We start from the raw sequence: 57,671 nt of genomic DNA, 5'->3' as shown, positions 1-57,671 counted from the left end.
TTGCGAGTCAAAGAGGAAGCAGGAAAAGATACCTCGGTAACTGAATTGAAATAGCGGATGAAGGAAGGAAATCAAAATATAGATAAGAATCTGAATAGCGGGCCAATAGCTTATATGGCTAAAAATCCGATAATCGCTAATCTAATCATGTTTATCTTATTGGGTGGTGGTATCTATACTATGTACACTATTCAAAAAGAAGTTTATCCTCAATTTCAATTGGATATAGTGAATGTCAGTGTAGTATATCCCGGTGCCGCACCCACAGAAGTAGAACAGGGAATTCTTTTACCAGTCGAAGAAACGATAAAGGGTGTTCAGGGAATAAAAGAAATCACCTCTACTGCTTATGAAGGTTCAGGAACCGTTTCAGTTGAATTGGTTATCGGCACTGACAGGATGAAAGCATTTCAGGATATTGATCAGGCGGTGAGCAGAATTCAAACCTTTCCGGATGATATCGAACAACCACAGGTAAGTCTGGAATCCCAGCAAAGAGATGTTTTAGAGATTGGATTGTTTGGTGAGGTAGATGTCTGGACACTAAGGCAAATTGCAGAAAGACTTCGAAATAGATTGTTAAGTAACGATGAAATAACCCAGGTTGAGATTGGAAATGTACCTGAATTTGTAACTCATATTGAAATTCCCCGGAATATTTTGCGGGAATATAACCTTACTTTAGGACAGGTTGCCAATATCATCAGGGCATCGAGTTCTGATGTTCCTGCCGGGGCACTTGAAACCCAATCCGGAGAAATTTTATTGAGACTGGAAGAAAGAAAACTCTGGGCCGAGGAGTTTGGGAATGTTGATGTTATCGCATCTGAGTCCGGAGCAACAATTAAATTGAGAGATATAGCCAAAATTGAAGATGGTTTTGAAGAAACAGGCTTTCATGGTCAGTTTAATAGGCAAAACACGGTAGATCTTCAGGTTTTTCGAATAGGAGATCAGTCACCTCTTGAAATAGAAGATATTGTTAAAAATATTCTGGCTGATTTTGAAAATACCTTGCCGGAGGGAGTCAATGTCAGGATTGATAGTAACCGGGCCCAGGATTATCGCCAAAGGCTTTCATTGCTAACAGAAAATGGTCTTTATGCAATTGTCATTGTTCTGGTCATTTTAGGTTTGTTTCTTGAATATCGCCTGGCTTTCTGGGTAATGATGGGAATGGCAATTTCATTTATCGGGGGAATGATCTTTTTGCCATCACTGGATATTAGTGTCAATATGATATCCATGTTTGGATTTTTGATTGTATTGGGAATTGTTGTTGATGATGCGGTTGTAGTAGGGGAAAATATCTATGAATACAGGCAGAAAGGTTATAATTTTCTGGATGCGGCTATCGCTGGTGCCAAAGATGTGTCACGGCCAGTGATATTCAGTATAATCACTACGATAGTAGCTTTTATTCCTCTTTTATTCATTCCGGGAAGAACGGGTAAATACTGGTGGCCTTTGCCTGTGGTGGTGATTGTCGTATTGATTGTATCTTTATTTGAGGCTTTATTTATCTTACCTTCTCACGTTTCACATAAGCCAAAAGACAAAAAGCCTGCTTTAGTTAAAAAATTAGAAGGATGGCAACAAAAGATAGCTGATTCATTTACCTATTTTGTTGAAAACCGTTACAGGCCATTTCTCGACAGTAGCCTTAAAAACAGATATATCACCCTGAGCATCGCTTTAGCATTACTAGTAGTTATTGGAGGTTTCGGATATAGTGATCATATGGGGATGGTAATGATGCCTGAGGACGCTGCTAATGAAATAGAGGCTGGAGTGAGGCTTCCGGTTGGAACAACTTCATTCCAGGCTGCTGAAACTGCACTTGAGATCACCGACAATACATTTAAGATGTTTGAAAAACACAATCTGTATGAAGTGGCTGATGGAGTAAAGACAAATGTCAGAGGGAGTAATTTTATCGACGTAGAGATCGTAATGAAGCCACCTGATGAAAGAGATATGTCGGCTAAGGAAGTTATTGAATTGTGGCGGGATAACATTGGTGATATTGAAGGTGTTGATCAGATCACTTTCGAAGCTGAACGAGGGCCGGGAGGATGGAGACAGGACATTAGCGTTGACCTGAGCCATACTGATGTGGCAGTTCTGGAAAAAGCCAGCCAGGCTTTTGTAGAGCGGATGGAAGAATTTAAAGAAACCCGTGATATCAGTGATAATTACAATAAGGGAAAGGTGCAGCTTGGTTTTGAATTGCTACCTGAAGGAAGAAGTCTCGGATTGACACCAGCAATAGTGGGGCAACAAGTACGAGATGCATTTTTCGGAGCATTAGCCATCAGACAGTTGAGAGGAATTAACGAAACTGAAGTGCGTGTCAAGCTGCCTAGACAAGAGCGAATGGATATGAATAATCTTGAAGATTTTATTATCCGTACTCAGGATGGAACGGAAGTACCCTTACTAAATGTAGTTAAGGTAAATAGGGGTGAGACCTTTACCAACATTAATCGCAGAGATGGGAAACGGATTATTTCTGTCGGAATGGATATTGAACCAGCCAGCGCTCAAACTCGTGTACTGGAATCGATCAATACTGAGGTATTGCCACAGCTCAGAGCAGATTTTCCGGGAATAACCTGGAGTTTTGAAGGTAGTCAGGCAGATATGAGGGAATCTACTGAAGCTTTATGGTCAGGATTTTTAATCGCGATGATGGTGATCTATTGTCTACTGGCAGTAGCATTGAATAGTTATTCGCAACCTTTGATTGTTATGCTGGCAATCCCCTTTGGAATAGTAGGAGCAGTTATCGGACACATATTACTGGGTTATAATTTATCCCTGGTAAGTTTGATGGGTGTTATAGCCTTGTCAGGTGTGGTGGTGAATGATTCATTGATTATGATCGACCATGCAAATAAAAACAGGGGAGACCTGCATGTTTATGAAGCGATCCGTGATGCCGGGGTAAGGAGATTTAGACCAATTATTCTTACTACCTTAACTACTTTTGGGGGACTGACACCCATAATTCTGGAAACTTCCCGACAGGCATATCAATTAATTCCAATGGCTATTTCTTTAGGATTTGGAATTATTTTCGCCACTTCGATTATTCTGGTAATTGTACCATGTCTGTATATGGTGTTGCATGATTTAAAAAGGAAAGTGAAGACGTCATGAGTATTTCTTCAGCCCATTAATATTTCAATAACTCGTCTGTTTCTGTTTGAAAAAGATTTGCTATGCTTTTTTATTAAATAGGGTTTATAAATATGAATTCCTCCTGCATTTACCTCAATTTGACTTGGGAGGCTATTTTTTGTAATTAAATCAATCTTTTCTTTTGTCAATTTTTCTCTGTGAGAACCATGAAAAACCATCATACAACCGTTGTCAAGGGTGATGTCATCAAGATGAATTCGAATAATTAAACACTTATTAACATAGTCTTCTGATAAATTATATCGTTCAAGGTCATCATCCTGATGCCAATCCAGTTTTGAACTTTCATCATTTGGCTTTAATGTGAGTTTTGCATACAGGGGAGATAATTCTGAATTGATTGAATTTAAAATCTTATTAAAATTAAAGTTAATGACAATCTTTTTTATGTCCGGGATCTTTTCAAAGAGATCATCAATTTTATTATCGGAGTTATTAGAAAGATTTTGGAGAAGCCTTCCCATTCGACCAATTTCCTTCCGGGTATAAACAAAATTTGTAATTAACGTGCCTTTTTGCGCAAGCTTCTTATCATAATATTTAATCTTATTTTCATTTAGTTCAGTGTTGTAAAGATCTATTGAATGATTTAATCGTTGTTTAATTATTGATCTCAACCTTGGGGGAGAAAGTACTTTAATACGATCGCCAAAACCTAGAATTTCTCGTTCCAACTCAAAATTTAATTGTAAATGAAGCTTAATAGTGACTCCTTCATCAGATTTGCTGATTATCTCCTGACTGTGATGGATTGGTTTTGTTAGAACATAAGGAGCATTGCTATGATCAATCAATAGTATTACTTCATGTAATGGTCCGCCGGTACTTACACCAATAACATGTTTAAAAAAATCAGTAATTTCAGATTGATCGAACTGGATGATTTTATTGTTAGTAATTTTCAAATCGTTAATTCTGTCTAGTGCTAATAGAACATAACCAGATCTTTCATTTTTTTTACCTAAAACGAACCAACGGTTTCTGAATTCTTTCAATAATGCGGGGTGAAAGAAAAATGTATTTGATTTTCTGGCCTTAAATGATTGATACTCTAATTCCAGCACCTTCTTGTTTAATATAGAATGATAAATTGGATCAATATATTCCAGCCCTTTTAAATTTTCGTTTTTTTCCAGATCAATGATAGGATGTTCATTAGTTTTGGATACATGAATTTTGTCTTCCAGTTTTTGGACCATTCCTGATAACTCTTTGAAATGCGAGAATCCTTTGAATTGTCTGAGGATGTTTGTGACTTCTGTGAGTTTATTTAAATCTTTATCAGTTAGCGGGATATTTGTAATTGAATAATCTGGATCATCATATGTATAATACTTTCTGTCTACTACGATTATTGGTGCATTATAACCTAGCTTCTCACTTCGCATCATTTGAATGTCCATTTGCACAGTTCGGCGGCTTACACCCTTATCAATTCCTTCAAATTCATAAAGTGCCTCTGAGCAGGTATCAATAAGGTCATCTAAGGTCCATCTTCTTTGTCTGTTTCTTAGGCAGTTATCTATTGTTTTGTATCTGATCAGGGCATTTCTAGTGACTGGCATAAAAAATTTTTTCTATAAAAAAATGAAAAAAAAAATTATTACGCAAAAACATTGCGCAGTAAGTGTCGACTTTTGAATTATCAAACGGGATAAAAACATTCCGGGATCAGGAAGCCCCTTCCGTAAATGGCGGAGGGGTTATAATAAAAGGGGAAACGCCAAAGTTGGAGAGTTGGGCCGGACTGTAAATCCGGTGCTTTATGGCTGAGCAGGTTCGAATCCTGTTTTCCCCACAAGATAGTTCTTTGATAATATTAATGTGCTTTCAGCACAAAAGATCTTTTCACAGTGTGAAAAGCGCGGGGAATGTTTAACCGGAATAACCTGATGAGAGTCTCTGTATGGCTCCATAGTTTCCGTAAGGATATGCTGTGTTCTGGTGATAATGATTCCCACCATGTTTGTGGAACGAGGGTTCGAATCCCTCCATTGCGTAAATCGTAATGTAGTCGAGCGGTTTAGACAACAAACTCTTTTGAATTGTGGGTTCGAGTCCCACCCCTAATTTTCACTTAGGTGTAGTGTAATTGGTTAACACTCCGGAATTTAGGTTCCGATCTTAATTACAATTTGCTGAAAGAACCTGTGATCGCACCTGTCAGAGTATGTCTTCGGAATGAAATGACAATCCGGGAGGTGTCCTGAATTTAAAATCTCTGTGAATTTAAATGGAATCTGCTTTTATTAAGACAGTCAAAGCTCATTGATGTTTTGATCCTCTCAATAAAACCAGTTTACTTTTAATCATAGACTTTTTAATTCCACATTGACCGGTGGGTGTGATCAAGGTACTTTCATTTATTAGAATTTTTTATTTTAAAATTATACAATCATGAAAAGGATTAGAATTAATGCCGGAAGAATTGGTTTAGTATTTAGAAAAGGCGATTTCCAACGTGTTATCAGCCGGGGTACTCATTGGCTGAGTTTTGGGGAGTCAGTTGAGCAATACGACCTGACCAGGCGATTTTATCCTATTGATCCGCTGGAATTATATTTAAATGAGCCTGAGATAAAAAAACGCCTAAATATTGTAGATGTAGGTGATAATCAGATAGTCTTGAAATATGAAAATGGAAACTTCAATGAAGTTTTGCAACCGGGCAGATATGCTTATTGGAATGAAATTGTAAATTATGAATTCAAGGTAATTGACCTTAGCAAGGTTGAAATAGATAAAGAACTTGATGTTCTGGCTTTAAAACGTTCGGAACTAGTACCTTACATTAGAGTGAGTAAAGTCAGTTCTTATGAAAATGGAATATTATTCATTAATGGTGAGGCGAAGAAAATTCTACCACCTGGTGAATATTATTTCTGGAAGAATTCCATTGATGTGATGGTTTCAAAAGTAGATTTGAGACAACAGCAAATGGAAGTTTCAGGACAAGAAATACTGACAAAAGATAAAGCCTCTTTAAGAGTGAGCTTTTACGTTCAGTATAAGGTGTCTGATATCAATAAAGCACTTGTTGATAACAAGGACTTTGAAAAGCAATTTTACGTCCTTATCCAGTTTGCCTTGAGGGAGTATATTGGTTCAATGACTTTAGATCAATTGTTGGAAGATAGAGATAATATCACTGAATATGTTATTAATTTTCTAAATGGCAAAGTAGGAGATCTTGGTATAGAAGTAAAAGGAGGAGGGTTAAGAGATGTGATTTTACCCGGTGAAATGAGGACTATTATGAACCAGGTACTTATTGCACAGAAACAGGCTCAAGCCAATGTTATTTCCAGAAGAGAAGAAACAGCTTCAACCAGGAGTTTGTTAAATACGGCAAAACTTATGGATGAAAATGAAATGCTCTTTAAATTAAAAGAGATGGAATATGTTGAAAAGATAGCTGAAAAGGTTGGTCAGATCACCTTGAATGGTAATGGTCAGGTGATAGATCAGTTGAAAGAAATCTTTTCAGGAGTTAGATGATTATAAGTGCCCGCTTTACGGGTACTTTAATAAATAAAGAAAAATGAAGAATAATAAATATACAGGAGAATACATTAAAAATCAGGGCTTTTCAGAAGGGAAGATTATTGGCGAATTATTAGATGCCCTCGATTCGCTGAAAGATGAAATGTCTGAGAGTGAGGTAGATTATATACTCACTGATCTAAAAAATGATCCGGTGAAATATTTATCAGATAATCGGTTCAAGAGTTCTGCTGAAGAATTATTAAAACCGGTTGACCTGGTTTTACAATTGAAGGATACTCCAGACCCTTATAAAGTTTACGGTGCTGATGGAATTGAAGAAGGTGCCTTAAAACAAATGGAGATTGCTATGCGACTCCCAATAGCCAGAACAGGAGCTTTAATGGCGGATGCTCATCAAGGCTATGGTTTGCCAATTGGTGGTGTTTTAGCTACTGAAAATTCCATTATTCCTTATGGCGTTGGTGTTGATATTGGTTGTAGAATGTGCATGTCAATTTATGAGATTTCAGATACTGTTATTGAAGAAAGAAAAAATGATCTCAAAAAGATGTTGATCGATAATGCACGTTTTGGTAGAGAGACTTTTAAAAAGCCGAAAGATCATCAAATTTTGGATAGCAATCTTTTCAAAGAGATAGATGTAATTCGAAAGCTTAAGGATAAGGCAGCATCTCAGATTGGGTCATCAGGAGGAGGAAACCATTTTGTTGAATTTGGGGTGACGACGATTAATTCACCAGATAATGAACTAAATCTGGCAGAAGGGAGATATTTAGCAGTATTGTCTCATTCAGGTTCCCGTGGGATGGGAGCTGCCATTGCAAATCATTATACTAAGCTGGCTATGTCAAAATGTGATTTGCCAAAAGAGGCAAAACATCTTGCCTGGTTAGATCTTGATACAGAGGAGGGGCAGGAGTATTGGCTGGCAATGAATTTAGCAGGTGATTATGCCTCAGCATGTCATCATCAGATTCATGAACGAATGGCTGTAGGACTTCGAGCAAATCCGATTGCTATGATTGAAAACCATCATAATTTTGCCTGGAAAGAGCAAGATGATTTTGGTAATGAGATCATTGTTCATCGAAAAGGTGCTACTCCTGCAGGTAAAGGAGTCTTGGGAATTATTCCTGGTACCATGACTGAGCCTGGGTTCATCGTTCGCGGAAAGGGAAACAGCACGTCTGTAAATTCTGCTTCTCATGGTGCAGGTAGAGTCATGTCACGTACCAGAGCGAAAAATACACTTGATGCAAAAAGTGTGAGCAATTACATTACCAATGCAGGTGTAGAAGTAATCGGCTCCGGGCTTGATGAAGCTCCAATGGCTTATAAAAATATACATGATGTTATGGATGCTCAAAAGGACCTTGTAGATATTATTGGTACATTTCAACCCAGAATTGTTAGAATGTGCGGTGATAAAAAATTCAAGGAAGTAGATTAATTATCAGGCCTTTATTGGCCTGATAATATTTTTAAATTCATTCTTTTTATTTTCAGAAATTCTGAGATCAATTACTATCCAACCGGTTTCTCATTTCTCTAAAAGATGCTGCGAGTTCATTTTTTTGAGCGTCAGTTAATACTTTGCCTGCCATTTGAAAAACTTCGTGCTCTTCTTCATCCAGATGGTGTATAACCTGATGTTTAAGTTTTTTTGCCGTAGCTAACCACCCCGGGGAACTAAAATCAGTTTCTCTCAGTTCTTCAACAAGCTCTTCAATGTCATGATGTTCAGCAATGCTGTGACGAGATTTATCCCTGGTCATGTCTGCTTGCATCAACGGGACATAAAAGTACTTTTCTTCAGCTTCCGCGTGATTGATTAATTCTTTATCTATCTTTTCAAAGATCTCCCGCCTTCCTTCACTATCACCTTCCGTTTTCACTAAAATATCAAGAAGCGTTCGCTGTTTTTCATGATCTTCTCTTATTGTTTCGAAAATATTCATGGTATTATTTTTAGTTGATGATTTATATTAAATATAGCAAATTTTAAAGCTGTAGAGTGGTTTTTTGCCTATAATCTGAAGTGTTGAAAAATCTGTTATATTGTGAAAGAACAGGTAGCAAGGCAGATCAATCTTTCATATTTATGAAAATGAAATAAAGATTTTATTTAGTCGTTCGATACATTTGAATATATTTAAGTAGAACAGCATCAAACCATGAATAAATCCTTTAGTTTACTCCTGATTCTAATATTTTTCTTTTTATCGTGTAAGGAGGAAGAAAAGATACTGAGGACTATTTCAGTTGAGGTAAATTCCCCTGATGATATAATAGAACCGAAAGATTCAATAGTCGATCCGATATTGTACAAAAATATTGAGTTGCTTACTGAACTATCAGTTGAGCAATCAAAAGAGAAGTTTATCCAGGTAGTGCTTCCTGCTATTTTGATTTCTAAATATTTTATTGAAAGAGATCGAAATTTAATAGAAGAACTTAAAGAAAAAGATGAATGGAGTCAGTCAGATTCATCTTTTTACGAGGTTCAAATGGAGAAATTTGATGCTGATAATATGAATGATCTTATAAGTCGAATGAATGTCCATCCGACGAGTATCGTTATTGCCCAGGCGGCAGTGGAAAGTGGGTGGGGAAGTTCTCGATTTTTTACTGAGGCAAACAATCTATTTGGTATCTGGTCATTCGATCCTGAAGAACCACGGATAGCTGCTGCAGGATCTAATGCTTATTTGAGAAAATATAATAATATTTCTCAGTCCATTAATGATTATTTTGTCACTATTGGAAGATCATTTGCATACAAAAAATTTAGGGAGAAGAGAAAAAATACCGATAATATTCAGGAGTTGTTACCCCATTTAAACCGATATTCAGAAAGAGGTATGGCTTATGTTAATCAGCTCAATTTGATCATTGAGCAAAATAACCTGACAAAATATGATAACTACAGAATAAATGAAGAATATATTATCACACGTTAACTCAGGGTTTATTGTCTGTTTGTGCTTTTTAATAGTTTTTTCATGTAGTAGCGGAAATACTAAAAATGAAACTAAGTCAACCGGTATGGGCCAAAAAAAAGATGGTAAGCATATTGTTTGCTTTGTATACCATAGATTTGGCGATAGCAGGTTTCCTTCTACTAATATATCATTATCTGATTTTGAAGCCCACCTTAAGTATCTGAAAGAAAATGATTACCAGGTTCTAAATTTTTCTGATGCGATAGATTATTTAAAGTCAGAAGAATCGAATAAGAAAACAGCTGTTCTGACTATTGATGATGGATATGAAAGTTTTTATAATAATGGGTTGCCACTATTAAAGAAATATGGATTTTCTGCCACTTTGTATGTGAATACTGAAAGCATTGGTGGATCTGATTATATGTCATGGGATCAGATTCGTAAGGCTCATAAGTCTGGAATAGAAATAGGTAATCATACACATAGTCACCAGTATTTTCTTAACCTTGATACAGAAGAAAGATATGTTCAATTTGAGGAGGAAATAGTCAACTCTCAAAAGTTATTTAAAAGCAATCTTGGTATTGAACCAGTAACATTTGCGTATCCCTTTGGAGAGTATGATGGTAAAATGAAAGAAATTGTCAGGGCATCCGGTTTCAAAAGTGCGGCTGCTCAAAATTCAGGTGTAATTTATTCGGGAACAGACTTGATGGCCTGCCCGAGATTCCCCATGTCAGAATCCTATTCAGATATTAACAGTTTCTCCTCCAAGGCAAAGATGAAACCCATGATTGTAATTAATGAAGAACCTTCCAGTCTGGTAATTACCCGTAATCGTTCAAAACCTTTGCTAAATCTTGAAATTCAAGCTGATTCACTGGATACGGGCAGTTTTCAATGTTTTATTCAGGGTAGTGAATGTAATTTGGATATACGGGAAGATTCATCCGGTAGCCAAGTTAATGTAACACTTCAGTCAAAATCCTCCATACTCGACAGGCGTAGAACACTTTATACTATTACAGGAAAGGATACAGAAGGTAATTGGCATTGGTATAGCCATTTATGGGTAAATCCTGAAGTAAAATAACCCTCATTCATTATTTGTCAATATAATTATTTTAATATTTAATTTAATTTTTTTATATTAATAACAACTAAATCCTATATTTTCATTTTTGGAAATATGATGGTTAAAGTAATATGTTTTACCATGTCCATTGTCAACTATGAAAACGTCATATTATTCTAATCCCATGGATCATAAAATCAGGAGGATCATCAGGCAGGAAGAATTTCGATTAAGTCACATAAAGCATTTTGAAAAACTGACACCCAGAGAAAAAGAGATCATTGAATTAGTTATTGAGGGGTACAATAACAGGGAAATCGGGGATCAACTATTCATCAGCCGTTGTACAGTCGAGCAGCATCGAAAGAATATTAACAGAAAACTCAGAATAAATAATGCCATGCAGCTTTATTCGTATGCGCTTGCTTTTGATTTGGTATGAGTTTAAGATTAAGTGATATTTTTTCTTAATATATTATCATAAATTATTAACTTATTTTAGATTTTAACGAGCCGATTAATAAGTTAAATAGAGTATTTAATGATAAAATTGAAATTTAACCCACCAATAGTGCCTAAAAGGTATTTGGATAGAGTTGAATTAGTTAATAAACTTGAGGATTCTAGAAGCCTGCCACTATTATTAGTAGTTGCCCCAACAGGATACGGAAAATCATTACTTATTTCTAATTGGATATATTCTTTAAATTTAAAATTTCTGTGGTTATCCCTGGATGATGAATTTAATAATTTACAGGTATTTTTCGAATATTTAATTACAGGTATTAAGAAGGTATTTCCCAAAGATAGTGCTCTATTATATAGGAACTTTTCTCAATCTAAATTCCCGAATTTTGAATTGATCAAAGATGAAGTTTTTAATTTTTTAAATGAAATAGATAAACCATTTAAAATCATTTTAGATGATTATTTTTTTATTAAAAACAAAGAGATTCATAATCTGATTAATGAATATTTAAAAAATCCAGTTTCTAATGTTCAACTAATAGTGATTACCAGGATTGATCCTCCAATTATTACGAATCAATTAAAGCTTTATGGAAACATGGATGAGATACGAATGAATGAATTAAAATTTAGTACAAATGAATTAAAGAAATTGGTTCAGATAAATTTTCCTGATATAAAAGAAAATGATTTAGCTTTTAAAATCTACGAAAATACAAATGGTTGGCCTTTATTGTCTCAATTTATTTTAACAAATATTCCAAAATCAAAAGTTGATAATATTGATTCATTGGATCTGGATATGCACAGATCTAATCTGGTGAATTATTTTAATGATCATATAATTGAATACTATGGTAGTAAATCTATACTGACTGGTTTTAAGGTAGCTTCAATTGTCGGTTGGTTTAGCAATGGTTTGCTAAATTATATATTTGATAATCTTTCTTTTTCTTTAGAAATATCATCTGAAAAATTAATTAAAATCAGCTTGGGTAATCATATGTTAAGCATGACAGAGAAAAAAAATATCAAATGGTATAGGGTTCATCATTATTTTCAAAGTCACTTCCTAAATAATAATGAAGAAATTGGAGAATTAAAATTAGAGGTGTATTCCATATTGAGTAAATGGCAAGAGACGCAAGGTGATTTTGTCAAAGCGATCGATCATGCACTCAATGCTAAAGAGTATGATCGTGCCGTTAATCTGATAAACCGTGTAAGAAAAAAGGAAGTTAAATCTAATTATTATTGGAAATTCCAAACCTGGAAAGATTCCTTTCCAAAGCATTATTTTGAACAAAATATTTCTTTATTGTTTGGGTATTTAAATTTTCTAAGTGAAATTTTTGATATTCAAAAAATGATAGTAATTATTCAGGACCTTGATGAATTGATAAAAAATTCAGCGGAAGATTCTGACCATGTTTATGAACTTAATATATATAAGGCATTTATTGAAATTTGGATTAATTGTAATCCGGAAAATGCTATAAAGTTATTAAATACTAAAATTGCTGATTTTGAATCTAACCAGATTTTATATTATAAACATTGCTTTTATGAATCGGTGGCTTATCAAATGTCTGGCAGGGGAGAAAAAGGCATCGAAAAGCTTAATGAACGAATAGCCCTTATCCATAATAATTGGATTCAAAGAAATCATCTGGAAGCTATCAAGATTTTCCTGCATTTATTTAAGGGCGATTTATATGAGGCTAGAAAAATAGCAGATATTTATCGATCAAATTTGATAGAACTTGATGATGATTATTCATTTTTATGGGCTAACTATCTTGCTGGTAATATTGCATTTCAGTTAGGGGAATATAGAACAGCCTTAGAATTATTCAGGCAAGTAGCATCTCAAAAATCAATTATTCAAAATAGAATAATGATTGATTCTTTTATAGCTAAAAGTATTTTGGAAAGATATTTTGGATTTTTTGATAAACAACAGGATACTCTGGACCAGTTAAAAGATCTAATTCAAAAAACCAGGAATAATCTATTTTCTGATCTTCCTGAGTCAACTGAGAATAGAAGTGAACTTTCAGAAAATAATAGTGAGAAGTTATTGAAATGGGCATATGGATATCGAAATGAACCTCATCCTTCAGAATTTCATTTTTTAATTGAAGTTCCTTTTTTAACTAAATTAAAAATACTTGTCATTAAAGGGGAAGTAGAAGAATCGAAGGCTGCCATAGATGAGTTAAATCAGATAGAATTGATTCTAAATAATTATCATAATTCATATCATCTCGTAGATATTTTAGTATTAAAAGCTATTTGTTGTGCAAAAATTGAAAATACTGAAGGATTTGTTGCCCATTTGAATAAGGCGTTAGATTTGTCAGTTAAAAATGGAATGAAAAGGCCATATATCGAGCTTGCTCAACCATTGGAACCTTATTTTTTACTATACAAGGATAATATAAGACACTCATGGTGGATTAGTAATTTATTTAGTTCTGATTCACAATCAGGATCAATTGGAACAGATAATTCAATGATTAATCAACCTGACCTCGAAAATAATTTCAGTGTTCGTGAATTAGAAATTATTCGTGCTATTCAGGATGGACTGCGAAATAAGGAAATAGCTGATAGTTTTAATATTTCTACAGAAACAGTTAAATCTCATCTGAAGAATATTTTTAAAAAATCAGGAGTTCATTCTCGTGTTGAGTTAATTAAGACCTTTTCAAAATAAAATCCCCCATTTATCCCCCGAATGGGTGATTGACTCTAAAATGTTTTATTATGAACTTGCACTATAATTAACACAAGAATTATTCGCTTAATAACATAGAACAATTGATTGTTACATTTATCAACTTAATGATGAATGGATACCAATTAATATCTGCTTCGATTTCTTAAAGTTTAAGAAAATCCTGACCGGTTAATTGATCCGGGATACTTAGAGATTGATTTAAAGGAGAATTTTACTTTATCTCACAATAACTTTCGAAAATTACTTATTGTTCTGAAACTAAATTCATTTATTCTAATCATAGGCATATACCGGAAGCCGTTAGCGTGTAATATTGCATCCTATGTCTTCTTTTGAGTCAAGATAATTTCAATATGCTTTCTTAATAAGTATTATCTGGATAACAATGAATCAAAACACTTATTTTCAATCGTTAAATAACGATTATAAAAATAATAATATGTTTTACTAAAAATAATAATATGATGGGAGAAAAGTATCAAATGCACAGATCGGCTGTCGACATGGCAAAAGCTTTCAGGCAGTTTCAAAAGGCAGATCATTCATTTACTGATCACAAAGATAAATCAGCATTGAATCATTTGAACAGTGGGCTTGATTGGTTCCAAAGGAGTTTAGATCATTTGAATCAGGCTGAAATTGATGCTGCAAATAAAATTGCAGATGAGATCAATGAAGGAAATAATGAATTGAAAAAAAGCATTGATGATTACTCAAGTGGTAAAGAAAATACTGCTGCTAATCATTATGCCAAAGCGTTGGGACATTATGATAAGGCACTGGATCTTATCAATTAAATTAAGAAGATAAATGTGCATTTTTCAAAGTATTGCAATGATATATAAATGCACATTTATTCTCCTTAATAATGTTTTATAAACTGAATTCTATCAAATAAACTATAGAGTAACAAATCATATAATAGCTATTTAACGATATTAAAATTTATAAATAAATATAAAAATGGAAACTGTAAAAACTATTAATCCATCAAAGGTAAGTGATAACGTCAAAGTCCTGATCGAAGCTAGCCCACTACGAGGTAGTAATGGAATAATTTGGGGGCCTGATAATAAGTTATATGTTGGTAGTGTCTGGCATGATGCTGCATTTATTGTTGATCCTGAAACAGGAGAAATGGAGAAGATTGAAGGATCAAGAGGTACTGATGATATGGCATTTCACCCTGATGGGCGACTGTTTTTCAATTGGATTACTACCGGGCTGGTTGGAGTGATGGATACTGATGGAAAAGTAAGTGTTGCTGAAAAGCTCAAATTAGGAAATGATGGTATTGCTATTACAAAAGATGGCAGGATCTTCATTAGTGGTCAGTTTGCAGACTCTCACCTTTATGAAATTTATCCAAATAGTAATAAAGAGCCAAGAATGATTACTGACGAAGGCATGAGAATGTCAAATGGAATGGATATCGGGCCCGATGGAAAATTGTATGGATCTTCCTGGGTAACGGGTGAAGCAATACAAATTGATATGGAAACCGGGGCAACAACTATGGTGGGAGATAAACAAGGAGCCATTTTATCTGCTGCAAAGTTTAATAGTAAGGGTGAATTGCATGTTATGGATGCTGCACTTGGTGTCATTTATAAAGTAAACAGGGAGAACCGCACTTTTGAATTAGTAGCTAAAACTCCTTATCCGGCAACTGATAACTTCTGTTTTGGACCTGATGACCGTATATTCAACACAAGTGCTGGCGATGGCTATGTTCATGAGATCACAGGTATGGACAGCCATCGAGTTATAATACCCGGGGGTCTTGGTCTTTCTGGTGGAGTTACTTTACTAGAGAAAAATGGTGAACAATCTTTGATAGTGGTCGATGCCTTTGCAATACGTGAATTTGATCCATCTACGGGAGTAGCTATCAATGCAGTCAGAGGAATTACGATGGCTACAGATGTTGGTTGGATGTTAACAGTAAGTCCATATGGTGATGATAGTAATCAGGTAGTAACCAGTAGCTGGTCTCAAAACTTTGTCAAGTTATGGGATACTAATACAAATTCTATGATTGCTAATTTTGCTAATTTTAAATTCCCTACTAATGCAATTGCTCCACGAAAAGATATGATAATATTTTGTGAAATCGGTGGTGCAGTTAAACGCTTTTCTCCTGTCGCACCAGATAAGGCAACAACTCTTGCTGAGGGTCTTAAACAACCTTTTGGCCTGGTCTATGATAATGGAGATCTTTATGTGAGTGAAGATCTGGGAGGTAGAATTGTCCAGATCCTGGATGACAATCAGGTTATTGAACCTAAGGTAATCAAAGACGGACTAAGCTCACCACAAGGATTAGCGATTGCTGATGGTAAACTATATGTGGTTGAAGCTGGTAAAGGGCAGTTATTAGCCATCGACCTATCCAGTGGTGATACAAAAACAGTAGCTACAGGAATGGAATTCTCAACAGGAAAACTGGAATTATCCAATACTAAAAACTGGGCTCGATCTTCAGTTGCGATTTCAGGAAATACCGCTTACATAGGTGGCGCTGGTGCAGGAAATGTTTATAAAGTAAGTCTTTAATATGAGGTCTTTAAATATTTTAAAATAATTCTAATATAAATAAAATATTATGCATAACGACGCTCAGAAGATTACCGTAGAAGATTGGCTGTTGAAAGCCAACGTAAAATGGATTGTTGGTACATACAATGTCGAAGATTTCCTTTTATTACCCAACACACACTGGATCATAGGTAGTGGTCTTAATGTATATGCAGCAGGATTCAAAGACCAGGTACTGACTCAGCAATACCTTCACCTGTTTGATGCTGATGCCGAAACAGGCCGAAGAATTATGCCTGAAGAGATTGCCATCAAGGCAGATCTCGATACCTATCCCGGCAGTACCCCTCCAGATTGGAGTGTGTTTGGTCCTCATGGCCTTGATCTCAGTACAAGAGAGGGAGATATAGTTAAACTCTTTGTTGTAAACCACGGTGGGCGTGATGCCGTCGAAGTTTTTGAGATTAACGTTGCCGGTGATGAGCCAAAATTAACCTGGGTTGGTAACCTGACTGTTCCTGAAGATGGCTGGCCGGATGCTGTATGCTGGCTGCCCGATACTGGCGGCGTGATAGTCACCGCCATGACGGATCCTCGGGATCCAATCGGCCAAACTAAGAAACAGTTGACCGGTAAACCAGTAGGGTGGGTAAAAGAGTGGAATCCAAAAACTAAAGAATGGACAGTTCTTCCTGGTACAGAATCTTTATCCTCGCCCAATGGCATTACGACCAATAAGGATGGTAGCAAGATCTGGATCAACGAATCAACAGGAGCATGTGTTACAAGAATTAATCGCAATAGCGACGATCCTGGTTTAATTCGTGTTTCTCTTCCCGGTTCACCGGATAACCTTCGTTGGTCAGCTGATGGTAAATTTCTGTACACTTGTGTGCATACCATAGATGGAGGCTCATTTGAATATGCTCAAATCCACAGTGCAAAATGGGGAGTTCCCATTCATACACCTTTTGCGGTCTTTAAATTAGATCCGGATAATTTGGATACCATAACCTTTATGCCTGCTGGAAACTATGGGCCATTAGGTGCTACCTGTACTGTTATAGAATATGGTAATCGAATATGGGCTGGAAGTTGTATGTCTGATCGAATGGGCGTATTCGATAATATTGTTGGATGATTGTAATGATAAACAGTTGTTATGATCAAAACTAACATAGGGATAAGTGAAATTATCGCTTATCCCTATTCATTAAATTTCTTTCAGATTGAGGCCGTTTGTATGATAATTTGATATGAACCCAAGCTATCAGAATAAAATATACAATAGACATTTATATAGTAAATCAATGAAATCAGATATTAAACAAGAGTGTATTTCAGGGAACTATAAGTTTATCCCTGGCAAGATCTACCGGATGCCAACTCATTTTGGTCCGACTACCGGACCTAGGCAGGGGCCAGACGGTAAAAATTTCGCTAAAGAGAATAAAGAATGGCCTAAACAGACAGACTGGATAGTTAATTTCTTATCGAACGAAGATCAGCTTGCAGCACTTTGTCCTGAAGGGTTTAGCCCTGTTGGAGAACCTGTTGTAACTGTCGGACTTACAGATATGAAAGGAATTCCATGGCTTGCAGGTCGTGGTTATAAAATGCTTGGAGTTAGTTTTAACGTTCTTTTTGAAGGCAAAGAAGATCGGGCGATGGGGCCTTTTCTTACTGTGTTATGGGAAAATATGGCTGACCCTATCCTTTCAGGACGTGAAGAAATCGGGTTTTCAAAAATTTATTGTGAATTACCTGATCCAATAGAGTTTAATGATACTACTCGCCTGGAAGCAAGTTGGCAGGGGTATAAATTTTTCAATATGGAACTCACTGATATGAAACCTGTTTCCCTTGACGAGATTCCAGTTCCTCCAGCAGTTGATCCGGATGTGCAATTAGGCATGCTTCACTATAAGTATATGCCAAGAACGGGTGAGTGGGGCAAGGCAGATGTTTCTTATCCTGTCCTTACTCCTGCAGATAATCCCAATGTCAAGGTTTCAGAAGTTTTTCAGGGAAAAGGAACTATTTCTTTCAAGAAAGCACGATGGGAAGATATGCCAACTCAATATATGATCGTGAATACATTGGCTGAACTCGAAATAAAAGAATTTCGTGGAGCCTTGATCAGACATTACAGAGGAAGTAAAGATTTAAGTGATCAACGGATTCTTCAATAGGTTACGGGATTAATTGAGGAATTGAGCTTGAACCCAATCTGAAAGACCGGAGAAAAAAAATAGAATTATATAAATAGTTCAAAATTGAAAATTAAATAAGATGAGTATTAAGAGAGTTCTTATTACCGCAGCAGCAGATGGAATTGGAAAGGTAATCGCTGAGGAATACCTGAAAACTGGAGCTAAGGTAGCAATCTGCGATATACAGGAGGATAAAATTAAAGCCTTTAAAAAAAAGCATCCTGATGCAATGGCCGAAGTATGTGATGTTGGTAATGATGAGGAATTGATTTCCTGGCTGGATCAGGCACTGGAGTTCCTGGGAGGCTGTGATACATTGATAAATAATGCAGGTATTGCCGGGCCTACAGCTCCAATTGAAGAAGTTACTCCTGATCAGGTTCGTGCTGTATTAAATATTGGTCTAGTTTCACAATTCACCTGTATAGCCAGGGTGTTGCCAGGTATGAAAAAACAAAAAAGCGGACTAATAATTAATATGTCTTCGGTAGGAGGAGTACATGCTTTTCCAAACAGGACACCATATTCTGCAGCCAAGCGAGGTGTGCTTGGACTTAATGAATCACTTGCAGCAGAAGTAGGCCCCTACAATATTCGAGTTAATGCCATCTGTCCCGGGGCTATTTCCGGTGATAGGCAGGAAAGAGTAATAGAGGCGAGGGCTAAGGCTGAAGGTCGAAGCATTGAAGAGGTTCGTAAAGATGTTCTTTCAGTAAACTCAATGCGTACATTTATACCCCCCGAGGATATTGCAGGGTGCATACTTTACTTTGATAGTCCAGCAGGACAGAGAGTTAGCGGCCAGGTAATTTCAATTGATGGGCACATACCGTTATAATTATATTGAAAATAAAAAGTAAGAGTTGAGTATGATTTATATGACCAACCATAAATATTAAATATGGAGATGAAAGTCTGTACAAAGACTTTAAAAAAATTTTAGATAAAACTCAGATCAAATTTTAATTACTGCTAAAGTAAAAATCGTGATAAATATGCCAAAAATAAGGTTCGAATATCCTGCTCGATATCGGATCAAATTTCAGGGAAGAGACTTTCAAAATCTGACTATTCTAAATAATCTGACATTAAAATTGGAAGGAGAAGGATGCATAGTCGTTGAAGGTGAAATGAAAGATCAGGCAGAATTGTTAGGTGTATTAAATACGCTATATGATAATCATTACTCTATTGTCTCTGTACAATTCTTAGAACATGAATGGAACTAATAGGCTCCTTAAAATATTATTATTTATCTATAACTATTTCAAACAGATTATAAAAATAAAATTAATTACTATGGAAAAGTTTAAAAAAACACTTCAATCCTCAGTTAAGCATTGGTATCTCCATCTTATCATTGGTATGGCATTGTTAATTTTGGGTTTTATGATTATTAGTCGACCATTAGAAGCTTATGTTACTCTGGCTATTTATTTTAGTATTTTATTCTTGTTTAATGGTGTTCTTGAAATTTTCTATTCTATTACTAATAAAGACACAATAGATAGTTGGGGTTGGTCTCTTGTTATGGGAATTCTGGATTTTATTGTTGGACTAATATTAGTTTCAAATTTGGCCATCAGTTTGACAGTATTAGCTTTTGTGGTTGGCTTTGGTGTATTATTTCGGTCTTTAATGGCTATCAGCTGGTCTTTAGAATTGAAGAAATATGAAAATTCAGGTTGGGGCTGGATTATGGCATTTGCTATTTTAGGATTGCTGTTTTCATTTATGCTATTATGGAATCCTGGAATAGCTCAAATGACAGTGGTATTCTGGACCGCCTTTGCTATGTTTTCAATTGGAATATTTGAGATAACATTTAGTTTCAGGTTGAAAAAGCTAAAACCAGCTAAAGTAAATTAGTTCTGCATGCATTAATTGTATTAATAAAATCTATCTGATAAAAGATGAAATCAGATAGATTTTATTTAGATTATAATAGTGAACTTAATTAAATTAATTATTTCATAGTGAATAGTATATTAATCTATCTGGCAATATTTATTTATTTATTTGCTATAGTATATACTATAATTAAAATTTTGCTATCCACTCCTTCCACTTCAAAAACACTGGGATATCTTTTGCTGGTGATCATCATTCCGCTTTTTGGAATGATTTTTTATTATGCTTTTGGGCAAAATTTAAGGCACAGACGATCGCTTAGCAAAACAAGAGTAATTCAAGCCGAGTTTGATAAGAACTATAAAACTAAACTGATTGATCGGACTCAAACGTATTTAGAAGAATCAGGTGATGACTTTGACCAGATGAGTGAATTGGTGAGGTTTTTACATAAAGTAGGTAATGAATATCTGTCCAAAAATACTATAAAATTGCTCATAAACGGGGAAGAAAAATTTCCCGATGTTTTGAAAGAGCTTAATAAAGCCTCAAAGACCATTCATATGGAATACTATGACTGGGAAAATGACACTCGTGGTAACCAGATAAAAGATATATTACTTAATAAAGTAAAAGAGGGGGTGATAGTCCGTGTGATCTATGATGACTATGCAAGCAGAAAAATAAAACCGAATATTATCAAAGAATTAAAAGGTGGTGGAGTATTGGTTTTTCCTCAAATAAAGATCCAACTTGCTGCATTCGCCAACAGGGTTAATCACCGTGATCATCGAAAGTTAATAATTATTGATAGTTATACAGCCTTTATCGGCGGCATAAATATTTCCGATCGCTATGACAATTCTATACCTACCGGATTATTCTGGAGAGATACTCATGCCAGATTCCGAGGACCAATAGCTCTGAATATCCAAAGACACTTTATAATTAGTTGGAACGCTTGCCAGGAAGAAGAAAACCTTTCATTTTCAGAAGTGCTTTTTCAGGATAGCATAATAGATCAAAAAGAACAAGATACGACAACAGTATTATCCCAGGTTTGTGCCGGTGGTCCGATATATCTCAATTCAAATATCATGATGACCTATTTCAGGGTATTTACTATGGCACGAGATAAATTATATGTGACAAATCCATATTTTATACCCAATGAAAGCATAATAAATGCTTTAAAAGAAGCTGCTTTTTCTGGTGTAGATGTTCGGGTATTGGTTCCTGAAAAATCCGATTCAGCTATAGTTGGTGCAGCATCAAGGTATTATTTTGAAGATTTATTGTATTCCGGAGTTCGGATTTTTTTATATAAAAAAGGTTTTGTCCATGCTAAAACGGTTACTTCTGACGGGATAGTTAGTGTAATAGGAACGGCCAATATGGATATCAGGAGTTTTGACCTGAATTTTGAGATCATGTCTGTTAATTATTCCAGGGAATTTGCAAATAGGATGGAGCAGATGTTTTTTAATGATCTGGAAGATTGCGATGAGCTAACTCTTGAAATGTGGGATAACTTATCAGTTTTTAAAAAACTCTGGTATTCTTTTGCACGGTTAATGTCTGCTTTCCTGTAGGAGTTTCAGTTATTAGTATTCGTTTTTAATAATCTTAAACGATATGCATTCATCGCGTACCTTCCCAGCATTTTAGTGTATTTATGATTAACATAAGCTCCGGCAATGGCTCCAACGCCCGGAATCAGTTGAATTAGCTTTGCCAGGTCGATAAAATCACGATACTCCAGTTGGAAGGTTTTCCAGTCAAATTCATTGATGTCTGCAGGAAGTGATTCTATATTGGCTTCCCAGTTTTCCATCGTTTCAAATACATGATTTCTGTGTTTTTGACTTGAAAAAGTAAGTTGGAAGATGTGGAGGATATAGAGTCTTTCTTTATAATCAGTTACATCATACCCGTAACCGTTAGCAATCTCAAATAATAATTTCATTTTTAACGAAAGCCATAATGGAAAATCGGCTAACCCGGAAATAAAGCCACCAAAACCGGTTATTGCACCTTCAGCCGCAGATGATGAAGAATAAAAGTCAATTCGTTTTTTGATAAAATACTCAGCTTCTGCCAGGGTATATGGATCAAAAGAACTAACTGTTGTATATTCAGCACCAAAAATCACTCCTCGAGTAATCTCTTTAATTGCTTTGGTTATAACATTGTGAACTTTATCAGGGATCAGGGTATTGATCTTATGTTGGATTCCCTTGGCTGTCTGATTTAACACAGAAGGCTGTTGCTGCATCTTCAATTTCCATAATTGAAATTCCGAACTTATTTCATCAACATATTTTTGATCAATATCCATACTTACTTATATCGTTTTTTGTAATAAACAGTTTCTTCGTGTAAAAGAATAACGGAATTATATTAACTATCTATTTGTTATATGAATGGATGGATAAGTTTTTATTGATTTAAATCCATGGTTCTTCGATTCTAATTGTTTTTGCATTTGTCCAAATAATATCAACTTTTAGAATGGCCTTTTATTTGAATTAATATACAGATATACCCAACCTTGGGTATTGCTAAATTGAATTAAGAGTGTAATTTTTATATTGAATATTTACATCTTTAATTATCGTTATAAATCGATTATGAAAAATCCAGCCATGACCACCGAAGACCCTGTAAAATTAGTATCTGATTTAGAACTTGCTTTCCCACAACACAAAGTAGACTTATTAGAAACGAAAGATCCCCTTTCAATTGCTTTTGAAAGTGCCCAGCAGGAAAATGAAGAAAGTTTTATGAGCAATAAAGGTCTTATTTCATTTGTTTCTGAGGTCGAGGGGCAAAACCGAAAAGATGTTCTGAATTCGGTATTGATTGCTCAATTGGCTGCTGACAAACAATTCCCGGTTACTGATGAGATTACACCGGAAGAAATGAAAAACTGGTACAAAGAGTTCAACCGGGTAATGAGGGGAGTTGGCTGGACAATCGAAAGCGAAGAATTCTCAAAGTTCGAATCCAGTAAGTCAGTATTTGAAATGGAAAATGTAATCCTTGACATTCTGGGTACGGCGATCGGGGGAAGTGCCTTAAAAATTGTGATGAAAACATTGGAGGCTTTTAAGAAAATGAGTGATTCGGATAATAAACTCATTGCTTTTGAAAAAAATACGCATACAATGAACAAAGGTAATTTTCAGGTGGGGTTGGCAAATCAGACGAATGAGAGTCTGTCGCTAAATCTGACTGCATTTACATTATCAACAAGTAAAATGATAAAACAGATTCTGTTTTTCAAATCATCGAAAGATGAAACAGAAGTAAATACTTATTCGATGAAATATACCCTAAATAAAGAGGTGTATGAACAAGTCAGAGATATGATAATTGAGAAACTGGGGTCGAATGTACAATCATTTGTAACGGAAATCGAGATATAATATGCTTTAAAGCTAATAAGTATCCAGTCATTTAAAAGTAATATATAGATAAAGTCTATTTTTATTAGTAAATTATATTATAAATAGTAATCACTTCAAATTTATATAAAATGGCCAATGTATCTTCCTTACAGCAAATTTCAATAGAACATGCCGCAAAAGATTATTACCAGATTGAAGACCAGATAGAAAGGGTCAGAAGGGATATTGCTCTTTTACAAAAAGGAGAAAAGAAACTTACTGAAATATCTGGAAACAAGGATAGATTAAAAGCCAGGCTTAATCGGGAAAAGAAAATATTAAGTGAAACCGATCAACCCATTGATATTCTTCTCGAACGAGTTATTAATAATCCCGATTTTCAGGATGCATGTATTCTTGACCGGTTGGTTAGTTTTTCACGAACTGTTGGCCGAATCATTTTAGGAAATGGTGGATACGGTACCGGATGGCTTATAGGGAATAATTTAATGATAACTAATCAGCATGTTTTTCCCGATGCGGATACTGCCAGCCATGCAAAATTAAATTTAGCTTATGAACGAGATGTAACGGGAGAAATAAATAGCGGGTATTATTTTGACATCAGGCCGGATATTTTTTTTATGACACCTCCTCAACCGAAAGATAGTGATGAAGAAATACTTGATTTTGCGATTGTTGCCGTCGAACCTGTAGGAACAGATAACAAAAAATTGTCTGATTTCGGGCATGTCATTCTCGATCAAAATATCGGAAAAGTGTTTGAAGGGGAAAACTGCATGATCATCCAGCATCCAAAAGGAGATTATAAAAAAGTAGTCTTAAGAGATATTCGTCTTTTAACAGTGGAAGATGCCCCAGGTGCCGATTCTCATCTTTTCTATCAAAGTGATACACTGCCCGGTTCGAGTGGGAGTATGGTTGTTGCGTTGGGTACCGGAGAAATAATCGCTTTACATAATGCAGGGGTTCCTAAAAGGGATTCTCAAGGCAATTATATTAAGAAAAATGGTGACATATGGAATTCAGCCGTTGATTCGGATGATTCGATAGACTGGATTGCTAATCAAGGCGTAAGGGTTAGCCGAATTGTATCAGCTATCCAGAATTTGCCCTTACCTGAAAAGATGGAAAAAGTACGTCAGGATCTGTTAAATATTATGATTACAGCAGAAGACTCAATAGTACACGCTGTGAGTAGTAAATCTGTGGTTAGAGATTCTGCAGATAAACAAAAAGACAAAGCTGAACCATCGGACAAAATACCCTCAGGTGATAAAATTAATATGTCTGATACACCTGCCAATATGCAGATGTTTGTTGTGAAACTTAATGGAGGCCCATATTCAACAGAATTTGTAACTCAACTGATAAAAGCGAAATATCCCGGTGCACAGGTCGAACCTTATTCAAACTTTAACATGTCAACTTTATTGAAAGATTATATGATCGTTTCAATAAGAAATAGCGGTAATATCTGGGATCTGGCTGCACAACTTGAGGCGATTGAGGGTATTGAAGAAGCTGAGCCTGAAGTACCAAGGTTTACCACAATGAAAAGTGGCGAGGATGAGTTATTTACTCCTTCTGATAATCCCTTTCTGGAAAGCTCAGGTGATGAACCAACAGATATGAGTAAATATTCAAGTAAGTATTTCTCAAAGTCTGATCATAATTCAGCCAAAGGCAGAATGAAAATCCGAAAATGGAATCATTCCGCTGTTAACTATGATCCGGTGAAAATTCACAAGCTTTTAAAGGATAATAATAGTATCAATAATCTCCTCGACCTTAAGATTGCTCAATTTGATACAGGAAATTTTCCGCATTCAAAAGTGAAGAATGGATTTAATTCAGTCATTGACTATGATTTTGTTGACAGGGATTCAGATGCAATGGATGAGCGAGCATGGATCAAACAACTAACTCATTTTGGTCATGGTATGCGTACCGGGAGCCTTATAATAGGAAATGAACATTCAGGTCTTCCTGAAGATAAGGAGGGTAATTTTGGTTTGCTCAAAGGTATAGCGGACCTCGAAAATGAAGATTTCAGAATCGTTCCGTTCAGGGTGACGAAAAATGTCATACTTGTTGGTCGTGTCGGTGAGGTAGTCAGAGCGGCAGATAAGGTTATCACAGAAAGATTTGATGTAATTACGATGAGCCTGGGTATCATTCCCGGAACCCGTGCCTTGAAGGAAATTGTCAAAAAAGCATACGACCGGGGGGTAATATGGTGCTGTGCAGCCGGAAACCAGGTTAAATTCGTCGTTGAACCGGCCAAATACCCCGGAACGATATGTATTGCTGCCACCAATCCGGAAGATAAACCCTGGTCTGGAAGCTGCAGTGGCAATAATGTTGATATTGCCGCCCCGGGTGAGGATGTCTATGTTCCGATATTTTCTGAAAAAGGAGAGGACATGACTTATGGTAATGGTACAAGCTATGCCACACCTCACGTTGCTTCATCAGCAGCACTATGGATCGCAAAAAATCAGGATGAAATACGGAAAAAGTATTCTCAGGGATGGCAGAGGGTAGAGGCTTTCAGATATTGCCTTCACAGATCAGCCCGCAAAAAACCCGCAATTTCATCAGACTATGGTAAAGGAATATTAGATATCGATGCTTTACTGAATATGCCGCTTCCGGAAGCCAATGAATTAAAATATGCCTATGATTCTCGTTTTGAATCCTATTCAACCGGGTCTACTCTGGCAGCAAGGGAAGACCAGTATAAAAATATTGCGAATGTCATCAATGGTCTGACCAAAGATGAAGTGAGACCAGGAAAAAAGGTCGAGCTGACAGAAAGTACCGGTTCAATGACTTCATCAAGCCGAAGTGCTTCCTTAAGTACATTCAGAAATGTTGCGGGATTTGATAAAGGTAAAACCATATTGACAGAATCAATGTCATCCGGGACTTTTATAGAATCCTGGGAGCGAGTCAAAAAGCTAAATGATGAAGATAACTATTCAAAACCTGACTATTCAAATTAATTATGGCTGATATATTCGATTTTCATTTTCATCCATTAGGGAAACAATTTTTGAGTAATTACGATGTTGAGGAATTAAAGAATGATCACTATTCAAATCCGGTCACTTTGCCACCTCTTGGAGCTACCTTAAACGATTTACTCAGCAGGATATTAAATAGTCAGGCTTCGGTTTCCCAGGCTCGCCAGGCCGGGGTTAAACTTGGAATTGCCAATATTATTACCCCTGAATACGTCTTTGCTTCTGAAAAAGGAGTGTTAAAATTATTGGAACTCGACTTATTTGGCAAGGATGTAATCGCCCCGCTGGATAGCAGAATCTTTGATTTTATAAGAAAGAACAGAAATTACAATTTTCTTTTTGAAAGAGAAGTTGGATTTTACGGATGGGCAAGTACATATCCGGATAAGAAATCTTCAAAGATAAAGATATTAACAAGAAAAGAAGGTGCGCAGGATAACCTCAAAATGGAAGAGGGAAGACTTAATTTGATTTTGGCTATTGAAGGAGGACATAATTTATTAAATGAGGCTCTTGATGTAGTTTTTCCTACCAATTCTTTGAGTGAAAAAATCAAAGAATACAGAGATAAAGGGCATAATTACGATTATCTATATGTTACTCTCACTCACCTGTCTCATGTGCCACGAGTTTCATTGTGTAGTCATGCCTTTGGATTCAAACTTGTAGCTGCCAATAAAGTAAATGAAGCAGTTCCCGTTTTAAACGGCCTTACCAGGAAGGGAAAGGAAACAATCAGGGAGTTAATGGATTGTTCAAACAATGAGTATCCGATCCTGATTGATATTAAGCATATGAGTCTTAAAAGCAGATTTGATTTCTATAAGGAACGATCAAACCTGCTAAATGATTCAGCATTTAAAGCGGTTAAAAAAGGTAATAAAAAATGGTGGCCGATCATTGCTACACATATGGGTATAACTGGTTACAGATACTCGGAAATGACTGAATTATTTGGTGAAATCGGTTTTGAGAGAGGACTTGAATCATCGGTCAGGATCAGGTTTGAAAGACAGCGAAAAATGAAAGTGCCAGTCGGGTGGGGAGTAGATCATGTTTGTTTCAACCCGATGACCATAAATCTTTGCGATGATGATATTGAAGAAATAGCCAAAAGCAACGGACTAATTGGTATCAGTCTCGATGCACGGATTCTTGGCCACGAAAACTTTAAAAAGAGGAACAACAGCATAGATGAATACGATTACATGTCGAAGGATGATTTTGTAAGGCTATTTCCTGAACAGGCTAAAAAGATAATTCCTTTAAATGAAATTCCGGTAGAAGTTGAGACTGAAGAGGGGTTTTTAGGGTTTGCCGTTAGAAAAGAAAGAGAGTTATATTTGTTCTGTTTTACATTGCTGCATGTTGCACGAGTGATTGATCAATTGACTGATAAAGAGCGAAATAATAAATCAGGATGGGAGTTTTTGACTATCGGGTCAGATTTTGATGGTCTGATAGATAGTATTAAAGAAGCTGAAACAGCTACTGATCTTCCCTCATTTCGTAAGGAAGTTAAAAAAGCACTGGCCAAGGCAGAAAAAAGTTATGTTGAAGCTTATGATCTTCCTGATGGATTCGAGATCATCCCTCGTAAGTCTGGTAAACTTCAAACCGACCAGGTTATTGATATGGTATTTGGCCAAAACGGGATCAACTTTGTAAAGGAATGGTGGGGAGTTTCATAATTTATAGCGAACTTCCCTTATAATCAGCAGGCATTTTTTATATGAAAATACTTATCACTTCACTTGGTACCCGTGGAGATATCGAACCATTTCTGGCCCTTGGTGAATTACTGCATAAAAGAGGGCATAAAGTTACCTGTTTGTTTCCCGAACAATTCAGCCAACTGGTTGATGATACAGGCCTAGAATTTGAATCATTAGGACCTGAATTTCTTGAATTGATAGATTCTGACCTGGGAAAAGCAGCTATGGGAGGAGACGTTAATCAATTTAGAAAGATACAGGCATACATAAAGCTGGCCAGAATGGGTAGAGGAATGAATAAAAAAATGTTTTTAATTCAACGTGATATTATTGAAAATCATAAGTTTGATAAGATTATCTACCACCCCAAAACTTTATATCCCATTATATGGGAAATGAAGTATCCAGATACCACTATGTTGTTAAGTCCTGTTCCTTACCTTCATTACACAAAAGGTCATACTCATCTTTTTTTTAATAGTAATTTTGGAGAATTCTTTAATAAACTAACCTATAAATTAGCAGACTGGGGTTTGTATAAAACTATTTCTTCATCTTTAAAATGGATTGAGGATCAGAACATTAATAAATTAAAAGTAAAAGAGGTATTAAATAAACGTCGCCTAATTTATACTATTTCCCCACAATTATTCGAAGTAGATCCTTTACAAAATAAAAGAGCCAGAGTATTAGGCTACAGGCAAAGGAACTATCAGAGAAACTGGCAACCAGATGAAAAATTATTAAGTTTTCTCGCTACTCATTCAAAACCTCTGTTCATAACTTTTGGAAGTATGACAAATCCTGAACCTGAAAATAAAACCAGGATATTTATGGAAGTACTTGCAAAAAATAAAATACCTGCAATATTTAATACTGCTTCCGGAGGTTTAAAAGAGCCAATAGATTACGATCGGGAATTATTTTACTTTGTCAACAATATACCATACGATTGGATTCTTAAAAGAGTTCATGCGGTGATTCATCATGGTGGTTCGGGTACTACACATAGTGGGTTAAAATATGGATGTCCAACTTTAATTATACCTCATATAATAGATCAGTTTGTCTGGAATAAATTAATCTATGAAATCGGGGCTGGGCCAAGAGGTATAAAAATCGGTAAAATATCACCTGATAACCTGGAACCGAAAATATTAGGTCTGATGCACAACATTAATTATCAAAAAAAGGCTATTGAAATTGGTGAGAAAATGCGAGAAGAAAATTATGATGATAAGTTACTATTTCTCATAGAAGGAAAACAAAAAGTTTACGTTTGATAATTAAAAGATGGAAAGTAATACATTACCGGATGTCATTGTTAAGTGGTTAGAAAATTCTAATTCTCATAAAATTGAAAGTATTAATAATGTTGAGCTGCATCAGAAGCTTCAGATGAAAATAAAGCCAAAGCAAAAAAAATGGTATTCCGGGAAAGCGATCCAACATTTTAGCATTAACCCGCCATTTTTTGAATGGAATAGTAAAATAAATATCAATTCTTTAGTGACAGTATCAGGTCGGGATCGATTTACAAATGGGGTAGGAGAAATGCTGATAAAATTATTTGACATATTCCCTGTGGTCAATGAAAAAAATAATTCTAAAATTGATCAGGGTACGATGCAGCGTTTCCTTGCAGAGATTGTCTGGTTTCCTATAGCAGCTACAGAAGAATATATTAAATGGCAAAAAATTGATAATTTTAGTGCTGAGGCGACTATGGACCTTCATGGAGTTTCTGTTAGCGGAACTTTTACTTTTGATGAAAACAGTAACTTCAAACAGTTCAAAACACTCAGGTATCAAGGAGGCGATAAAACTTCCAAAAGAATTCCCTGGATTGTTACTGCTTTAAACCATGGCGAGTTTCAAGGTGTCACTGTTCCGGTAGAACTAAAAGCGGAATGGCAATTAGATGATGAATTATGGACCTGGCTCCAACTGGAGGTAACAGATATTAAATACAGCTAAATTATTAGGTATACCTAATTAAAATCGTTTTGAAGCGTATTTTCGTATTTACTGCAGGAATTGACTTTTCCTGAAGTAATTATTATCTGAAATTTTAATCGATAAAATATTCCAGTATATTAATAAGATGAAGATTAAAATTAAATCATCGTTAAATTACAATATTTTTAATTGGCTTTGGCTATCTTTTATACTACTTTTTGCTTCATTGAGCTGTGGTAAACCTTTTTTGGAAGAAGCTGATGTGATAATCAAAAACGCCTCAATAGTTGATGTGGAATCCGGTGAGATTTATAAGAACAGAACGATTCTAATTTCCGGTGATACCATTCTGAAAGTTATCAATTCAGATGAAGAAGAGGGATTTTCAGCAGATACAATAATTGATGCAAAAGGTGATTTTGTAATGCCTGGTTTATGGGATAATCATGTACATTTCAGAGGTGGAGATTCCTTAATTGAAGAAAATAAAGCAATCTTAAAATTGTTTCTAGCACACGGAGTGACAACTGTTCGTGACGCGGGTGGAGATATCACTCCGGCAGTATTAGAATGGAGAGAAAAAATCAAAAACGGTAAGATGGATGGTCCAAGGATTTATACACCCGGCCCCAAACTGGATGGTGTAGATCCGGCCTGGGCGGGATCAATAAAGGTTAAGGATTCTGAAGATGTAGCAAAGGCTTTGGATTCACTAAAATCGATAAAAGTTGATTATGTGAAAACTTATGATGGAAGTCTTACACGTGAGGCTTATTATAAAATATTAGAGCAAGCTGAAGAGATTGGCTTAAAAGTTACCGGTCATATGCCTCTTTCAGCAGATGTTTTACAAGCTGAAGAATATGGATTAGATGGAACAGAACACCTCTATTACATAATGAAAGCATGTTCACCGGTAGCAGATAGCCTTGAAAAGGTTAATCCAGGTTATTCGATGATTCCCCCTTTACTTGATACCTACAACGAAGACCTGGCCGAAGTTATATTTGAAAAGCTGGGAGCTCAGAAACACTTTGTTACCCCCACACTTTACATCGGAAAGGTATTAGCAGGATTGGCAGATGAAGACCATTCAAAGGATCCGTTATTAAGATTTATAGGTCCTGGTGTGCAAAAAACATATGAAGGTAGAATCGAAAGAGCAAAAAGGGCTAAAGAATCAGGAAGCTCTTTCAGGTCAAAAGCTGAAGAAATTTTTGGTGAAATGATCAGGGGTATGTACGATGCCGGGGTTATCATTTTAGCAGGATCAGATTGCGGGCCATATAACTCATTTGTTTATCCTGGTCAATCTCTTCATGGAGAATTGAAAATGCTCGTAGAAAAAGGATTAACACCACAGGAAGCATTATTGACTTCAATTAATAATGGGCCAAAGTTTTTCGAAATTGAAGAAAAATATGGTCAGATAGAGGGAGGCATGGTTGCAGATATCATCATTCTGGATCAAAATCCATTAGAAGATATTAATAATCTGGAGTCAGTAAATACCGTCATTATGGGTGCCAGGGTTTACAATACCAATGAACAATTGAAGTGATTTTACTGATAATTATTACTTAAATGACCCCAAAAGAAGTTGTTTTAGCATGGGTTAAAGCATTCAATGAAGGAGACGCAGAAAAATTAGCTAATCTTTATCATGATGATGCGATAAATCATCAGGGGGCAAATAAACCGGTAAAAGGTAAAAACGCTATAAAGAAGATGTTTGAAGAGGAGTTTGACAGGCTCTCATTTCTGAGCCTTCATAATAGGTCAATTCCTGAAAAAGGATTATTTTAAAGTAAAATCTATTGACTATGAAAAAGACTGATCAATCTAATGGTCGCAGAAACTTTCTTTTGCAATCTGCTGCCTTGACCTCTGGCATTGCTGGTATACCGTTCACTTCTTTATTGGCTAAAAGTGAACCTATGATTAACGATTCCGAACTAAATATTATTGGTCCAAAACCCGGTTTTACCCGTCAAATCGGTACTTTATATTCAATGATGAAATGGATGAGAGAAGTAGTTTTGAATTCCATCAATGGCCTGACCATCGATGAATTAGATTATCAGATTGATGAACAATCAAATTCTATCGGTGCCATGCTTTATCACCTGGCTGCAACTGAGCGCTATTATCAACTAAATACTTTTGAAAATTTAAAATGGGGTTCCTGGGATCAATCAATTAAAGAAAAATGGGACATTGGAATGAATCTTGGCGATACAGGTAGAGAAAAGATCAAAGGAAATGATCTACAGTTTTATCTGGACATGTTGAATGAAACCCGTCAAACGACTATTGATGAATTTAGAAAGAGAGATGATGGCTGGTTATTTACTCGTGATCAGGATTGGCCCTGGGGACCTACTAATAATTATTGTAAATGGTTTCATGTTTGTGAACACGAATCAAACCATAATGGGCAGATAAAATGGATCAGGAAACGAATAAAGTCTTGATAAACTGATATTTAAAGGTTTGTTTTAAAAAATAAGTTTCATATATTATATAGCGATAAACTTTAGAAGTTATGAATAGAGCCTTTATATTAGTATTGATTTTATTTATAAATTTTAGCCTTGTAGCTCAAAGGGATAATTCCTCACTGAAGACATTTGAAATAAAAATTGAAAAGGACGGGAATGAAATTAAATTAGAATGTCAGAATGGGTGTTCCTGGGAGAAATTAAACTTTACCATAAACGAGAATGTATTTCAAAAGATCGATAAAAATGGTATGGTTGGACTAAGAGGAGATAGTTTATTAAGTGGAACAAATTATAACAAGTTTTTATTTGCAATTGCCCAAACTGGAAATGAAGTAGATTTGATCGGACTCAAAGGAATGGCCTGGAAAAAACTTCATATATCCCTAAGACCACATAAATCCCAACTGATCGATGAATATGGTCTGGTCCCGGGCAACAAATAAAGTTAATTTTTAATTGTATTGCTTTTCATATTTAGGGATTACGACTTTATGCCCATACATGAATAAGCCAAGAGCCAATATCGGACAAATCCCCATTACAATTGACATGGGTACATAGGAATTAGCATCGAATAGACCAATCAAAGCAGAAGCTCCTGCACCCACCAGCATTTGTAATGATCCCATCATAGCTGAAGCATTTCCTGCGATATGTCCCATTGGCTCAAGTGATAATGCGGAAGCATTTGGAAATATAAAACCCATGAAAAATAAAAAGCTGAATATTAAAGTGGTATTAACAATAAGATCCGGATCCATAAATAAAGTATATCCCATTAATATTAACCCGATTAACCCCTGAGCTGCTAATGCCAGTTTAATGATATGATCCATATCCCTTTTTCGCAAAAACCTGTTATTTAATTGGGTAGCAGTGATTAATCCAGTTGCAATCAAAGCGAATATCCATCCGTATTGTTGTTCGGTAAGACCGAGGACATCCATGTATAATTCAGGAGAGCCACTTAAGTATGCATAGAGACCGGAATAAGCAATAGCACCGGTCAGGGCATTAATTATAAAAGCCGGATGTTTAATGACTTTGATATAGGTTTTAAATACTGAAATGATATTTAAAGAATAGCCCTTGTCGCTAGATTTTGTTTCGGGTAATATAAAAATGGCTCCCACAAGAATTAATATTGCTGTAATAGCCAGCACGATAAAAATGGATTGCCAGCCAAATTGAGCATTTAATAATCCACCCGCTGTGGGGGCTATAATAGGGGAGATGGCCACTACCATGATCAGTGTGGAAAATATTTTCGCTACCTTTTTACCTTTAAATAAATCTCTGACTATCGCACGGGCCGATACCAATCCTGCGCAACTTCCCAAAGCCTGAAAAAATCGGTAAACGATCATTTCTTCCAGACTATTAGAATAGGCACAGCCGATACTGGCCAATACATAGATCAACATGCCGGTGTAGATAGGTTTTTTTCGTCCAAACCGCTCAAGCACGGGACCATAAATCAGTTGACCAATAGCCAGACCAATAAAGAAACTGGAAAGTGTTAAGGGAACCCGGTTTATGTTTGTATTCAGGCCTTCAGCTATATCACCAAAAGCCGGTAGATACATATCTATAGAAAATGGACCAACTGTGGTTAACAGTCCGAGAATTAGAATAAGAAGTACATGGTCTTTCTTTTCTTTGGTCACTTGTTATGATTAAAGTTTTAATGAAAATTTCAAATTACTCAATTGACAATTGTAATACCGGGTTATCATCAAAGTTGGGCTTATTTCTTATACTTAATTATCATATTCAGGTTGTCTTTAAACGTCATTATATTTTTATTAAAATCTAAGTCATTCAGATAGAGTGAATTGAAAAAGTTATAATTTAAAAATCTGTAATTGTGCATTTACCTCTTTTTATATCCTGTTGAATAATTTCAATCTTTCCGAAAGACATGAAAATTTATAATGATCATTAAGATGTATCTATGAGAAATTATATTTGTTAGAAAAGATGTAGTTAATTCCAGATCTAAAAATCACTCTAATTCTTTTTAAGTAAAAAGATCTTTAAAATTCGATGTATTATTGTTGAGGTTCATTTCAAACGTTTGATGTACTATTGATGTAGTGTGAAATTGGGGTTAATCAGTTAATTGTCGTAATATGATTATAGTCAATCAGGACTTTAACCAAACCAATTAAAACATGAAAAACTTCAACCTTAAAATGCGTGCATTTATATGCATTGCTATGATCTTCATGGTCTGCCATTCTGTGCAGGCCCAATGCCCTAATATCGTTTGGGCAGATGAATTTGAAGGAACGACACTTGACCTTAATAAGTGGAGTTACCAGATCGGAGACGGATGTGCCGAATCTATTTGTGGATGGGGTAACAACGAACTACAAAGTTATCAGGAAGCAAATGTTACTTTAAGTAATGGGCAATTACACATTACCGCTAAAAAAGAAAGAATTCGTGGTAAGCAATACACTTCAGGTAGAATCAGAACCCTTAATAAGGGTGATTTTACCTATGGCCGGTTTGAAGCCTTAATCAAGTTGCCTTCCGGTGCAGGACTTTGGCCGGCATTCTGGATGCTACCGACAGATGAAGTATATGGTGGGTGGCCTACCAGTGGCGAGATTGATATTATGGAGTTTGTTGGTGCTAATCCGGATGAAACTCTGGGATACATGCACTATGGAGCGACTCACCAGTACCAGGGAACGACTTACAAACTTCATAATGGAACATTTCCGGAGGGCTTTCATGAGTTTGCAATTGAGTGGGAGCCAAACGAAGTAAGATGGTATGTCGATGGTGTTTTATTTCAAACTAAAACTGATGCGGACCTTTCTCCTGAAATATGGCCGTTTAATGAGCGTTTTCATATGCTTTTAAATGTAGCTGTAGGGGGTAATCTGGGCGGTGAAGTAGATGATAGTATTTTTCCGGCTACAATGGATGTAGAATATGTTCGTGTTTATGATGGCTTCAAACCCTATATAACTGGAGACCGAGTAGTGGTAAATGCAGCATCAAGTGTAACCTATAAAATTGGAAATATTTCAAATAACACGAATGTTTCGTGGACTGTACCAGCCGGAGCAACCATCGTTTCCGGGCAGGGGTCTCCTGAAATTGTCGTCGATTTTGGTAATGCCAGTGGCTCTGTAAATGCTTCTTTTTCCACCGGTTGCGAAACTGTTCAATTGGGAACGCATGTTATTGTAGAACCTCCTTTTATCAAAGATTTTAGTTTTGAGAATTTTGATGAACCGGCAACCGCGACACTTGATTCTTATACTGGAACTTTTACTGAGGTATCCAATCCTTCTCAATCAGGAATCAACACCTCTGCATTATCAGGAGAATATGTTCGAAACAGCACTGAAACATTTGATGTATTAGTTTATAATGTTTCTAACATTACTAATGCGGCAGAATATGTGAACAAGGACAAAAAGTTTTATATGGACGTCTATACTGAAGCACCCGTAGGTACAGATATACTCATACAACTTGAAACTCCGGATGCAACTCCAACAAATTATCCTTCTGGACGACATAGTCGCTATGTTGCCACTACCTCTGTACAAAATCAATGGGAAAGATTATACTTTACACTACTGGACAGACCAGACCCTGCAGCAGATGATGCTGGAGTGGGTAAAATGATTATCTTATTCAATTCAAATACCCAAACCGGTGATACTTATTATTTTGATAATCTGGATAGTTATCGAGTTGATGAAGGAGGAACCTCAAATCAACCACCTTCTATTTCAATTACTGCACCGGCAGATGGCTCCACATTCGACAGCGGATCAATTGTAGCTTTACAAGCTGATGCTACAGATACTGATGGTAGTGTTAACCAGGTAGAATATTTTGTTGATGGTAATCGTGTCGGGATTGCAACGAGCAGTCCTTTTGAAGTTGACTGGACAATAGGAACAGGAACATTTTCTGTTACGGCCACAGCTACTGATGATCAGGGAGCAACAACAACATCTGCTGCAATTAGTGTAACCGGTCAACAAACTGGTACAGCTTCTGAAGTATTCGTTTCGTCGATTATTACCGGAACCACTGGTATTGGTAGAGGAGCAAAAGTTGGTACTGCAGAAGTAACCATTGTTGATGATCTTGGTAATCCGGTATCGGGAGCAGATGTAACCGGTACATTTTCTGGCTCTTTCAGTGAATCAGTTCAGGCCACAACCAATAGTTCCGGGGTTGCTTCATTTGTGACTTCGCAATCGGCTAAGGGATCATTGACTGTTGATTTTTGTGTGGATGATGTAGTGTATAGTTTGCCGTATAACTCTGGAAATAATGTGCTCACCTGTACTAACGGTTCTCAGGCAAGATTTGCATCTGAGGTGTCCCTGACAGAAGATCAGCGCCCTTTTGAAAAAGCAATGATCTATCCGAATCCGGCAGGTGAGGAATTCAAATTATATTTTCAATTAAGAGATAATTCTTCTGTCAGGTTTGAAATTTATGATCTGAAAGGTTCACGAGTATATAAATCCGATAGCGAAATATATTCTGAAGGAAATCACACAATTGAATTTAATGGCGTACTACCTCAGGAGGGTATATTCCTGCTTCACTTAATAACAGATCAGGATATTTACAAGTTTAAAGTACTTAAGACTAATTGATTAAAATGAATAGAAGAGCTACAAAGCTGTTGCCATTTGGTGACAGCTTTTTTGTTTTTCAGAGGATTTACTTTCATAACAATCTGATATAAAAGAAGGTTTAATAAGTAAACAAACCAGATGTTATGACAAAGCAAGAAGTAGAAGATGCGATAAAAAATATACCCCTGGGTTCAAAATTACAGCTAATCAAAAAAAATGGAGAGATTGTCGAAGTAAGACTTGCAAGTCATGTCATCACGAGCTCTGATAAAAAAGATTATGGAGAGGTGGTTGTTCCTGAAATGCCGCCTGCTATTTTAGTAAGAGGTGGCACACGGTTTGGAAACTTTAGAATAGAAACCGATGACATTGTGAAAATCGCCTGGATTGAATAATGATTTCACTGGTTAATAATCAGATTTTCAGTTATTTATGTTTGTTGTTGACAGTTTTGTTATTAACAATATTGTACAGTAATAATTAGATATCTAAATTGCCAATAATTATCACGATTTACCAAATTAGTTATGTTTGACGGGTTAGGTTTTCCAAAATCCCTCGATGAAGAAGTGTTTGATCAATGGCTGGAAGAAGGCCGTGAAAGTAAATTAAGCTATCATTACATGCTTGTAATATGGGATGAAGCTGATTCCATTTATAAGCCTGTTTACCTCGAAGAGCGGGATAAGATCAAGCAATATGAAAATTACGGGGAAGCTACTGGCAGAGAATCCCTGATTGCCGCTTATGATCTTTATTCAGAATCCAGAATTACTTGAAAAAACTAAAGCAACAGGATTTAGTCTGCCGCTTTAGTCTTGTTATCAGTCATTTATTCTCGATCAATATTTCATTGTCATAAATGTTGTTATCAGATCTGGTTATATAAGGATCAATCACAACATATTCAGGTTTTTCATCCACTTCAATGACAATTTCCTGTACACCTTGTTTCAGGTCAACGGCTTGATAATAAATAATATCGTTATCAGACTTTACCGTTGATGGATGTCCGTTAAACAGACCAATTGGAATTGGTTCATTCAGATCAATTTTTATCTCTTCTCCGGAACCATTCAATTGATATCGATCAGATTTAATCTTAATTGCTACCCGAAATTTTCCATTATCGGTTTTGGTTATATCCACATTGTCGATTGAAAGATCATATCGTACAATCCGTTTAAACCAGTCATTTATTAATTCATGATAGGTATCAGGAGTAATTTTATATAGTTCTTTGATCAATTCCAATGAAGTTAATTTGAGTTCATCAGTTTCATGGTATCGATCGATAAGCATTCTCATCACTTTATTCATCTTTTCTTCTCCGATCAACTCTCTTACCGCCATCAAAACTGTATAATGTTTACCATAAGCGAGGTAATGTTCATTATTCTCCAGGTAGACAGGAGGCTCAGGATCATTAGAGAATGATCTTCCTTTAAAATATGTGTCGTTTGCGTTTTTAGCAATTTGCCAGCTTGCTCCCTTTCCATACATTTTTTCCATGACAGCAGATTCGGTGTATTTTGCAAATCCTTCTAGAAATATTGAACCTCCTTCTACAATTTTGGGTGTTAAGATACCTCCCCACCATTGATGAGCTACTTCATGAATGGTTCGTTTGGCCACCAGGTTAAAAGTTTCGGTGTTTCTAACATCTACTAAATAAAGACGGTCCTCAACCATGCTTATGGTTCCGGGATGGCTGAACCCACCAAAAGGCCAATGTCCGGGAACCTCAGCGATTCTTAGATGATCAAACGGGTATGAGCTGTAGTTTTTTATGCAATAGTCCAATGTTTCAATTACACTTTCTTCTATCAGACCGATGTTTTGATAATGTTCAGGATGATAGTAAAGCTCAATAGAAATACCATTATACTCTTTTACCCTTTTTTCATATTTAGCTGAAAAGTACCCAACTGAAGGAATCACTTTTACAGGGGTTTTATAATAAAAGTAGTTCCTGTCATTTATTTTCCATTGCTTAATCAGATTTCCTGAACCAATAGCAATTTGATCAGCCTCGGTAGAAATGACTGTTTCATAGGATATTTTTTCAACATTGGTTTCGCTTGTTAAAATATGTTCATCTCCGGCTTTAACTTTTTCTATCGGAAGTCCCCGTTTTTTTCGCTCATACTCATCTTTTATTTCTTTTGAAGAACTATAGCCCAGCATCGGTTCAAAATCTCTGAATGTGATATAACTTCCATTTTCAACTATCGCACGGTCGACATTGAATGGAGAGGAGCTTTTTTCTAAAGTATAATTCATCTTGACTACCTCTCCGGGTAAAATTCCATTTTTGAATTCGAATAAGTAGATACCGTGAATAGAATCGTAAGTGGAAAGTTTCCCCCTTTGAATCTCCAGATTTGAAAGTTTTGTCCGTTCATTTATCAAAACCTTATATACCGGAATATCATTCTTGTTTTGTAATACGTGTTGAGCTTTTACTGTGTAGCGATGTTTAGAGGGGAATAAAGCCACATAGTTTTTCCATGACAAATGGTTTAAGCGATCTAAGCTGTCATATTGCTTGTAGAGTCTTTCATATTGTTCCTTCTGATCCAGTAATTCAGCATTTGACCTGTAATCATTTTTAATATTTGTATGATAATAAATGGATGCTGCAGAGGCTACAAAGCTTGTAAGGATCAAAATGGTAAAAGCTACATTGTATTTATTCCATTGAATGTTAGTCAATCGAAACTTGATGGTGGTATATCCTCGATTTAGAAGCTGAAAGGCAACAACGGATAATAATAAACCGAAAGAAACCCAGTACCATGCATAGTGGTGAAATGCTTCTGATTTGATAATAAAACCATTCATATTGGTAAATGAAGGAATCGGTGAAATGCCCAATCTGAAAAGGGGATGCTCTAAACCAATACTTTCAGGAAAACTACCAAATAACAGGATCAAAATCCCGGTGATTCCCATGGCCAGATATTTCTTTGATATAAGATGGTTTATAAACATCGCTAAAAAGCAATAAAACAAAAATCTTAATCCGTGGAAATAGAATGTAGAAAGATAAAGACTAATATCAAGATCCTCATATCCCAGGTAAAGTTGAAAGCAGACCGAAAATAGTATTCCGGATAAGATTAAAATGAAAGGAAGTCCAATTAAGGCTATCAACTTTGAAATAAATAGCTGGCTATTCGAAACCGGGGTAGAATCTATGATTTCATTTATCTTACTTTCTTTATTTCGCCAAACTAATTCTCCACTATAGAATACGATCAAAATAAGGGCGATGAAAGTTAGTATTTCAGTGAAATATCCGATCAAAAGATTAGATGTGGGATACATGCTATTATTATATTCACCACCGTCAACGACTCTGGCATAGTTCTCTATAACCACCATGCCAACCCAGACAATTATGATACCTATAAAAGGAAGACTCTTGAATACAGACTTTAATTCAGATTTTATCAAAGTGATAATAATGAGCACCTTAGACTGAAATGATTGTTGGGTATTCACAGCTGAATAAGTTGCTTCGGGTGAGTTCTCTCTTTTTGATTGTTTCTTTTGCCTTGCTTTATTCCTGATCTTTCTAAAAGAAAATGAAAAATAACCTACAAATAAGATTACCCCGGATAGAGATAACCAGATTATACGATTCCAAAGTAAATATCCTGCTAACTGAATTGATTGATTATTCTTTTGAAAGGTTGTCCAGAATTGGGTCTGCTCAAATATTGCTGACATGCCAAATGGATCTGCAAGAGATGCGATCATTAATCCTTCTGGAGTGGCAGGAATAGACTGAGCCATTATCGGCGAATTTAATACCATTGAGCAGAGGATGTAAGCTGCATAAATACATATTGCACTCAGGTAGGTAGCTAAATTATTCTTTGTGAGAAGTGCTACTGTAAATATAATAGCAGAGGAAATGATTACATTCGGAATGATAAATATCAGAAAAGTCCTGATGTAATTCATCAAATTAAATCCGGAAATACGGTCAGGGTCGAGTTCAGGAGAAAGTGTGCCGACATAAAAGCCTATAAGAAAAGGGGTGAAAGTAATAATGCTAAAGCATATAACACCACTGAGACGGCTGATAAAATATTGCTTTTTATCCACAGGGGTGCTGTAAACAATTTGCTCCAACTGATGCTTATTGTCCCTGATTACTCCGCTTATGGCAAAAAACATCGCGATAAAAGGAACTCCGAGGGTCATTATACCCGTATTAAAACTAAGCTGAAACATTGAATCATAGTTGATGTTTGCCGGTGCATACCCCTTGCTTCCTACAACAATACCAATCAGCAAAAACAGAATAGACAAAAGATACAGGGATCTTTGCTTTCGTTGATAGAAAAGTTCGAATTTGATTAGATTTGAAACCATAGTAAAATGTTTTGAAAGGAGTTTTAATTTATGGAACTGGTGAAATAGACATCCTCGAGAGTTGGACTCACCGGTTCGAACTCAGGACCAGGAATAGATCCGGATTTTACCCTTACCTGAGTATTTCCGGAAACTATCCGGGTGGAAATAACCGGAAGAGACAAAATATCATCAAGCCTATTTTTACTTAATGTCTTTGACCAGATGTGGCCATTCAGTTCATTAACCAGGTCGGTAGGTTTACCTTCTTTAATGATTGTTCCATTAGCCAGAATAGCCATGCGAGAACAGAGTGCATGCACATCTTCTACAATATGAGTGGATAAAATTACAATGACATTTTCTCCAATTTCACTGAGTAAATTGAGAAACCGGTTTCTTTCTTCGGGATCTAAACCGGCTGTAGGCTCATCAACAATGATTAATTTAGGATTTCCAAGCAAGGCCTGGGCGATGCCAAACCGCTGTTTCATTCCGCCTGAAAAGGTATAGACAGATTTCTTTCTATGCTGGTATAAGTTAGTCTTAACCAATAAAGCTTCAATTTGATCTCTACGCTCTTTTTTATTAAGTATACCTTTTAAAATGGCTACATAGTCAAGTAATTTCAAGGCAGACACTTTGGGATAAACACCAAACTCCTGTGGTAAATACCCTAGTTGTGCACGGAGTAACTGCGGTTTTTTAATAGTGTCAATATCATTAAATGTGACCGTTCCGGAATCAGGTTGTTGTAAAGTCGCAATGGTCCGCATCAATGTTGATTTTCCAGCTCCATTAGCACCAAGAAGACCAAACATCCCGTTTGAAATTGAAAGAGAAACATTATCAAGTGCTTTGACACCATTCGGATAGGTCTTGGTTAAATTTTGTATTTCTATTGTATTCATACTTTTTGATTTTGTTGATGATGAATTTAATGGGGGTGGGGTATCTTGAAAAATAAGAGTGTTCAATGCAGATTATTTCTATTCAAACCCACCTGAGAGGAGGGTATATAAGGTTCATCAATAGAATAGGGCAGTTGAAATAAAAAATTACCGTTTACATCAAAATAATTAGGCTGTTAGATTGATAAAAGTAATTTTGAGTAATGATTCAGTTGATAAAAAAATACAGGGGCTTCATATATGGGTTTTTTCTCACAGCGATTCTTGCTGCAATTTTAATTGAAATAGGTTTTTTATTAATCGATGAAAGTGAAGTGATCGTTAATATCCTCATTTTTACTTTCTGGTGGATAATGATTTCATTACCTATTTACCACATTAAGTATCTGAAGAAGAGAAGGGTCACTGTATTTAAAATTTCAGGTCTTTTATTACTCCTGATTATTACAATTCTAGTCGATTCACTGATTAACATCCCGGATAATCCTGTATCTATCTTTTTGCTTATAACATTCTGGATTGGGGTCAGTTATGTGTTTTTTCCGAAGTTTTTTAATAAATACAAATATTATATAATTGGTATTTATTGCATTGCTTTTGCCTATTGGTCGTATGTCAGATTATTTTCTGAAAGCTTTTCAGTTTATCAATTAGAAGAAAAAGACCTGGCAATTAGCCTATTATTGATACCAATTCCTGTATTCATAGTTCTTTGGATATATGAACAGTGGGTTTGGCTAAGGACATTAAAATCTGAAAAGACACAAGCCGAACTTGCCATGCTTAAAATGCAGGTTAATCCCCATTTCTTTTTCAATACGCTCAATAACCTGTATTCATTAACAATAAAAAAATCAGATGAGGCTCCTGACGTGGTCTTGAAATTGTCTGATATGATGAGATATACCATTTATGAAGGAAAAAAAGAGACTGTTTCGGTTGAAGACGAAATTGAGTATCTTAAAAATTATATTGATCTTCATCGTATAAGATACCACAAGACAGTGGATATCAAGTTTGATGTGGATATTACAGAGTCAGGGAAAATTGCTCCCTTATTATTTATTATTTTACTCGAAAATGCTTTTAAACATGGAGTGGAAACCCTTTCTGAAGATGCATTTATTAAGATCAATTTTGAGATAAATAAAAATCATTTCAGATTTGTGATCGAGAATAATTATGAAGAATCAGATCCGGATAACACTGAACCCGGGATTGGGTTAGAGAATTTAAAGAAACGATTGAAGCTGATCTATCCGGAAAACCATGAACTAATAACTTCTAAAAAGAAGAATATTTATAAAGCTGAATTAACCATTTTCAAATCGTGATCAATTATTTAATAGTAGACGACGAACCACTGGCCCATGATCTTATCGAGGAATTTTGTGGGATGCTTCCCCATTTGGAACTGGTTGGCCATTGTTATAATGCGATGGAAGCAATTCAGTTATTGAATAAAGGAGTTAAAGTCGATATCATCTTTTTAGATATAAATATGCCCAAATTAAGTGGGTTTGACTTCTTAAGAACACTATCACATCCTCCTAAGGTAATAGTTACCACCGCATATAAGGAGTTTGCTTTAGAGGGATATGAATTAAATGTGGTTGATTATCTATTAAAACCTTTTAGTTTCGATCGGTTAGTTCAGGCAATTAATAAGGCTACACAAGCCACTCCTGTACAACATTCAACTCCTTTACAGGAAGAAAAGAAAAAAGAAAATAACAGGTTGTTTATTAAGAGTGATAAAAAATACCACCAAATAACCGTGGATGATATTTTATATATTGAAGCTTATGGAAATTATGTGAAAATCCATTTAGAAGATGAATTGATCATTAGCCATGAAAAAATATCTCATTATGAAGCAGAATTAGCTCCATTTGAATTTATCCGGGTACATAAATCATATTTGATCGCCGTTCCTAAAATTGACAGGATTGAAGGGAACCAGATTATAATTGGCGATATCAAGATTCCAGTAGGCCAGACATATAAAAACTCTATTAATAAAATTATTGGTTAAATAATCTGACTTTCAAAGCATAATAGAGCAGATTACATTTCTGTTTTAAATCAAAAGATGTCGATTTAACACCACCGGTTTATCATTCTATCCTTTTATAACATTTTGTAAAAATATAATTACCAAAAGAGTTAAATTAAATACAGGTATTTAACAAATAAGGTAATAAGCCATGAAAAGTAGTTATGGAATTTGGAAAACGCTTTATTTAGCTCTTCTATGTTTAATCGTGGTTTCCTCTTGTAAAGATGATGATCTTTGCCTTACCGGATCAGGAAATGTAATTGATTATCCCCTTGAACTGGGTAATTTCAATTCTGTTGCTTTATCCGGACCAATTAATTTAGAATTAACCCAGGGAGCAGAACAGTCGGTAACAATTTCTGCAGAACCGGAAATGTATGGACCTTTATATCATAAGGTAAATGGTAACACACTTTTGGTTGGATATGAAGACAACGTCAGGTGTTTCAATACAAATCATGGTGTTTGGGTTAATGTAGTGGTGCCGGATATATCATCAATCGAGGCTGAAGGAAAAAGCAATATAGTTTCTGAAGGTGATTTAACCTTGGATCAAATGAATATTAGTAATTCAGGTGAGGCATATATTAACATGAGTGGCACAATCGATACCCAGATTATTAATGTTGATGGTAAAATGACAATGAAAAACTTCAAAGTTGAATCGAAGAATATTATAATTAACGTAGTGGGTTCAGGTGATTTTGAGATTACCTGTACTGAAAAACTGACTATAAATGTTGAAGGATCAGCCACTGTGATATACAAAGGTCAACCGGAAATAGAACAATCCAGTGAGGGTTCTTTAAACCTGATCGATGGAAATTAAAATAGAGCCTTATTAGATCATACTATTACCAATTCATGGATAATTAACTTTCATAAACCACGTTTTCAGGAGAGTTAAACCACTCCGGATACATGTGTTGATGAATTTCTTCAATTCTGTTCCTTTTTATTTTCATTGTAGGAGTCATCAGACCGTTATCTACACTCCACTCTTCTTTCATGATCACAGCTTTTTCAACTTTCTCATGTTTTTGAGCAGATTTATTTAATTCTTTTATTGAATCAACAATCGAATCTTCAAGGACTTTTTTATCCATTTTTTTCCCCGATTCAGAAAGAATTACTAACGCAATAGGCTGAGCAATTCCGGTACCCACAATACAAACCTGTTCAATAGCGGTATTCATTGATAATTTACTTTCCAGAGGTCCTGGATGAACGTATTTTCCTTTATCAGTTTTGAACTGATCTTTACTTCTCCCGGTAATGTATAAATAACCATCATGGTCAAATTCACCGATATCACCTGTTTTCAGAAAACCATCGTCCGTGAATGATTCCACTGTTTTTTCAGCCTTTTTATAATACCCCAGCATCAACGCATCACTTTTTATCAAAATCTCTCCCTCCGGAGATAATTTTGAAGTAACTCCGGGCAATGGCTTTCCAACAGACCCAATACGGTTAGTATCCGGCATATTGTAATGCGAAAGTATACAATCTTCAGTCATACCATAAACCTGGTTGATCGATACTCCGATCTTCTTATACCAGTTAATTATTTCGGGTGATAGTGGAGCAGCACCTGATGCATTGAAGATTGAATTACTCAAGCCCAGCTTATTTTTGATCTTTTTCTTTATAAAAGTGTTGAGTAGAGGGATCTTTAGAAGGCGGTTTAATTTCTTTTCAGGAATAGACTCATTGACCTTTTCTTTAAATTTTTGCCAGATTCGGGGAACTCCAAAGAACATCACAGGCTGTACACTGGCCAGATCCTGAGCAAAAGTTTCCAGGGATTCGGCAAAACTAACCGTAGCTCCGAAAAATATTGCAGGCATTTCCAAGCCACCCCTTTCAGCGATGTGAGTCAGCGGAAGATATGAAAAGTAAGACATGTTCTCAGGCCAATCAAAGATGTCAATATATGTATTTACCAGTAGAGTGAAAGAACTTACCTTATGCATAACTCCTTTAGGGGAACCAGTAGTGCCTGAAGTGTACATTATGGTCATTAGCTCTTCAGGAGATTGTTTATGTATATTTTCAAGGGGTTCGTTTTCCTCTATTAGCTTTTCCCATGAATATTGTTCCTTAATTCCATACAATTCGACACCAATTCTGGGAATATCAGTGATGCCCGGTTGCTGGGCAGAATAATCATCGAGCTTTCCAATAATAATGCCTTTGGTTTCACTATGTTCAAGAATGCTTTGGATACCTTCTGCATCAAGGGTAGGATAGATTGGAATAGAAATGCATCCTGCCATCATAATAGCCAGGTCAGCCATAAACCAGTGAGCACAATTTTTGGATAAAATAGCTACGTGATCCCCGGGATTCACTATCTGTAATAAAGCATTAGCCATTTCTCGGGCTTCAATATTTACCTGGTCATAGCTGTATTCAATAAACTTTCTATTGATGGGCTGTCTGAGGAATATATTTTCAGGAGTAGTTTCCGCCCACCAGGAAAATGCATCTAACGGGCTATTGAATTTTTTCATATTATGATGGTAAAATGGTCTGGTTATTAAGATACAATAAAGAAAGATTAAAATACAAGTTGTTTATTATCCTAATTGACAAAAAGAAATTTCGAAGAAGGATATTCCATTATTAGAAAGGTGGCAAGGATATATAACTACTCTTTTTTTTGAATTGATAAATAACAACCATATATTTACTGCTATTCAATTTTTTAATAATTAATCAATACAGTTATGATCAAGAAATTTAAATCACTAGCAGTTAGCATATTTGCAATGGCTCTTTTTATGACATTTGCTTTAACTTCATGTGGATCAGGTAGCCAGGAGTCTACTGAAGATGATACAATGGAACAAATGGATGAAGAAATGCCAATGGAAGAGGAGCATATGAATGATAGTACTCACGAAGACCATGATCACGATGCAGAACATCCTGAAGGAGAGCATCCTGAAGGAGAGCATCCATCTTCAGATGAAGACGGAGATGAGCATCCTTCTAACTAATATTTAAATACTAGATTTTAGTATCTCTATTAAAGGTGAATTTAGTGTCAACGCGCACAGGTTCACCTTTTATTTCTAACACCGGGTAAGCCAGGAAATTAATAGATCCGGATTTTGGCATGATCTCCGGTTTGATATCCCTTCCACGACTAAATTCAATTCTGTTTGCCGGGTGATGCCCAAAATAATAAGTTGCCAGGGCAGTGTATTTATCTGCCTCACTAATATCTACCGGCCACCATTTACCTTCAGCATAAAATTCAGCCCAGCAGTGATAGCCATTTACACCACCTTCATTTCTTGATGATGGGATAGCAGCACCGACAGCAAAACGAGCAGGAATACCCGCTGATCGAGCCAATGATATAAATAAAGAATGAAATTCAGTACAGTTTCCAGACTTTGAATCACAGGCATAGTCAGCATCCCCGGTACCGTAAGTGCCTTGTTTGGCATATCGAACTTCCTCAATCACATGATCATATAAAGCACGAGCCTTGGTGAGTGGGGTAGAGGCCTCCCTTTTTTCGATAACATCATTCGCAATAACCGCAAAACGGTCTCCAATTGGTAGAAGTTTATTGGCCTGAAGGTATTTTGATGGATCAGAGTCTTCTTCATAAGGACCTTTTTCTAATCGGTTTACTTCGTAATTAATTGATATTTTCTTTCCACTATGCGAAGGATCGAGATTCATATATAAAATTGAATTATCAAAATCAGGATCACTGATCATTTTATGCTCGCCTGGAGTTTCGATGGAGATGATTTCAATAGTTTGAAATTCATCAGACTGAGCAATTGGAATCCAAACCTCAGCATTTTCAGTTATTTCGGGAATAGTTGCTTCATAGGTAAAAGAGAAATTATCCTGACCTTCTATTACACCCATTAATTTGTTAGAAGCCTGTTCTACCGGAACAGTTACCCAGGTTTTATCTTTATTTTGTTTCCAGGTGTAGTAAGGTTTACCGTTTAGCTTGTGTAAATCTGTACGCGTAACCGTCATCTCATTTTTAGTCCCGTTCAGAAAGAAATCGACATCATATACATCACCACTTTCGGTAGCCAGGTCTACGCAGGCAAAAAACTCATTAGGCCCCAGTACAGAGAGGTATTCAGTATGCACCCGAACCAGTTTCAGATTAAAATCGGTGGTGTCATTACTAAACTTAAAATACCCATTACCTTCTTGAGTTTGAGAGGCTATATTTTCCCGGATTCCACGTTCGACATCCTCAACCGTTACTTTTTCATTGGATGACTTAACATCTTTGCTTTCGTCTTCAGATGTCGTGTTTTCCTGGTAATTACACGAAGTAAAGATCAAAAATGAAAAACAAAAAAGAGTAATAAGCTTCGTAATGCGCATAAACTAGATTTCAGATTAATAAAGGTTAAAGATAATTATTTAATAGAGATTCTTTGAAGAAATAAAGAAGGACATCCCAAAATATTAAATTAAGAATTATTTCATTGTTGATTTATGGATGTATACTGTAATTTGTGGTCTTCTAATTAATGATAGAATAGTATTTATGAATCTACGTTTAATAAAAATATTTTTTCTCTCTGTCCTTATTTTTGCCTGTACTAAAAGTACAAAAACAATTTACCTTAAAACAGAAAAAGTAAACGGTCTTACCACCAAATCTAAGGTGCTGGTCAAGGATTTTCAAATTGGAATGGTGGATGATATTGCTATTAATAACCAGGGAGAGATTATTGTGAAATTAAATCTGGATGAGGTGCCTAAGCTGGCAACAGATTCAAAATTTAAAGTTGAAAGCACGGATTTATTTGGTACGAAGGTAATTGCAGTTACTCTTGGTAAAGGAAATGAATTTATTAATTCCGGAGATACAATCAATTTGATAAAGAAAGAAGAAAATACTTACCAGTTAGATTCCCTACTGGATAAGAGCAAAAATTATATTAAAGAATTATTAGAGGATTGATGGTGCTTTTGACCAACCAATATCTAATGCAATTCTTTAAAAGGTTTCACTATATCTATAATAACCAAAAGTTTTTAGGGTTATCATTCAAATATAACTACTCGATTTATTATTTTTTCTCCTTTCAAAACCACTAAATATGAAATCTAAAGAATTCCTTCGGCCTGATAAGTTATTGTTTAAAGGACTCCAGAGTATTACCGGGATCGGCCATGATTTTTATACGAATCAGAAATCCGAGGCAAAGGCCAAAGCAGAACTAACCTTCATTGGTAAAAAGAAAGTTGAAAAAGTAGATACCCAGTTATACACCTATTCTTTAGAAAATTACACAGAGGATACGAAATTCAATGATTTTTTTAAATTAAAGGAACTTGATACAAGTGAAAATATATGGCTGAATTTTCACGGACTCCACGAAGTGCCTAAAATAGAAAAAATAGGAGAGATCTATAATCTTGAACGATTGGTCATAAGGCAAATTCTGGATACTACGCAACGACCTAAAATAGAAATTGATGATAATTATCTTTTTCTAAATGTTAAATCTCCAATCAAACAGGAAAATAACGAAGTAATAATTGAGCATATGTCTTTTGTAATGGGTGAAAATTATTTGATCTCATTCCAGGAAGAAAAGACTGATCATTTTACCAGCATAAGGAATAAAATTACAGAAGGAGTGGGGTTTATCAGGAAACGAAGTATAGATTATCTCCTTGTTCAAATGCTCGATTCAATACTGGATCATTATTTTATTACAATTGATGAAATAAATAAGCAGGCTTCAACTCTCGAAAAGGAAATTTTAAGGAGGCCCTCGGAAGAAACGACCTTAGCCCTGGAGAGTATGAAAGGAATGGCTCAGATCATTAAGAAAGCGCTTGGTCCTTTTAAGGAGGTTTTGCTTAATATATTAAATGAGGAATCCGGGTTAATCAGAAAAGAGAACGTCAGGTACTTTAAAGACCTGGTTAACACTGCCTCATCAGCAATAGATGAAATAGATAGTACTCAAAATAAACTGGAAAGCTTAACCAATATTTATTTTGCCGCACTTAGTCAAAAAATGAATGAAATAATGAAGGTTTTGACTACTGTAGCGACAATTTTTATTCCTTTAACTTTCGTTGCCGGTATTTATGGTATGAACTTCGATTACATGCCGGAATTAAATCTACGGTATGGGTATTTTGGGATTTTAGGAGTTATGTTCATCATCTCTATTATCATGGTGATCTATTTCAGAAAGAAAAAGTGGATTTAAATTTTAGCCTTATAAGATAATTTATAGTGCTGTCTTAGATTGAATATTTTCGATTGCAGAAATACTCTTTTGGTTGTATTTTAATACTAACAATTTTAGAGTTGCTGTACGATGAAACCATTTCTGATTTTACAATTACGGGTTATTGATGAGGCTGCTGATCAGGAGTTCGAAGCTATTATGAAATATGGTGGTTTGGAAAGAAATGAAGTTGTACGGATCAGAATGGAAAAAGAATCTTTCGACAGCATCAATGCCTGTGATTTTGCAGGTATAATTGTAGGCGGAGGACCCAGTAATGTCAGTGATGATATAGATAAAAAACCCGGGTTTCAAATTCGGTTTGAAAATGAATTAGACCAGCTATATGCATCCATTATCGAAAATGATATACCCTTTTTTGGGACTTGCTATGGACTAGGATCAATGGTTAAATATGCCGGAGGGATAGTGTCTAAAGAAAAATACTCAGAACCTGTAGGCTATACAGAAATTCACTTAAATGATGATGGGAGGGAAGATCCTCTCTTTTCCGGGTTACCTGATTCATTCATTGGTTTTTGTGGTCATAAGGAAGCTTGTCAGACAATACCAGAAGAAGCAGTACTGTTAGGAAGCTCAGATCTTTCTCCGGTGCAAATTATCCGAATGAAGCATAATATTTATGCTGTACAGTTTCATTGCGAGCTCGATGGACCGGGTATGGCAAAACGAATTGTTTATTATAAGAATCACGGTTATTTTGATCCTAAGGAATCAGAAGCCATGATCAGGAGATATCAGAATGTCAAAACTGAAATACCTCAAATTGTTCTGAAAAGATTTGTTGACAGATACAGCACAAAAAAAATGTAAAGATTTTTTATGGAATTTTTTATTGTCCTGCATCCTGTCAATAAACGAACAATTATGAAAAAACAATTTAACTTATCTATCGACTCTCCCTGCTCGGAGAAATTCCAAAATTTCACACCAACCACCAACGGAGGATTTTGTCAATCATGCCAGAAAAATGTAGTTGATTTCACCAAAATGACTGAAGCTGAGATTATTCAGTATTTTAATACCACTAAGAGTAATACTTGTGGGAGATTTACATCAGGTCAACTGAAAACGTACGAGTTTAATTCTGCTCAATTCAAGTTTCCTCATTTTCGCTGGATAGGAACGGGCTTGTTAGGTTTATCATTAATACTTGCCGGCACGCCGGCATTAGCAAAAGCAAAGTCTGCTTCCATTATTCCTGTTGAAGTGAATCAAACTGTAAATACCATTGATAGTCATAACCGCAAGGTTTCTATACCGGGATTCACCGTAAATGGTACAGTAACAGATGAAGAAGGTGAAATGTTGCCAGGAGTTAATGTTATCATTAAGGGAACAAACCGGGGAACAGTAACCGATGTCAATGGTAAATTCTCTTTGCAAGGTATTGAAACAGGGGATGTGTTAATTTTTAGTTTCGTTGGATATCATTCAGCTGAATACAAGGTAGAAAACCCATCACAAGCTGCATCAATAGAAATTAAAATTGAACCCATGGAATATGAGCTAATGGGTGAGGTTGCAGTAGGAAAGGTGTTTGTTTCAAAGCCATCTCTTTGGGATCGAATTAAAAGTGTTTTTCAATGATTAGATTAATACTATTCTTGAGCCTGTTGGTGTACGGATATTCGATTCATGCCCAACAGGCTGATTTTAAACACCTGGATTTTAACCGGGCAGATAGTATAGCAAAAGTATATGAAGGGGAGGGGTTAGATAATTTGCCCCTCCTTGTTTATCACCTAACTAGCCCGTTGCAGAATCAGGCTGAGAAATTCCGGGCAATATATACCTGGGTTACACATAATGTGGCTAATGATTATAACTATTTCTTGAAGAATAAAAGAAAGCGGGAGAAGTTTGCTGATAATCCTGAACGGTTGGCCGAATGGAATGATGAATTTCGGTTCAAAGTGATCAGGAAACTTCAAAAGGAACAGGAGACGATCTGTACCGGGTATGCATATTTGATTAGTGAATTAGCCGGGTTGGCTGATATTGATTCAAGGGTAATCAATGGTTATGGACGTACTGTAGGATCAAACGTTGGCGGATCAGGAATACCCAATCACTCATGGAATGCTGTAAAGCTTGATGGTAAGTGGTATTTATGTGATGCTACCTGGTCTAGTAGAAGTATAAATGCCATTGATAAGGAATTTATTAAAGAATATAATGATGGCTATTTTCTGGCGGATCCGGAATTATTTGCCTTAAATCACTATCCTTTGGATACAACCTGGTTGCTGACTGATTCACAATTTTCACTCGAATCATTTTTAAACGGGCCGTTAGTTTATAAGAATGCGTTTAGTAAGGGGATTTATCCAATCGCTCCGAATTTATTTGAAAACAACATTGATAAAGGTGAAGAATTAACCATTACCATTGAAATATTTAAGGATATTGATCCGATAAACTTTTCTTTCGAATTAGGTAGAGGTAGTTATCGTTTGAAAGTTGATCCTTTGATATTTAAAAAGGAAGATGGAATATATGATCTTAAAATTGAGTTTGACAACAAAGAAAAATATGATGTACATCTGAAAATAGGGAATGAATATATTGCTACTTATGTTGTTATGGTGAATTAATACTGGATATAAAGTTAAATGAAAGAATTAATTAGACTTCTCTATTCTTCATTCAATCGGAAATTTCATTTCATGTATCTTTTCTGAATAAAAGTTTCTTTCTTATATATATGATAACTAATTTATTAATGAGGTACTTGTAGAATATCAAATTGAAAAGTGAAAAGGTGAAATATGAAAAGAATAGTAGCTTTTGCTGGAAGTAATAGTTCAAAATCAATCAATATGCAGCTGGTAAATTATGTTTTAAGCCAGTTGGATAGTGATCAGTATGAAATTGAACGATTGGATCTGAATGATTTTGAAATGCCGATATATTCCATTGATAGAGAAAAGGAGCATGGGATACCCGAAAAAGCGCATCAATTCAGGGAGCATTTTAGTAATTCGGACGCAATTATATGTTCTATGGCTGAGCATAATAACAGCTATACAGTAGCATTTAAAAATATCTTAGACTGGTCGTCGAGAATTGACCTGAACATTTTCGCAGGTAAAAAAATGCTATTAATGAGTGCTTCACCCGGAGGTTATGGGGGAGGAAATGTGATGAAAGCGGCTAGTAGTTTTTTTCCAAAATGTGATGCTGAAGTGGTGGATACTTTTTCGCTACCCAAATTTTATAACAACTTCAAGGATGGTAAAATCACCAATGAAGAATTCGATAGTGAATTAAAAAATAAAATCAAGGGATTTGAGAATTCACTTCATGAATAAGAAAATAAGTCACCGATAATTATATCGGTGACCCTAGGCAAAATATTTTAGTTTTAATGAGCTATTTAATTAATCCTCATCAATTTCTCCATCATCGTCATCATCTTCACCAGCCTCTAAGATCTGGTCTAAATTTGATGCAATTTCAACAGCTAAATCTGAATTGGAGTTACTATTAATTCTAACTATTCCATCAATATCTACCCCAGCTGTATTTAAATCAACTCCTGCAAAAAGAGCATCCAGGTTTAATAATACTAACATTTGATTGGTTACCCCGGCATCAATTAAAAAGCCATTATCATTCTCTATTTCAAATTCAAGTTCGTCACTATTTCCATATTCTACAGTTACTACTTCATCATTTGCATTTACAAACTCGAAAGATACATAGATAGAATAACCGCCATCAAGAATAGGTTCCATTTCAATTTCCATCTCTTCGTATATACCAGGAGTCAGGCTGGCGATACCAAAGTCTGGCGTACTTGTTCCGTTAATAAGATCTACTACGAACTGTCCTTCAAATTCTACTTCTTCGTTTTCATCTTCGCCTTCAATATCTTCAAGTTCATCTTCTTCCAGAGTCTCAAACTCAAGTTCTGTTACTCCTACAAGTACTTCGTTAAATACTAACCCGGAGTTCATCTGTCTGCCATTTGAAATAGTGGATTGGGTGGTTTGAGCTTTAATCTCAAGACTCACTTGTGCTAATCTTGGGTCGCTATCCTCAGCGCAACTTTGCATGATCATGCCTGCAGCTAATAGCAATACAAACGCGAATACTTTTGTTATTTCTTTCATCTTAAATATTGTTTTAAAATTGTTTAGAGATATTCTATTTACTTTTATTTGTCATTCTCTAGTTATAAAACAGATGAACAGAGATAAGTCCTACCAAAATTTGAAAATTATTTACCAAAACTATTTATTAAAAACCCAAGATAAGATTAGTGACTTATACAGTCTGGAGTTTAGTTGTAGTGTAACTTAAACTATCGAAGAAAATTGCATTGTATACTACTCAAATTAATAGGTTTATTTCATTTAAAATAACTTGTCGGAGATACTATGATGGTTGTCGAAAAGGATTAATTGATGTTTTTTTAAAATACTCGAATCAGTGTAAATTCTTTACATTTCAAGGACAACTTCAAATAGCGTTGGTTTGGAATATAAATTATTAACAAGTACATTAAAAAAGTTTAAAAAAGGCGCTTAAATCAATTAAAACATTAAAAAATTAGTCTATTATGAAAACCAATTCTGTTTTAAAATTTACATTATTATCATTTGCATTATTGATAGCCAGTTGCACCACAAATCCATCAAATACTCCTGAGCATAAAGAAATGGTTAAAGCTCATGACGAGATGGAAAACCATCACAAAGAAATGGAGGACGCACATTCAGAAATGAAAGAAGGGGAGGTAGATAGCGCACATCTGGTAATTCTTAATAGTCATGAGGCGATAATAAAAAGTCATAAGGAGTTAATTGATAAACATGAAGCCCTGGTACAAAAACACAAAGAGCTGGAAGAAAAGCATGAATCTGGAGAGATGACCAAGGAAGAAATGCAGGAAGATCATAAAATAATGGAAGTTGAGCACGAGAAAATGAAGCAAGAACACGATAAACTACTGGAGGAGCATGAAAAGATGAAGTCAGAACATGCTGAGATTATGTCTGAGCACGAATAATAAAATTTGAAAAGGAAGCGAAAGAAAAGCATGTTGTGACACATGCTTTTTTTATTTGGTTGTCAGATCAAAACCATATTAATTAAATTTTCTTTTCAACCGGAGCAAGGAACAGGTAAAATAAGAAAGCAAACCACGAGATAAATAGTACAGCCAGAATCCATAATATTTTTTCTGTGCCGGAAGTTTTATCAGATTTGGCAATAATAATTATTGGTATCAGATAGGCGAGAAAAAATCCTGCTATAAACAATAATATGACTGCGATTGAAAATTCCATAGTTAGATATTTTAGGTGTTGGTATTATGATCTTCAATGAAAGTAACGAAATTTTTATGGAAAACTAATTGCTTTATTGGTTTAAAGACATATAAATATCTGAATAAGAAGAACTTAAAAATATGATATTCATCAAATAATTTAATATATTAATACTCATAAGTATGGTTTTAATAAAGAGTATAATATATTTCTTATCTATTTTCTTAGTTACCACTACAGCCTGTATATTCTCCATATGATGATCATGATCAAAAATTCAGGAAACTAACAGACTGTGAAAATTTTCTTTTCAAGCCAGCCCCGGAAGATCCTTATTTTAGCGTTTATTCAAATTATAATCAATGGATGCTGATCATGATCGATCCGGAACGATATGATCAAATGAAATAGATACATGGCTCAATATATAAAATTCACAGTTTAAATTTTTGTGATATAATCTTTTGTAGCATCCCAAAGTAAATGTTGAATTTTGATCTCTTCTGCATTTGAAATGTTGATTTTAGTTATTTACCTTGTAAACTCTGTGCATTTAAAATGTTGAATAATAATATTGACAAATGTCAACACAGCTGTGTTATTTTGTTCGAGTTCGTCTATCCTATTTTCCCATTTTACTGAATTGTGATATTAAGAAAATTGGGAGATAATTATTTGAGTAATTAAATACTGTCTCATAAAAAATTGTTACTAGGTTGTAAGAGTATCATATTCGATTATAATCAACTGTAATATTTACATAACAATAAGTAAATGTATGACTGATTTAGGTTTGAGGCTGCGAAAATTCTGTTTAATCTTTGTTTATTAATGAATTTAGAGTAGAGGTTTCCTTCCATAGACCTTGTTATAATTATAAATAATATTGTTACAATACCCAATATTGGGTATTGGCATAATTAATATATTTTCATAATTTGAAATCAATTATTATTAAAAATTAAATCTCTTATAAGTATAAAGATTATAAAGGAATTT

Annotated in this window: 50 protein-coding genes and 1 tRNA gene (1 of these 51 cut by a window edge); 40 read left to right on the top strand and 11 right to left on the bottom strand. The window is 35.4% G+C overall.

Annotation, left to right across the window (positions count from 1 at the left end; translation table 11 throughout):
- Together OO013_RS09850 and OO013_RS09845 are read left to right on the top strand one after the other, a co-directional pair.
- Window positions 1-54 carry the final stretch of an efflux RND transporter periplasmic adaptor subunit gene (locus OO013_RS09850; RefSeq protein ID WP_266056635.1) on the top strand. It extends 1,137 nt beyond the left edge of the window, so 54 of the gene's 1,191 nt are visible here — the last part of the coding sequence; its start codon lies off the left edge, out of view; the stop codon is at window positions 52-54.
- Between the two features lie 3 nt (window positions 55-57).
- Complete coding sequence (locus OO013_RS09845; protein ID WP_266056634.1) at window positions 58-3,162, top strand: efflux RND transporter permease subunit; 3,105 nt, start codon at window positions 58-60, stop codon at window positions 3,160-3,162.
- 8 nt (window positions 3,163-3,170) lie between these two features.
- Here the strand turns inward: OO013_RS09845 and OO013_RS09840 are convergent, their stop codons facing one another.
- Entirely contained in the window at window positions 3,171-4,769 is a 1,599-nt protein-coding gene (locus tag OO013_RS09840; protein ID WP_266056633.1) for a WCX domain-containing protein, read from the bottom strand.
- 149 nt (window positions 4,770-4,918) lie between these two features.
- Here OO013_RS09840 and OO013_RS09835 point away from each other — a divergent pair.
- Window positions 4,919-5,002, top strand: a tRNA-Tyr gene (locus OO013_RS09835).
- On the opposite strand, the gene OO013_RS09830 is transcribed toward OO013_RS09835, so the two are convergent.
- Window positions 4,968-5,168, bottom strand: a complete 201-nt coding sequence (locus OO013_RS09830) for a basic helix-loop-helix domain-containing protein (protein WP_266056632.1) — start codon at window positions 5,166-5,168, stop codon at window positions 4,968-4,970. The genes OO013_RS09835 and OO013_RS09830 overlap by 35 nt on opposite strands.
- Window positions 5,169-5,601: 433 nt before the next feature.
- Between OO013_RS09830 and OO013_RS09825 the strand changes: the two genes are divergently transcribed.
- Window positions 5,602-6,702: a slipin family protein gene (locus tag OO013_RS09825; RefSeq protein ID WP_266056631.1), complete on the top strand. Its 1,101-nt coding sequence runs from the start codon at window positions 5,602-5,604 to the stop codon at window positions 6,700-6,702.
- Between the two features lie 43 nt (window positions 6,703-6,745).
- Complete coding sequence (locus OO013_RS09820) at window positions 6,746-8,161, top strand: RtcB family protein (RefSeq protein WP_266056630.1); 1,416 nt, start codon at window positions 6,746-6,748, stop codon at window positions 8,159-8,161.
- A 67-nt stretch (window positions 8,162-8,228) separates the two neighbouring features.
- Here OO013_RS09820 and OO013_RS09815 read toward each other — a convergent pair whose 3' ends face one another.
- A complete protein-coding gene (locus OO013_RS09815) occupies window positions 8,229-8,669 on the bottom strand; it encodes a hemerythrin domain-containing protein (protein ID WP_266056629.1) in 441 nt (146 codons plus the stop codon).
- Window positions 8,670-8,885: 216 nt separating this feature from the next.
- Here OO013_RS09815 and OO013_RS09810 point away from each other — a divergent pair, with 216 nt between their 5' ends.
- From OO013_RS09810 to cls, 12 genes are all read left to right on the top strand, one after another.
- Window positions 8,886-9,671: a glucosaminidase domain-containing protein gene (locus tag OO013_RS09810; protein WP_266056628.1), complete on the top strand. Its 786-nt coding sequence runs from the start codon at window positions 8,886-8,888 to the stop codon at window positions 9,669-9,671.
- Entirely contained in the window at window positions 9,646-10,749 is a 1,104-nt protein-coding gene (locus OO013_RS09805) for a polysaccharide deacetylase family protein (protein ID WP_266056627.1), read from the top strand. Before OO013_RS09810 ends, OO013_RS09805 begins: the two co-directional genes overlap by 26 nt.
- A gap of 139 nt (window positions 10,750-10,888) precedes the next feature.
- On the top strand, window positions 10,889-11,173 hold the full coding sequence (locus OO013_RS09800) for a response regulator transcription factor (RefSeq protein ID WP_266056626.1): 285 nt from the start codon (window positions 10,889-10,891) through the stop codon (window positions 11,171-11,173).
- A 99-nt stretch (window positions 11,174-11,272) separates the two neighbouring features.
- A complete protein-coding gene (locus OO013_RS09795) occupies window positions 11,273-13,918 on the top strand; it encodes a LuxR C-terminal-related transcriptional regulator (RefSeq protein WP_266056625.1) in 2,646 nt (881 codons plus the stop codon).
- 488 nt (window positions 13,919-14,406) lie between these two features.
- On the top strand, window positions 14,407-14,739 hold the full coding sequence (locus OO013_RS09790; RefSeq protein ID WP_266056624.1) for a hypothetical protein: 333 nt from the start codon (window positions 14,407-14,409) through the stop codon (window positions 14,737-14,739).
- 166 nt (window positions 14,740-14,905) lie between these two features.
- Entirely contained in the window at window positions 14,906-16,498 is a 1,593-nt protein-coding gene (locus tag OO013_RS09785) for a hypothetical protein (RefSeq protein ID WP_266056623.1), read from the top strand.
- Window positions 16,499-16,547: 49 nt separating this feature from the next.
- On the top strand, window positions 16,548-17,621 hold the full coding sequence (locus tag OO013_RS09780; protein ID WP_266056622.1) for a hypothetical protein: 1,074 nt from the start codon (window positions 16,548-16,550) through the stop codon (window positions 17,619-17,621).
- Window positions 17,622-17,790: 169 nt separating this feature from the next.
- Window positions 17,791-18,672: an acetoacetate decarboxylase family protein gene (locus OO013_RS09775; RefSeq protein ID WP_266056621.1), complete on the top strand. Its 882-nt coding sequence runs from the start codon at window positions 17,791-17,793 to the stop codon at window positions 18,670-18,672.
- A gap of 100 nt (window positions 18,673-18,772) precedes the next feature.
- A complete protein-coding gene (locus OO013_RS09770; protein ID WP_266056620.1) occupies window positions 18,773-19,531 on the top strand; it encodes an SDR family oxidoreductase in 759 nt (252 codons plus the stop codon).
- Between the two features lie 157 nt (window positions 19,532-19,688).
- A complete protein-coding gene (locus tag OO013_RS09765; protein ID WP_266056619.1) occupies window positions 19,689-19,922 on the top strand; it encodes a DUF8691 family protein in 234 nt (77 codons plus the stop codon).
- Window positions 19,923-19,992: 70 nt separating this feature from the next.
- Window positions 19,993-20,562, top strand: a complete 570-nt coding sequence (locus OO013_RS09760; RefSeq protein WP_266056618.1) for an HdeD family acid-resistance protein — start codon at window positions 19,993-19,995, stop codon at window positions 20,560-20,562.
- Window positions 20,563-20,669: 107 nt separating this feature from the next.
- On the top strand, window positions 20,670-22,136 hold the full coding sequence (gene cls / locus OO013_RS09755; RefSeq protein WP_266056617.1) for a cardiolipin synthase: 1,467 nt from the start codon (window positions 20,670-20,672) through the stop codon (window positions 22,134-22,136).
- A gap of 5 nt (window positions 22,137-22,141) precedes the next feature.
- On the opposite strand, the gene OO013_RS09750 is transcribed toward cls, so the two are convergent.
- Window positions 22,142-22,882 carry an EcsC family protein gene (locus OO013_RS09750; RefSeq protein WP_266056616.1) on the bottom strand — a complete coding sequence of 247 codons (741 nt, stop codon included), beginning with the start codon at window positions 22,880-22,882 and terminating at the stop codon, window positions 22,142-22,144.
- A 292-nt stretch (window positions 22,883-23,174) separates the two neighbouring features.
- On the opposite strand from OO013_RS09750, the gene OO013_RS09745 reads away from it, so the two are divergent.
- From OO013_RS09745 to OO013_RS09705, 9 genes are all read left to right on the top strand, one after another.
- Window positions 23,175-23,972 (top strand): hypothetical protein, encoded by a 798-nt coding sequence (locus OO013_RS09745; RefSeq protein ID WP_266056615.1) that lies wholly within the window; start codon window positions 23,175-23,177, stop codon window positions 23,970-23,972.
- 110 nt (window positions 23,973-24,082) lie between these two features.
- Window positions 24,083-26,962, top strand: a complete 2,880-nt coding sequence (locus OO013_RS09740; protein WP_266056614.1) for a S8 family serine peptidase — start codon at window positions 24,083-24,085, stop codon at window positions 26,960-26,962.
- A 2-nt stretch (window positions 26,963-26,964) separates the two neighbouring features.
- The gene (locus OO013_RS09735; RefSeq protein WP_266056613.1) at window positions 26,965-28,674 is read left to right on the top strand and encodes an amidohydrolase family protein; all 1,710 of its coding nucleotides are present in this window, start codon (window positions 26,965-26,967) and stop codon (window positions 28,672-28,674) included.
- Window positions 28,675-28,715: 41 nt separating this feature from the next.
- Entirely contained in the window at window positions 28,716-29,981 is a 1,266-nt protein-coding gene (locus OO013_RS09730; protein ID WP_266056612.1) for a glycosyltransferase, read from the top strand.
- Between the two features lie 10 nt (window positions 29,982-29,991).
- A complete protein-coding gene (locus OO013_RS09725; protein ID WP_266056611.1) occupies window positions 29,992-30,675 on the top strand; it encodes a DUF6920 family protein in 684 nt (227 codons plus the stop codon).
- A gap of 127 nt (window positions 30,676-30,802) precedes the next feature.
- Complete coding sequence (locus tag OO013_RS09720; RefSeq protein WP_266056610.1) at window positions 30,803-32,218, top strand: amidohydrolase family protein; 1,416 nt, start codon at window positions 30,803-30,805, stop codon at window positions 32,216-32,218.
- Between the two features lie 23 nt (window positions 32,219-32,241).
- Window positions 32,242-32,463 carry a YybH family protein gene (locus OO013_RS09715; protein WP_266056609.1) on the top strand — a complete coding sequence of 74 codons (222 nt, stop codon included), beginning with the start codon at window positions 32,242-32,244 and terminating at the stop codon, window positions 32,461-32,463.
- A 17-nt stretch (window positions 32,464-32,480) separates the two neighbouring features.
- Window positions 32,481-33,131 carry a DinB family protein gene (locus OO013_RS09710; RefSeq protein ID WP_266056608.1) on the top strand — a complete coding sequence of 217 codons (651 nt, stop codon included), beginning with the start codon at window positions 32,481-32,483 and terminating at the stop codon, window positions 33,129-33,131.
- A gap of 71 nt (window positions 33,132-33,202) precedes the next feature.
- The gene (locus tag OO013_RS09705) at window positions 33,203-33,604 is read left to right on the top strand and encodes a hypothetical protein (RefSeq protein WP_266056607.1); all 402 of its coding nucleotides are present in this window, start codon (window positions 33,203-33,205) and stop codon (window positions 33,602-33,604) included.
- A gap of 9 nt (window positions 33,605-33,613) precedes the next feature.
- Here OO013_RS09705 and OO013_RS09700 read toward each other — a convergent pair whose 3' ends face one another.
- On the bottom strand, window positions 33,614-34,828 hold the full coding sequence (locus OO013_RS09700) for a multidrug effflux MFS transporter (RefSeq protein ID WP_266056606.1): 1,215 nt from the start codon (window positions 34,826-34,828) through the stop codon (window positions 33,614-33,616).
- Window positions 34,829-35,335: 507 nt separating this feature from the next.
- Here OO013_RS09700 and OO013_RS09695 point away from each other — a divergent pair.
- The 3 genes from OO013_RS09695 (at window position 35,336) to OO013_RS09685 (ending at window position 38,565) form a co-directional block, all read left to right on the top strand.
- Window positions 35,336-37,804, top strand: coding sequence for a family 16 glycosylhydrolase (locus OO013_RS09695; RefSeq protein ID WP_266056605.1), 2,469 nt, complete (start codon window positions 35,336-35,338; stop codon window positions 37,802-37,804).
- Between the two features lie 125 nt (window positions 37,805-37,929).
- Window positions 37,930-38,181 carry a hypothetical protein gene (locus tag OO013_RS09690; RefSeq protein WP_266056604.1) on the top strand — a complete coding sequence of 84 codons (252 nt, stop codon included), beginning with the start codon at window positions 37,930-37,932 and terminating at the stop codon, window positions 38,179-38,181.
- A gap of 132 nt (window positions 38,182-38,313) precedes the next feature.
- Window positions 38,314-38,565 carry a hypothetical protein gene (locus OO013_RS09685; protein ID WP_266056603.1) on the top strand — a complete coding sequence of 84 codons (252 nt, stop codon included), beginning with the start codon at window positions 38,314-38,316 and terminating at the stop codon, window positions 38,563-38,565.
- Window positions 38,566-38,614: 49 nt separating this feature from the next.
- On the opposite strand, the gene OO013_RS09680 is transcribed toward OO013_RS09685, so the two are convergent.
- Together OO013_RS09680 and OO013_RS09675 are read right to left on the bottom strand one after the other, a co-directional pair.
- Entirely contained in the window at window positions 38,615-42,172 is a 3,558-nt protein-coding gene (locus OO013_RS09680; protein WP_266056602.1) for a M1 family aminopeptidase, read from the bottom strand.
- A 23-nt stretch (window positions 42,173-42,195) separates the two neighbouring features.
- Entirely contained in the window at window positions 42,196-43,062 is an 867-nt protein-coding gene (locus OO013_RS09675) for an ABC transporter ATP-binding protein (protein WP_266056601.1), read from the bottom strand.
- 203 nt (window positions 43,063-43,265) lie between these two features.
- Here OO013_RS09675 and OO013_RS09670 point away from each other — a divergent pair, with 203 nt between their 5' ends.
- From OO013_RS09670 to OO013_RS09660, 3 genes are all read left to right on the top strand, one after another.
- Window positions 43,266-44,396, top strand: a complete 1,131-nt coding sequence (locus OO013_RS09670; protein ID WP_266056600.1) for a sensor histidine kinase — start codon at window positions 43,266-43,268, stop codon at window positions 44,394-44,396.
- Window positions 44,393-45,097, top strand: coding sequence for a LytR/AlgR family response regulator transcription factor (locus OO013_RS20280; protein ID WP_266056599.1), 705 nt, complete (start codon window positions 44,393-44,395; stop codon window positions 45,095-45,097). Before OO013_RS09670 ends, OO013_RS20280 begins: the two co-directional genes overlap by 4 nt.
- 172 nt (window positions 45,098-45,269) lie before the next feature.
- The gene (locus tag OO013_RS09660; RefSeq protein ID WP_266056598.1) at window positions 45,270-45,950 is read left to right on the top strand and encodes a head GIN domain-containing protein; all 681 of its coding nucleotides are present in this window, start codon (window positions 45,270-45,272) and stop codon (window positions 45,948-45,950) included.
- A 43-nt stretch (window positions 45,951-45,993) separates the two neighbouring features.
- Here the strand turns inward: OO013_RS09660 and OO013_RS09655 are convergent, their stop codons facing one another.
- Window positions 45,994-47,637: an AMP-binding protein gene (locus OO013_RS09655; protein ID WP_266056597.1), complete on the bottom strand. Its 1,644-nt coding sequence runs from the start codon at window positions 47,635-47,637 to the stop codon at window positions 45,994-45,996.
- 216 nt (window positions 47,638-47,853) lie between these two features.
- On the opposite strand from OO013_RS09655, the gene OO013_RS09650 reads away from it, so the two are divergent.
- Window positions 47,854-48,126 carry a hypothetical protein gene (locus OO013_RS09650; protein ID WP_266056596.1) on the top strand — a complete coding sequence of 91 codons (273 nt, stop codon included), beginning with the start codon at window positions 47,854-47,856 and terminating at the stop codon, window positions 48,124-48,126.
- Between the two features lie 10 nt (window positions 48,127-48,136).
- On the opposite strand, the gene OO013_RS09645 is transcribed toward OO013_RS09650, so the two are convergent.
- A complete protein-coding gene (locus tag OO013_RS09645) occupies window positions 48,137-49,498 on the bottom strand; it encodes a transglutaminase-like domain-containing protein (RefSeq protein ID WP_266056595.1) in 1,362 nt (453 codons plus the stop codon).
- Window positions 49,499-49,664: 166 nt separating this feature from the next.
- On the opposite strand from OO013_RS09645, the gene OO013_RS09640 reads away from it, so the two are divergent.
- From OO013_RS09640 to OO013_RS09615, 6 genes are all read left to right on the top strand, one after another.
- A complete protein-coding gene (locus tag OO013_RS09640) occupies window positions 49,665-50,084 on the top strand; it encodes an MlaD family protein (protein ID WP_266056594.1) in 420 nt (139 codons plus the stop codon).
- Between the two features lie 139 nt (window positions 50,085-50,223).
- Entirely contained in the window at window positions 50,224-51,351 is a 1,128-nt protein-coding gene (gene corA, locus OO013_RS09635) for a magnesium/cobalt transporter CorA (RefSeq protein ID WP_266056593.1), read from the top strand.
- Between the two features lie 111 nt (window positions 51,352-51,462).
- Window positions 51,463-52,206 carry a glutamine amidotransferase gene (locus OO013_RS09630; protein WP_266056592.1) on the top strand — a complete coding sequence of 248 codons (744 nt, stop codon included), beginning with the start codon at window positions 51,463-51,465 and terminating at the stop codon, window positions 52,204-52,206.
- A gap of 54 nt (window positions 52,207-52,260) precedes the next feature.
- Window positions 52,261-52,983, top strand: coding sequence for a carboxypeptidase-like regulatory domain-containing protein (locus OO013_RS09625; protein WP_266056591.1), 723 nt, complete (start codon window positions 52,261-52,263; stop codon window positions 52,981-52,983).
- On the top strand, window positions 52,980-53,990 hold the full coding sequence (locus tag OO013_RS09620) for a transglutaminase domain-containing protein (RefSeq protein ID WP_266056590.1): 1,011 nt from the start codon (window positions 52,980-52,982) through the stop codon (window positions 53,988-53,990). Before OO013_RS09625 ends, OO013_RS09620 begins: the two co-directional genes overlap by 4 nt.
- A gap of 174 nt (window positions 53,991-54,164) precedes the next feature.
- Complete coding sequence (locus OO013_RS09615) at window positions 54,165-54,707, top strand: NADPH-dependent FMN reductase (protein ID WP_266056589.1); 543 nt, start codon at window positions 54,165-54,167, stop codon at window positions 54,705-54,707.
- Between the two features lie 69 nt (window positions 54,708-54,776).
- Here OO013_RS09615 and OO013_RS09610 read toward each other — a convergent pair whose 3' ends face one another.
- Window positions 54,777-55,511 carry a hypothetical protein gene (locus OO013_RS09610; RefSeq protein ID WP_266056588.1) on the bottom strand — a complete coding sequence of 245 codons (735 nt, stop codon included), beginning with the start codon at window positions 55,509-55,511 and terminating at the stop codon, window positions 54,777-54,779.
- A gap of 449 nt (window positions 55,512-55,960) precedes the next feature.
- On the opposite strand from OO013_RS09610, the gene OO013_RS09605 reads away from it, so the two are divergent.
- Window positions 55,961-56,410, top strand: a complete 450-nt coding sequence (locus OO013_RS09605; protein WP_266056587.1) for a hypothetical protein — start codon at window positions 55,961-55,963, stop codon at window positions 56,408-56,410.
- Window positions 56,411-56,492: 82 nt separating this feature from the next.
- Here the strand turns inward: OO013_RS09605 and OO013_RS09600 are convergent, their stop codons facing one another.
- Window positions 56,493-56,690, bottom strand: coding sequence for a PLDc N-terminal domain-containing protein (locus tag OO013_RS09600; RefSeq protein WP_266056586.1), 198 nt, complete (start codon window positions 56,688-56,690; stop codon window positions 56,493-56,495).
- Window positions 56,691-57,671: the final 981 nt, after the last annotated feature.

The sequence above is a fragment of the Mangrovivirga halotolerans genome, from assembly GCF_026241165.1.
GTDB lineage: Bacteria > Bacteroidota > Bacteroidia > Cytophagales > Cyclobacteriaceae > Mangrovivirga > Mangrovivirga halotolerans.
Note: the sequence above shows the minus strand (reverse complement) of the source record. Positions and strands in the feature narration are given on the sequence as shown.

What these genes read in the sequence shown, in the direction of transcription:
- OO013_RS09805 (WP_266056627.1), top strand. Translation starts at nt 9,646, where the DNA reads ATGAAGAATATATTATCACACGTTAACTCAGGGTTTATTGTCTGTTTG.
- OO013_RS09625 (WP_266056591.1), top strand. Translation starts at nt 52,261, where the DNA reads ATGAAAAAACAATTTAACTTATCTATCGACTCTCCCTGCTCGGAGAAA.
- OO013_RS09690 (WP_266056604.1), top strand. Translation starts at nt 37,930, where the DNA reads ATGACAAAGCAAGAAGTAGAAGATGCGATAAAAAATATACCCCTGGGT.
- OO013_RS09675 (WP_266056601.1), bottom strand. Translation starts at nt 43,062, where the DNA reads ATGAATACAATAGAAATACAAAATTTAACCAAGACCTATCCGAATGGT.
- OO013_RS09620 (WP_266056590.1), top strand. Translation starts at nt 52,980, where the DNA reads ATGATTAGATTAATACTATTCTTGAGCCTGTTGGTGTACGGATATTCG.
- OO013_RS09705 (WP_266056607.1), top strand. Translation starts at nt 33,203, where the DNA reads ATGAATAGAGCCTTTATATTAGTATTGATTTTATTTATAAATTTTAGC.
- OO013_RS09810 (WP_266056628.1), top strand. Translation starts at nt 8,886, where the DNA reads ATGAATAAATCCTTTAGTTTACTCCTGATTCTAATATTTTTCTTTTTA.
- OO013_RS09615 (WP_266056589.1), top strand. Translation starts at nt 54,165, where the DNA reads ATGAAAAGAATAGTAGCTTTTGCTGGAAGTAATAGTTCAAAATCAATC.
- OO013_RS09735 (WP_266056613.1), top strand. Translation starts at nt 26,965, where the DNA reads ATGGCTGATATATTCGATTTTCATTTTCATCCATTAGGGAAACAATTT.
- OO013_RS09630 (WP_266056592.1), top strand. Translation starts at nt 51,463, where the DNA reads ATGAAACCATTTCTGATTTTACAATTACGGGTTATTGATGAGGCTGCT.
- OO013_RS09800 (WP_266056626.1), top strand. Translation starts at nt 10,889, where the DNA reads ATGAAAACGTCATATTATTCTAATCCCATGGATCATAAAATCAGGAGG.
- OO013_RS09725 (WP_266056611.1), top strand. Translation starts at nt 29,992, where the DNA reads ATGGAAAGTAATACATTACCGGATGTCATTGTTAAGTGGTTAGAAAAT.
- OO013_RS09605 (WP_266056587.1), top strand. Translation starts at nt 55,961, where the DNA reads ATGAAAACCAATTCTGTTTTAAAATTTACATTATTATCATTTGCATTA.
- OO013_RS09650 (WP_266056596.1), top strand. Translation starts at nt 47,854, where the DNA reads ATGATCAAGAAATTTAAATCACTAGCAGTTAGCATATTTGCAATGGCT.
- OO013_RS09600 (WP_266056586.1), bottom strand. Translation starts at nt 56,690, where the DNA reads ATGGAATTTTCAATCGCAGTCATATTATTGTTTATAGCAGGATTTTTT.
- OO013_RS09845 (WP_266056634.1), top strand. Translation starts at nt 58, where the DNA reads ATGAAGGAAGGAAATCAAAATATAGATAAGAATCTGAATAGCGGGCCA.
- OO013_RS09695 (WP_266056605.1), top strand. Translation starts at nt 35,336, where the DNA reads ATGAAAAACTTCAACCTTAAAATGCGTGCATTTATATGCATTGCTATG.
- OO013_RS09720 (WP_266056610.1), top strand. Translation starts at nt 30,803, where the DNA reads ATGAAGATTAAAATTAAATCATCGTTAAATTACAATATTTTTAATTGG.
- OO013_RS09830 (WP_266056632.1), bottom strand. Translation starts at nt 5,168, where the DNA reads ATGGTGGGAATCATTATCACCAGAACACAGCATATCCTTACGGAAACT.
- OO013_RS09730 (WP_266056612.1), top strand. Translation starts at nt 28,716, where the DNA reads ATGAAAATACTTATCACTTCACTTGGTACCCGTGGAGATATCGAACCA.
- OO013_RS09655 (WP_266056597.1), bottom strand. Translation starts at nt 47,637, where the DNA reads ATGAAAAAATTCAATAGCCCGTTAGATGCATTTTCCTGGTGGGCGGAA.
- OO013_RS09645 (WP_266056595.1), bottom strand. Translation starts at nt 49,498, where the DNA reads ATGCGCATTACGAAGCTTATTACTCTTTTTTGTTTTTCATTTTTGATC.
- OO013_RS09710 (WP_266056608.1), top strand. Translation starts at nt 32,481, where the DNA reads ATGAAAAAGACTGATCAATCTAATGGTCGCAGAAACTTTCTTTTGCAA.
- OO013_RS09640 (WP_266056594.1), top strand. Translation starts at nt 49,665, where the DNA reads ATGAATCTACGTTTAATAAAAATATTTTTTCTCTCTGTCCTTATTTTT.
- OO013_RS09715 (WP_266056609.1), top strand. Translation starts at nt 32,242, where the DNA reads ATGACCCCAAAAGAAGTTGTTTTAGCATGGGTTAAAGCATTCAATGAA.
- OO013_RS09660 (WP_266056598.1), top strand. Translation starts at nt 45,270, where the DNA reads ATGAAAAGTAGTTATGGAATTTGGAAAACGCTTTATTTAGCTCTTCTA.
- OO013_RS09825 (WP_266056631.1), top strand. Translation starts at nt 5,602, where the DNA reads ATGAAAAGGATTAGAATTAATGCCGGAAGAATTGGTTTAGTATTTAGA.
- OO013_RS09765 (WP_266056619.1), top strand. Translation starts at nt 19,689, where the DNA reads ATGCCAAAAATAAGGTTCGAATATCCTGCTCGATATCGGATCAAATTT.
- OO013_RS09760 (WP_266056618.1), top strand. Translation starts at nt 19,993, where the DNA reads ATGGAAAAGTTTAAAAAAACACTTCAATCCTCAGTTAAGCATTGGTAT.
- OO013_RS09670 (WP_266056600.1), top strand. Translation starts at nt 43,266, where the DNA reads ATGATTCAGTTGATAAAAAAATACAGGGGCTTCATATATGGGTTTTTT.
- OO013_RS09740 (WP_266056614.1), top strand. Translation starts at nt 24,083, where the DNA reads ATGGCCAATGTATCTTCCTTACAGCAAATTTCAATAGAACATGCCGCA.
- OO013_RS09770 (WP_266056620.1), top strand. Translation starts at nt 18,773, where the DNA reads ATGAGTATTAAGAGAGTTCTTATTACCGCAGCAGCAGATGGAATTGGA.
- OO013_RS09680 (WP_266056602.1), bottom strand. Translation starts at nt 42,172, where the DNA reads ATGGTTTCAAATCTAATCAAATTCGAACTTTTCTATCAACGAAAGCAA.
- OO013_RS09745 (WP_266056615.1), top strand. Translation starts at nt 23,175, where the DNA reads ATGAAAAATCCAGCCATGACCACCGAAGACCCTGTAAAATTAGTATCT.
- OO013_RS09840 (WP_266056633.1), bottom strand. Translation starts at nt 4,769, where the DNA reads ATGCCAGTCACTAGAAATGCCCTGATCAGATACAAAACAATAGATAAC.
- OO013_RS09815 (WP_266056629.1), bottom strand. Translation starts at nt 8,669, where the DNA reads ATGAATATTTTCGAAACAATAAGAGAAGATCATGAAAAACAGCGAACG.
- OO013_RS09610 (WP_266056588.1), bottom strand. Translation starts at nt 55,511, where the DNA reads ATGAAAGAAATAACAAAAGTATTCGCGTTTGTATTGCTATTAGCTGCA.
- corA (WP_266056593.1), top strand. Translation starts at nt 50,224, where the DNA reads ATGAAATCTAAAGAATTCCTTCGGCCTGATAAGTTATTGTTTAAAGGA.
- OO013_RS09750 (WP_266056616.1), bottom strand. Translation starts at nt 22,882, where the DNA reads ATGGATATTGATCAAAAATATGTTGATGAAATAAGTTCGGAATTTCAA.
- OO013_RS09795 (WP_266056625.1), top strand. Translation starts at nt 11,273, where the DNA reads ATGATAAAATTGAAATTTAACCCACCAATAGTGCCTAAAAGGTATTTG.
- OO013_RS09685 (WP_266056603.1), top strand. Translation starts at nt 38,314, where the DNA reads ATGTTTGACGGGTTAGGTTTTCCAAAATCCCTCGATGAAGAAGTGTTT.
- OO013_RS09790 (WP_266056624.1), top strand. Translation starts at nt 14,407, where the DNA reads ATGGGAGAAAAGTATCAAATGCACAGATCGGCTGTCGACATGGCAAAA.
- OO013_RS09775 (WP_266056621.1), top strand. Translation starts at nt 17,791, where the DNA reads ATGAAATCAGATATTAAACAAGAGTGTATTTCAGGGAACTATAAGTTT.
- OO013_RS09785 (WP_266056623.1), top strand. Translation starts at nt 14,906, where the DNA reads ATGGAAACTGTAAAAACTATTAATCCATCAAAGGTAAGTGATAACGTC.
- OO013_RS09820 (WP_266056630.1), top strand. Translation starts at nt 6,746, where the DNA reads ATGAAGAATAATAAATATACAGGAGAATACATTAAAAATCAGGGCTTT.
- OO013_RS09780 (WP_266056622.1), top strand. Translation starts at nt 16,548, where the DNA reads ATGCATAACGACGCTCAGAAGATTACCGTAGAAGATTGGCTGTTGAAA.